This is a genomic window from Fluviibacterium sp. S390 (genome assembly GCF_049800695.1).
GTDB lineage: Bacteria > Pseudomonadota > Alphaproteobacteria > Rhodobacterales > Rhodobacteraceae > Meridianimarinicoccus.
Genome location: NZ_JBNAFN010000006.1, coordinates 111398 through 168816, shown reverse-complemented (window position 1 = coordinate 168816; position 57419 = coordinate 111398). Strand labels below are relative to the sequence as shown.

The window sequence follows — 57419 nt, the reverse complement described above, 5'->3', positions numbered from 1 at the left end:
GGGCAATGGTGTCGACACGCTGATCGAGGATCTGAGCGGCGCGGCGGCCCAGCAGTTCGTAGTGCAGGTCAACCTGAACACCGGCGACCACGGCGCCAAGGGCGACGCGGCCAACCGCGACACGCTGATCGCCATGGAGAACTATACCCTGATCGGCGACTATGACGCCGAAGTCATGGGCAATGGCGCGGCCAACGTAGTCACAACCGATGCGGGTGACGACACGATCTCGGTCGGGGCGGGTGACGACACGGTCAATGCAGGCGGCGGCAATGACACCATCGATGGCGGCGGCGGTTCGGACCAGTTGTTCGGGCAGGCTGGCGACGACCATCTGACCGGCGGCTTTGCCAATGACTTCCTGTTCGGCGGATCGGGCAATGACACCCTTCTGGGCGGCGATTCCAACGACCAGTTGTTCGGCGGCAGCGGCATCGACACCATGGATGGCGGCAACGGCTCGGATTTCTACGTGATCGACGGTTTCGATCTGGTCCTCGATACCGGCACCACCGGGTACGACAAGGCGCAGATCAACGATGCAGGCGGCGTGTCGCTGCTGATGACCCTGGCCGGATGGGGCGGGATCGAACGTGTCAACGGCTTCACCGGCAATGACACCGTGGATGCCTCGGAACAGACCTCGGCCGTGTTCCTGTTCGGCGACGCGGGCGACGATACGATGACTGGTGGCGCGGGAGATGACGTTCTGATCGGCGGCGACGGCAATGACACGCTTACCGGCAATGATGGCAACGACATCATGCTGGGCGCTGCGGGCAACGACACCTTCGATGGCGGTGGCGGCAACGACGTATTCTACATCGGCGAAAGCGGCGATGTGGTCAGCGACGGCGGGGCCGGGTTCGACAAGGCGGTGATCTATGACACCAACGGCCTGAGCCTGAACGTCGGCAGCTGGGTCGGGGTCGAGCGGATCATGGGTCTGACCGGCGACGACACCATCGACGCCACCGGGCTGGCAACCTCGGTGACGCTGGTGGGCGGTGCTGGCAACGATGTGCTGACCGGCGGGTCCGATGCGGACGTGTTCTTCGGCGGGGCCGATGACGACACGCTTCTGGGCGCGGCGGGCGATGATGCGCTCATCGCGGGCGCGGGCAACGACATGCTGGACGGTGGCGCGGGCAACGACTTCTACCTTGGCGGTCTTGGCGCGGATGTTTTCGCCTGGACCGACGGGTTTGGCCGCGACGTGGTGAAGGACTTCACCGATGGCGTCGACCGGCTGGACTTCTCGGGCCACAGCACGGTGAATTCGACCAGTGATCTGGTCATCACCCAAAGCGGGCAGCACACGATCATCACCCTGGCAGCCGGTGGCACCGACCAGATCACCCTGGCCAATACGCAAGCCAGCCTGATCACCGGGACGGATTTCGACTTCGTCTGATCCCGGCCTTTCGACCCAAACAGAAAGACCCGGCCCTTGCGGCCGGGTCTTTTGCGTTCAGGGGGCCGGGCGCAGGGTGGTCACGCCGGTGGCGGCGGCTTCGGCCAATGCCGGGTCCAGCGACATGGGGATGTACTCGCCGCGCCGCCAGCGTTCGCCCAGATTGTCGTAGAACCGCGAAAACGGATGCCCCGACTGCCCGGTCGCGATGACAAACACCGAACTGTCGGGATCGGCCATGTCATAGACCCCGCGATAGCCCGCCGCATGCACGTTCAGGAAGGGCTGCGCGCCCAGCCCGGCGGTGCGGCCCCGGTTCAGGGTGTGATCGCCGCCCGAAGTCGGCTGGCGGATATTGACCAGCCAGCCCAGCCCCGGAATGCCGCCCAGCACCTCGTGATCATGGGTGGCCTGATGGGCGCTGCCCCATTGCAGCCCTTCCAGGCCGCCGCGATAGGTCTCGGAGATCCACAGCAACGCATCGTCCAGCGCCCGTTCGGCCATGTCGCGGCAGGTCTCGATCCCCGAAGAGCGGCTGACATCGCACCAGGCCGAGGCGCCGTCCACGTCGCGAAACACCCGTTCCAGGAAGATCGGGTCGGGATGGCTGAACGCGGCCGCCAGATCGCGGCCCAGTTCGTCGACGATCAGCCGTTGCTGCAGCGCCTGCACCCAGGCCGCATAGATCAGTGGCTCGGGCATGTGTTCGTTCATGTCGCCGTTCCAGTTGGCCAGAAGGTCCAGCGCCTCGCGCCGGGCGCGGGCCGGGCTGCCATCGGGGGCGGCCTCGCCGGTGAACCACAGGTCGGCACCGATCAGGGGCAGCAGGCTGCGGGCGGCAGGGCTGATGGTGTCAAGCTGCGCTTCCATGAAGCTGTCGCGCGAATGCACCTCGCGGTTCCGCATCAGCCGTTCCCAGCGATGCACCCGCTGGCTGTCGCCCCAAGCATAGCTGACATGCAGCGGGAAGGCGCGTTCCAGCGGCTTGTTGTTGGTATTGCCCAGCAGGCCGCCGTCGGGATCGGTGAAACGCGGGTTCGTGTCAAAGGGCAGCCGGCCCTGCCAATGGTTCTCGGCCCGCCATCCCGGCGCGGGCAGACGGCCCAGGCTGTCGTGCTGGGCCGAGCGTCGGGGCAGGGCGCCGATCATCACCATCGCCACGGTCTCGCGGTCGGCCAGCACAAGGTTCTGTGCGGGGGCGACGTACTCGGCCATCGCCTCGATTGCGGGGGCCACCGCGCGCTGCTGCATCAGGTGCATCCCGGCGGTCATGGTGCGGTCGTCGGGAGTCAGCGCGGTCCAGGCCAGGCTGGCCACATGGCCCGCGGGCACGATGGTGTTCAGGTCGAACAGGTCGCCGGGCAGCACCGGTCCGCGATCGGTCCAGCGCAGGGTCAGAGTCACCGGCTCGGCCCCCTTGACGCGGACCAGCGCGCCCTCGGTGCGAAACGGTGCCATGGCCCCGGTGGGGGTTTCATAGGCGTTGGGATTGGTGGGGTCGAGCCGCTCGACATACAGGTCCTGGTCGTCGGCATAGGCGCTGGTCAGCCCCCAGGCCAGATCCTCGTTGCGGCCCACAAGGATCAGCGGCATCCCCGGAATGGTGCCGCCGATCACGCCGCCGCCCGCAATCTCGATCCGGGCCAGGTACCAGATCGACGGCGCGGTCAGCCCCAGGTGCGGATCGTTGGCCAGCAGTGTGCTCCCGGTGGTGGAGCGGTCGGGCATCGCCGCCCAGACGTTCGACGCCCCGGCCAGCGCCGGGGGCGAGAAGGGTGACAGCGGATCCGTCAGCAAGGGGTTGCCGGCCAGTTGGGTGTCGGCCGCGGTCGGAGCGGGGCCAAGTGCCGCCAGCACCGCCAGCCCGCCCGTGGGATCGTCGGGCAGAATATCGCGCAGCCGCTCGGGGCTGACGGTCAGCGCGGTGCGCGCGCGCAGAACCTCGTCCTGAAGGTGTGCTGTCAGCTTCAGCGCCATCAGCTTGGCGATGGCCAGCGAATCCGATGGTTGCCACGGGGCGATCTCGGGGGGGAACAGAAAGAACTCGGGTGCCCCGCGTCCGCGTGCGCCAGTGTTGACCTGATCGATCCACGCGTTGACACCGGCGGCATAGGCGTCCAGCGCGGCCAGCGTGGCGTCGTCCTGTATGGCCTGCGATTGCACGGCCAGCCGATAGATGTCGAGCCGCCGCAGCGTCTCGTCGATCTTCAGGGTGCGGGGGCCGAAAATCTCGGACAGCCGCCCCTGCGCCGTGCGCCGCATCATCGTCATCTGCCACAGCCGGTCCTGTGCATGGACGAAGCCCAGGCCGAAGAAACTGTCGGTCTCGGTAGCGCCGAAGACATGGGGCACATTGGCGGTGTCGCGCACGATCCGCATCGGTGCCGACAGGCCCGGAAGCTCGAAGCTTTCGCTGTAGTCGGGCAGCGAGCGTGTGGCGAGGTAATAGGCCAGCGTCGCGGCCAGTGCGGACAGCACGACACCCGCCAGGAAAAGGCGCAATACCCAGCGGAAGGCGCGAGTCATGGCAGGCTCCTGCAATCTGTCCTGTCGGGATCATCCCGCGCAGGCGCGCGCGGGACAAGGGGCATTCCGGCTTTGCGCGATCAGCGCAGGATGCGGGTGTACTTGGTGCCCTCGATGGTGGCCCCGGCCATCAGGCCCTGCTGCGCAAACAGGAAGGCAATGGCCGAATTCGAAGTCACGGTGCTGGCCTTCAGCGCGCCGCCGACCTCGCCACCGGTGAATTCCGCGGCCGCCCCGGCATCCCAGCCCGGCGAGGTGCGGAAGCGGCGCAGGGACTCGGGCGTCAGGAAGAACAGCACGTAGGCGTATTGCTGCGCCCCGATCTGAAACCCGACGCTGCCTTGGGTGGCCGAGTAGTAGTCCACCGTCACCCCGGCCACCTGCAGCGCGCCTTCGCCGTAGGAGCCACCAACCATGAACCCGGCCTCGCCTACCAGCGGCATCACCAGCATGCCGACGGATTTGTCGCGCAATTCGGCGGTTTCGGGATAGGTCTTGTACATGTAGTCCAGCGCCGCGGCGACCCGCGTGTCGATGGTTTGCGCCCCTTTGGAGCCCACGGAGTTGTCGCAGGCGGCCAGAAGCGCGCCCGCGCCCAGAAGCAGCCCACGCCGCGTCATGTTGATCATTGTCTTTGCCTCGATTTTCACTGCTCGGAAGCGGTTGCCCCGCGATTGGCGCGCAGTCTAGCGCGAAACGCGCCCCGTGTCACCGCAGCGCAGCATCACCCGGCCAGAAGCCGCGCGGCGCGGGGGGCAAAATAGGTCAGGATGCCGTTGCAGCCGGCGCGTTTGAAGGCCAGCAGGCTTTCCATCATCACCTTGTCGCCATCCAGCCAGCCGTTGCGGGCCGCCCCCTCCAGCATCGCGTATTCGCCGGACACCTGGTAGGCGTAGGTGGGCACGCCGAAGCTGTCGCGAACCTGGGTGCAGATGTCGAGATAGGCCATGCCCGGCTTGACCATGACCATGTCGGCGCCCTCGTCGAGATCGCGGGCGATCATGCGCAGGGCCTCGTCGCGGTTGGCCGGGTCGATCTGGTAGGTGTTCTTGTCCCCCTTCAGGGCTGCCGAGGCACCCACCGCGTCGCGGAACGGGCCGTAGAAGGACGAGGCGAATTTCGCCGAATAGCTCATGATCGCCACGTCGGAATGGCCCGCCGCCTCCAGCGCGTCGCGGATGGCACCGATGCGCCCGTCCATCATGTCCGAGGGGCCAAGGATGTCGGCGCCCGCCTCGGCCTGTGCCAGCCCCATACGCACCAGCGCCGCGACGGTTTCGTCGTTCACGATCATCCCGTCGCGGACAATGCCGTCATGGCCGTTGGCGTTATAGGGATCCAGCGCGATGTCGGTCATGACCGCGATCTCGGGCACGGCGGCCTTGATTGCCCGGATGGCGCGGTTCGACAGGTTGTCGGGATCCCAGGCCATCTCGCAGCTTTCGGTGCGGTCTTCCATCGCCGTGTAGGGAAACAGACACATGGCCGGGATGCCCAGATCTGCGGCCATGCGGGCAGCCTCGACCGCCTTGTCGACGGACAGGCGCGAGACGCCGGGCATCGCGGCGATGGGGTCTTCGATGCCGTCACCGTCGCGCACGAAGACCGGCCAGATCAGATCGGTCACCGACAGGGTGGTTTCGCGCACCAGCCCGCGCAGAGCGGCGGTCCGGCGCGTGCGCCGCGGACGATTGCGCAGGTATTGGCGATGGGCGTCGGTCATCTTGGGATCCTTTCTGACTGCTCCCTGACTGCCACCGATGGGCGGCAGGCTCAAGAGGCGGCGGGGGCTGGGCAATCGCGCCGCATTGGGCTAGCTGGAAGACAGACTTGAACGGGAATCCCATACCGTGCCGACGACAATTCTTGACCTGATCGACCTGCGGTCGTTTTCCAGTGTCTGGTACTGGATCCTTCTGGGCGTGATCTGGTCGCGGGTTCTGACCTATCCGATGGGGATCCCGGTGGACATGCTGCGGGCGGCGCGGGCCGAGGATCCCGCGGCGCGGGAACGGCTGGCGGCCCTGACCGAGATCATGGTGAGCCGTCATCTGGCGCATCTGAACGGCCTGGGTCCGATCCTGGTGGGGTTCTGGGCCTTTGCGCTGACCGGGCTGATCCTGCTGTCTGTCGTCTACCGCGTGGAATTTGCCCAGGCCATCCTTGTGCTGGCCTTGCCGCTGGCGCTGGCCGCCTGGATCACCGCGCGCGGAGCCCGGCACATGGCGCAGGCACAGATGACCGTGGACGACCTGCCGCGTGCCTTGAGCGTCCTGCGCTGGAAGCTGCATGCGCTGGCGCTGCTGGCGGTATTCTTCAGCGCCATCTGGGGAATGTTCTACAACCTGTCAGCGGTGATGCTCTAGGGCCGGGGGCGGGTGCCTCCGGCGGGAGTATTTTGGCCAAGAAGAAATCGGGCGCGCCGATCTCCGCCGGACCGGGTGCTTGACACGACGGTGGGGCCGGGTAGGTCACGGCGCGGAACCACGCAACCACCTCGGAGGGTGACATGTCTCAGTCCGACAGCCAGAAACTGACCGTAGGTGGCGCACCGGAGGGCTTCGATGCGCGGCTGGTGCTGAAGGAGCTGGACCGCGGGCCGGTTCTGCATGTGGCGCGCGATGACAAGCGGCTGGAGGCGATGCGGGCAGCCCTGCGGTTCTTCGCACCCGATGTGCCGGTGTTCCATTTCCCGGCCTGGGATTGCCTGCCCTATGACCGGGTTTCGCCCAATGCCGATATCTCGGCGGCGCGGATGGCGACGCTGGCCGCGCTGGTGCATGGCGCGCCCAAGCGGTTCGTGCTGCTGACCACGCTGGCGGCAGCCACCCAGCGGGTGCCCGCGCGCGAAGTTCTGGCCGAAGCGGCGTTCTCGGCGCAGGTGGGGAGCCGCATTGACGAGGCCAGGTTGCGGCAGTTCCTGGTGCGGATGGGGTTCTCGCAAGCGCCCACGGTGATGGAGCCGGGCGACTATGCCGTGCGGGGCGGGATCATCGATATCTATCCGCCCGGCGACGGCGGCCCGGTGCGGCTGGATCTGTTCGGTGACGTCCTGGACGGCGCGCGGCGGTTCGATCCGGTCAGCCAGCGCACCACCGAGAAGCTGGACATCGTGGAACTGGCCCCGGTGTCAGAGATCGTTCTGGATGACGCGGCCATCACCCGCTTCCGGCAGACCTATCGCATCGAGTTCGGTGCCGCCGGGGGCGACGATCCGCTGTACGAGGCGGTCAGTGCCGGGCGCAAGCATCAGGGGATGGAGCATTGGCTGCCCTTCTTCCACGCACGGCTGGAAACCCTGTTCGACTATCTGCCGGGCGCAGTGGTGACGCTGGACGATCAGACCGATGCCATGCGTCTGGCGCGCTGGGAGGGGATCGCAGACCAATACGACACACGGCGCGAGGCGATGACCCATCGCGCGCGGATGGACACGGTCTATAAACCCGCAGCCCCCGAAACACTGTATCTGAACGACGCCGATTGGGAGGCCGCCGTGGCTGGCCGCCGGGTGCTGCGCTTTCATCCCCTGCCGCAGGCCAGTGGGCCGGGCGTCGTCGATGCCGGCGGCCGGATCGGGCGCAACTTCGCCCCCGAACGCCAGGCCGAGCAGACCAACATCTTCGAAGCACTTGCCGATCATATCCGCGCCCGGCGCGCTATGGGGGCGGTGGTGGTGGCCTCCTATTCCGAGGGCGCGCGGGAACGCTTGCAGGGGCTGCTTGAGGACGAGGAGCTGACGGGGCTGCGGCTGATTTCCGACAGCCGCGATCTGGTGGAAAAGGCCGGGCAGGTGCATCTGGCGATCTGGGGGCTGGAGCACGGGTTCGAGGCTGACGGGCTGACCGTCATCTCGGAGCAGGATGTGCTGGGCGACCGGCTGGTGCGCGCACCGAAAAAGCGCAAGCGGGCCGAGAATTTCCTGACCGAAACCCATAGCCTGACGCCGGGCGACCTGGTGGTGCACGTCGATCACGGGGTCGGACGGTTCACCGGGCTGGAAGTCGTCACTGCCCTCGGCGCGCCGCATGAATGTCTGGCGCTGGAATATGCGGGCGGCGATCGCTTGTACCTGCCGGTGGAAAACATCGAGCTGCTGTCGCGCTTCGGGCATGAGGAAGGTCTGCTCGACAAGCTGGGCGGCGGCGCGTGGCAGGCCAAGAAGGCGCGGCTGAAGGCACGCATCCGCGAGATTGCCGACCGCCTGATCCGCATCGCCGCCGAGCGCGAATTGCGCCACGCCCCGGTGATGGCGCCGCCCGATGCCATGTGGGAGGCCTTCTGCGCGCGCTTCCCCTATCAGGAGACCGACGATCAGCTGACCGCCATCGAGGCGGTGCTGGAGGATCTGGAACGTGGCCGTCCGATGGACCGCCTGATCTGCGGCGATGTCGGTTTCGGCAAGACAGAGGTGGCCATGCGCGCAGCCTTTGTCGCGGCCCTGTCGGGCACGCAGGTGGCGGTGATCGCGCCGACCACCCTGCTGGCGCGCCAACATGCCAAAAGCTTCCGCGACCGTTTCCGCGGCTTCCCGGTCGAGGTGCGCGCCCTGTCGCGTTTCATCTCGACGAAAGCGGCCAGTGCCACCCGCGCCGGTCTGGCCGACGGCACCGTCGATATCGTGGTCGGCACCCATGCGATCCTCGCCAAATCCGTCCGGTTCCGGAACCTCGGACTGGTGGTCATCGACGAGGAGCAGCGCTTTGGCGTGCAGCACAAGGAGCGGCTCAAGAACCTGCGCTCGGACGTGCATGTGCTGACCCTGACCGCCACGCCGATCCCGCGCACCCTGCAGATGTCGCTGTCGGGCGTCCGCGACCTGTCGATCATCGGCACGCCGCCGGTCGACCGTCTGGCGATTCGCACCTATGTGTCGGAATTCGACACGGTCACCGTCCGCGAGGCGCTGCTGCGCGAACACTATCGCGGTGGGCAGAGCTTCATCGTGGTGCCGCGCATCAAGGACATTCCCGACATGGAGGAGTTCCTGCGCGACCAGGTGCCCGAGGTGACCTTCATGGTGGCGCACGGCCAGATGGCCGCAGGCGAACTGGATGACCGGATGAACGCCTTTTACGACGGCAAATACGATGTGCTGCTGGCCACGACCATTGTCGAATCGGGGCTGGATATTCCCACCGCCAACACCATGGTCGTGCATCGCGCCGACATGTTCGGGCTGGCGCAGCTTTACCAGATCCGGGGCCGGGTTGGGCGGGCCAAGACCCGAGCCTATGCCTATCTGACCACCAAGCCGCGCGGCAAGCTGACCCCGCAGGCCGAGAAACGGCTGCGGGTGCTGGGCTCGCTCGACAGCCTGGGGGCGGGGTTCACGCTGGCCAGCCAGGATCTGGACATTCGCGGGGCAGGCAACCTGATCGGCGAGGAACAGTCCGGCCAGATGCGCGAGGTGGGTTATGAGCTGTACCAGCAGATGCTGGAAGAGGCCGTGGCCAAGATCCGCTCGGGCGAGGGCGAGGGGCTGGCCGAGACCGACGATCAATGGTCGCCGCAGATCAACCTTGGTCTGCCGGTGCTGATCCCCGAGGAGTATGTGCCCGATCTGGACGTGCGTCTGGGCCTGTATCGCCGCCTGTCGGGTTTGCAGAACAAGGTCGAACTGGAAGGCTTCGCGGCCGAACTGATCGACCGTTTCGGCAAGCTGCCGAAAGAGGTCAACACTCTGCTTCTGGTGGTGCGCATCAAGGCCGAATGCAAGAAGGCGGGCATTGCGCGGCTGGATGCCGGGCCGAAGGGCGCGACGATCCAGTTTCACAACGACAAGTTCGCCTCGCCCGAGGGGCTGGTGGCCTTCGTGCAGGATCAGAACGGGCTGGCGAAGATCCGCGACAACAAGATCATCGTGCGGCGCGACTGGGCCAAGGATGCCGACAAGGTGCGCGGTGCCTTTGCCATTGCGCGCGACCTGGCCGCCAAGCTGAAGAAGAAAGCGGCCTGACCGAAAGGGCACCCGCGCCGGTCGTGGTTAACCCTTCGTCAACCCAAGGTTTCTACCTCTGGGCCGGAGTCTTGAACTCTGGCCGACAGGTGCTGTGTGCGTGATCTGCCAGTCCGGGCAGGGAGAGTATGGATCATGCGGTGCTTGAGGGTTGGCGTTCAGGGGGGCATTGTGGCGTTGCTGCTGGCGCTGTCTCCGGCAGGGGCGGCCACGCGGGTGGATGCCATCCACGTGGTGTTTCAGGACTTTTCGTACCAGTCGAATTTCTGGGCCGGGGTGATGCCGACGGCCACCGTTGGCGGCCCTGCGCCGATCACGCGCATGGATATGGGATTTCACCTGACCTATCGCACACCGGTCGATCAGGCCTTTGCCTTCGGGCTGCGGCAACCTGCGGTGACTGGGGTCAGTGTCTCCATGCAAACCGCTGATATCGCGGGATTGTCCATGTCAGGAATGCGGATCTCGCACAGCGTGATGACGGATGCGCTGGTGATCCAGAGCGGGGCGGGCTTTGGCCTGCGCGGCGGGGTCGAGGTCTTTACCGCTGCTTCGGGGGCGACAACGCCGCTGGCGCGGCTGTCCTTCACATTGCCGGGGCTGTTCAACCTTGATCCGCTCACCGGGGCCGAGATCGCCAGCTATGACTACAACAGCCCTCGACCCCTCGATGCGCCGCGCTATGGGGCGCAGGCCATGTCCGGGGCAGCGATACAGGTGCAGCGCAGGTTCGTTTCGTCCACGCCGGGCCCGGTGCCCCTGTCGGGCGCGCTGGTGTACGGGATCAGCGGACTGGTGGCCCTGACCGGCGTCGGCCTGCGCGGACGCGGACGCCTCAGGTGCCGCGATGCTGGTCGAAGAAAGCTGCTGCGCGGTCGAAGAACTGTTTTCGGCGCGCGGGTGTTTCCATCATCGTCTCGTGGCGGCCGCCCTCGATGATCTCGATCTGGCCGCCGGTCATCTCGCGGCCCTGACGGGTCATGTCGGGCACCGAAACGATTTCGTCCCGTGTCGGCACCACGGTCAGGGTCGGGATGCCGGGATCGCGGATTCGGCGCAGCGCACGGCATTCGACCAGCGCGCGGTAAAGCCAGGGCACCGACGGCGCGCCCAGATCCAGCCCCGGTACTGCGTCCAGCTGCCGCCGCATATAGGCGATCATCTCGGGATCCGTGGTCAGCCAGTTGTCTGTCGGATCCGCCAGCCGCACGTAGGTTTCACGCGACATGCCCGGGGTGATCCATCGGTTCAGGCGGGTCTTGTGCGCCAGCCAGCCCAAACCCCAGGCTGCCGGGCGCACGCCGGGATACATGTTGATGCCCCACATCGGCGCAGAGAACACCGCCGAGGTCACATCGAGACCGTTCAGAACGGCGCGCAGGCCAATGGCGCCGCCCATGGAATGACCCAGCAGCACCCAGGGGCGCGGCATGTCATGATGCGCGGCATAGGCCAGCAGGGTCGCCACATCGCACTGATACTCGGCGAAATCCTCGACATGCCCGATGGCGGGATCGGTCAGCGGCCGGTCGGCCAGCCCCTGACCGCGAAAGTCGACGGCCACCGATCCATAGCCGCGTGCCAGAAACTCGGCGGCGGGAAGCCCGTACTTCTCAAGGTACTCGGTCCGTCCCGGCAGGATCAGAACCGTGCCCCGTGGCCCTGTCGCCAGACGCCCCACCCGCAGCCGCACGCCGTCGCTAGCCTCGGCCCAATGCGCCTCGGCCCCCTCGGGGGCCTGCGACGACGGGGTATGGAACGGGGCCGGGCCAAATCTCACGACAGCGAGGAGCCCAGTTTCATCGCCAACCCAAGGTCGCCGTCGATCTTCAGGCGACCGCCCATGTAGGCCGAGGTCGGGTCCAGTTCGCCCGACATCATCTCGCGGAACGTGTCCTCGTCGGCGATCAACGTCACATCGGCGTCTTCCGCACCAGCGCGCACGCCGTCGCTGTCCACCATGATCGAGCCTTCGCCCTCGATATCGAAACGGGCCACCCCGTCGAAGCCGTTGGGCATCTTTTCGGCCAGTTTCTCGACGGCTCCTGCAATAACATCGCTCATTTGTGCTCTCCTGTTGCATTCCCGCGGCTATCGACGGGAACATGTTTTGCGCTATCCTCGCCATATGCGAAGTATTCGGACCCAGATCAAATACGCCGTAGCGACACTTTTTGTGGCAGTGGGGTTTTCCACCATGGCGCTGGCCGAGGAGGCGCCGCTCGACAGGCTGTTCGACCGGCTTGCCGATCCCGAACTGGCCAACTGGCAGCAGGTCGAGAACGAGATCTGGGGCATCTGGTCGAAATCCGGGTCCGACACCGCCGATCTGTTGCTGGAGCGCGGCCGCCAGGCCATGACGGCCGGGGACATGCCGGCGGCCATCGACCATCTGTCCGCCCTGATCGACCACGCACCGGACTTCGCCGAAGGCTACAACGCCCGCGCCACCGCCTATTTCCAGGCCGGTCTGCTGGGCCTGTCCCTGCGCGACATCGAGGCGACCCTGGCCCTGAACCCGCGCCATTTCGGGGCGTTGAGCGGACTGGGGATGATTCTGGAACAGATCGGCGACGAGGCCCGCGCGCTGGATGCCTATCGTATGGTCAACGCTATACATCCCCACCGCCCGAACGTAAAAGATGCGATGAAGCGGCTTGAAGCCCGCTTGGGCGAAACCGCCCTCTGACACGCGGATCCCGGCGGGCATTCCGGCGGCGAAGGAAAGGGGTCTCATGTCTGGCAGCAGTCGCATCGAAGCGGTGCTTGGCCCCACCAACACCGGCAAGACCCATTACGCCATTGAACGGATGCTGATGCATCGCACCGGGGTCATCGGCCTGCCGCTGCGGCTGCTTGCGCGCGAGGTTTACGACCGGGTCAAGGAAAAACGCGGCCCCTCGGTGGTGGCGCTGATCACCGGCGAGGAACGCATCGTGCCGGAGCGGGCGCAATACTGGGTCTGCACCGTCGAAGCGATGCCCGAGGGCATGGGCGCGGATTTCGTGGCCGTGGACGAGATCCAGCTGTGCGCCGATCCCGAACGCGGCCATGTGTTCACCGACCGCCTGCTGCGCGCCCGTGGCCTGCTGGAAACCCTGTTTCTGGGGGCCGACACCATGCGCAGCGCCATCGCCGCACAGGTGCCCGGCGTCGTCTTCACCCATCGCGACCGCCTGTCCGAACTGACCTATATCGGCGCCAAGAAGATCAGCCGGATGCCTGCACGCTCGGCCATCGTCGGGTTCTCGGTGGAAAACGTCTATGCCATCGCCGAACTGCTGCGCCGCCAGAAGGGCGGGGCGGCGGTGGTGATGGGCGCGCTCAGCCCGCGCACCCGTAACGCGCAGGTGGAACTGTATCAAAGCGGCGAGGTCGATCACCTTGTCGCCACCGATGCCATCGGCATGGGGCTGAACCTGGACATCCAGCACGTGGCGTTTTCATCGCTGTCCAAGTTCGACGGCCGCCGGATGCGCCCCTTGCAACCCAACGAGTTGGCGCAAATCGCTGGTCGCGCCGGGCGCCACACCCAGAACGGCACTTTCGGCGTCACCGGCGAGGCCCGCCCGCTGCCCGAGGATCTGGCGCAGGCCATCACCGCCAACCGCTTCGTGCCGGTCAAGAAGTTGCAATGGCGCAACGCGCGGCTGGATTTCGGCACCGTGGGCCGGCTGATCGGCTCGCTTGAAGAGCGCACCGACGACGAATGGCTGTCCCGCGCGCGCGAAGCCGACGACCTGATGGCGCTGAAGACGCTGGCCGAAGTGGGGGCCATCCGGGCCCGGCTGAGCGACCCGCAGGCGGTGCGCCTGCTGTGGGACGTGTGCCGGATCCCCGACTTCCGGGGCATCAGCCATGCCGAACATGCCACGCTGCTTGAGACGATTTTCAACGACCTGCTCGAATTGCGCCGCATTCCCGACGACTGGATGGCGCGGCAGGTCAAACGCATCGACCGGACCGAAGGCGATATCGACACATTGTCGAAACGACTGGCATATATCCGCACTTGGACATATGTGGCTCAGCGGAAAGGCTGGTTGGACGATGAAGCCCATTGGCGTGAGGTCACTCGGGCTGTAGAAGACCGCCTGTCGGATGCGCTTCATGCGCGTCTCACACAAAGATTTGTTGATCGGCGCACATCCGTGTTGTTGCGCCGGTTGAAGCAGAGGGAGAGCCTTGTGGCTGAAGTAAACGATTTGGGCGAAGTCACCGTCGAGGAACAGTTCGTCGGACGGCTGGAAGGATTTCGCTTCATCCAGGACAAATCCGGCTCCCCCGATGAAGCCAAGACATTGCGGCAGGCCAGCCTTCAGGCACTGGCCCCGCATTTTCATCTGCGTGCCGACAAGTTCTACAACGCGCCCGACAGCGAGATCGACTATACCGATCAGGGCGGGCTGATGTGGGGCGAACACGCGGTGGGCAAGCTGGTTGCCGGATCCGAGCCGCTGAAGCCGCAGGTCAAGGCGTTCGTCGATGACGAAGCCGGTGCCGATGTGGCCGCCAAGGTGGAACGCCGCCTGCAGCATTTCATCGACCGCAAGGTTGCGACCCTGTTCGAACCGCTGCTGAACCTGCAACGGGACGAGACCCTGACCGGGCTGGCCCGTGGCTTTGCCTTCCGCATGGTCGAAGGCAATGGCGTGGTGCCGCGCGACGAGGTCGCGGGTGACGTCAAGGAGCTGGACCAGGAAGCGCGCGGCATGCTGCGCAAGCATGGCATCCGTTTCGGCCAGTTCACCATCTTCATGCCGCTGCTGCTGAAGCCGGCGCCGACGCGGCTGCGGCTGGTGCTGTGGTCGCTGGCGCAGGGTCTGGATGAATTCCCCTCCAGCCCGCCGCCGGGTCTGGTGACCGTGCCGACCGCGACCGATGTCCCCGAGGGCTATCACACCATGGCTGGCTATCGCGCCGCCGGAGAGCGGGCGATTCGCATCGACATGCTGGAACGTCTGGCCGATCTGCTGCGCGCGCAGGACACGCGCGGTGGCTTCGAAGCCACGCCCGACATGCTGTCGATCACCGGCATGACGCTGGAACAATTCGCGGGGCTGATGCAGGGGCTGGGCTACAAGGCGGAACGTGACGAGCGCCCCAAGGCGCGCCCGCAACCGGTCGAGGCGAAAACCGCGCCCGAAGCCACAACGGAACCGGACGCCAGCGCCGGGGCCGAGACGCCAGAGACGGATACAGAAGCAGCCTCCGAGGCCGACGCAACGGTTGCGCAACCGGAAACGGACGCGGCCGCTGAGACCGCGGCAGAGGCGGAAATCCCCGCCGAGGCCCCCGCCGCGGAAGCCCCCACAGAAGAAGCCCCCGTCAGCGCGGACACTTCGGCCGAGGCACCGGCAACCGAAGCCGCTCCCGAGGAACCGGCGGAGGTGGCCATCGAGGCCGCTGCCGAAGCCAGTGACGCCGACGCGCCGGCCGAGCCCGAGATCGAGGTGTTCTACACCTTCACCTGGGCACCGCGCCGCCGTCAGGGCGGACGTCCGCAACAGGGCCGTCGCGAAGGTGCTCCCGGTGATCGACCCGCCCGTGGCAAACCGCGCGGCGACGGCAAGCCGCGTGGCGACAAGCCCGCCGGCAAGTTCCAGGGCGGCAAGGGCAAGGGCAAACGTCCGCCGCAGGGTGCCAAGACCTATTCAGCGCGTCCGAAGAAGGCCGAAAAGCCCATCGATCCGGACAATCCCTTTGCCGCCGCGCTGATGGGGCTGCGTGACAAGACCTGACACCGGCATCGACGCGTCGGAGCATCCCTCCATGCGCGTCGACAAATGGCTCTGGCACGCGCGGTTCTTCAAGACCCGCAGCAAGGCCAGCGCCTTGGTGGCGGCCGGGCACCTCCGGGTGAACGGCCAGCACGCCAGAAAGGCGGCCCAAGCCATTCGTGCGGGCGATGTGCTGACCTTTCCGCAGGCGAAAACGGTGCGAATCATCAAGATCCTCGCCCTGGCCGACCGGCGCGGCCCGGCACCCGAAGCACAGGCGCTTTACGAAGACCTGACCCCGCAGGCGCCGCGCGATGACAGTGCCCCGCGTCCGGTGCAGGGCCGCCCCGACAGCCGCGACCGCCGTGCCGCACGTGCGGCCAAACAGGCTCGGCTTGAATGATCGGGCGCGGCGGAGTAGGGAAACGCCAAACAAACGGATGAGTGCGCCCCATGACCTATGTCGTCACTGACAACTGTATCGCCTGCAAATATACCGACTGCGTCGAGGTCTGCCCGGTGGATTGTTTCTACGAGGGTGAGAACGCGCTCGTGATCCATCCCGATGAGTGCATCGACTGCGGCGTGTGCGAGCCGGAATGCCCGGCAGACGCGATTCGCCCGGATACCGAGCCGGACATGGAGCAATGGGTCGAATTCAACCGCAAGTACAGCGAACTCTGGCCGGTGATCTACACCAAGAAGGAACCGCTGCCCGAAGCCGAAGAGCGCGACGGCGAAAAGGACAAACTGGGCAAATACTTCTCGGAAGCGCCCGGCGAAGGCGGCTGATTTCCGCCGCCAGACCTGCGCCCTGCACAGCGGCATTTCCCGTGCCGACATGCGGGGCTTTGAATTTTTGCGTATATGTGCTATATATTTTGGTCAGCGAACTATAACCGTCCGGAAACGTCTCGCACTCGGTGTGCGAGCACGTTTCTTTTTTCGCCTCGGAACCCGATCATTGCACGGGATCTGACGCGGACCAGAGCAAGGAAGACCACCAGATGAGCCAAGAGTATACGCCGGATTTCCGTGCCAATGATTACGTTGTCTACCCGGCCCATGGCGTCGGAAAAATTGTCTCGATCGAAGAGCAGGAAGTTGCGGGTCTCAAGCTCGAACTTTTCGTGATCTCGTTCGAGAAGGACAAGATGACCCTGCGGGTGCCGACGGCAAAGGCGGCCGGTGCGGGTCTGCGGGCGTTGTCGACCCCGGACGTGATCAGCCACGCGATGGAAATCCTGCGGGGCAAGGCCAAGGTCAAGAAAGCCATGTGGTCGCGTCGGGCGCAGGAATACGAACAAAAGATCAACTCGGGCGATCTGATCGCCATTGCCGAGGTGGTCCGCGACCTGCACCGCGCCGACGATCAGCGTGAGCAGAGCTATTCCGAACGCCAGCTGTATGAAGCCGCGCTGGAGCGTCTGACCCGCGAAGTGGCCGCCGTCAAAGGCTCGGGCGAGGATGAAGCCCAGAAGGCCGTGGGCGAGGTTCTGTTGAGCCGCGCCGCCTGAGCACCCAGCTTTTCAAGCCTTTCAAAGCCGCGCCTTCGGGGGCGGCTTTCTCATGTCAGCAACACGGACAGGCTCAGCAGGGCGGCGACTTCGGCGACCTGTTGCGTGGCGCCCAGCACATCGCCGGTCTGGCCGCCGATCTTGGCGCGGGCCAGCAATGCCACACCAACAGCAGCGGCTGCGGTGGCCAACGCCGCAACCATCACGCTGCTGCCCAGACAGGCCCAGGCTCCGGCGACGGCAAGACCCAAAGCCACGGCCGCCGTGGCCGGGCGCGGCTGTCCCAGCGAACGCGCCAGCCCGTCGTTTCGCGCCGCGGGCAGTGCGGCCCAGACCACCACCATCGCAGCGCGCGACAGCATCCCGACCGCCAGAAGCACCGGCCAGTGCCGGACCAACTCGGCCAGCCCCTGCCAGCGCAACAGCCCCACCAAAACCAGTGCCAGCACGCCGTAGGTGCCGATGCGGCTGTCATGCATGATCTCAAGCCGTCGGTCGCGGGCAAAGCCGCCCCAGAAGCCATCGGCGCAATCGGCCAGACCGTCCTCGTGCATCGCTCCGGTCAGCACCACCATCAGCCCCAGCGCCAGTCCCGCCGACAGGTTTTCCGGCAGACCCATCCACAGCGCGGCCTGCATCAGCAACGCCGCCACCCCCCCCACCACCAGCCCCGCCAGCGGATAGGCCCAGGCGGCACGCGCCCCGCGTCGTTGCGCGGTATCCATCGCCACGGGCACCGGAAGGCGGGTCAGAAGACCCAGGGCCAGGGCCGGATCGGCGGGGTCCAGAAGGGCAGGTCGGGGTGCGGTCACTTGGCGGTTTTCCTCTGTGTTGTTCGCCGTTAACGTCCCGCCGGAACAAAAGCAACGAGGCCGCGCATGTCCCAGGAACCCTTTCAGTCGCTTTCGCAGATCCACAAGATCCTGCGTCAGCTTCCGAACCCCGATGAGGGGGCTTTGGTGCGGGCGCAAAACCGCAACGGCCAGTTGACCAAACCTCCCGGTGCGCTGGGGCGGCTGGAGGATCTGGCGATCTGGTACGCCGGGTGGCGCGGCGATCATCGCCCGGTCGTTCGCGCGCCGCAGGTTCTGGTCTTTGCCGGCAATCACGGTGTCGCCGCACGTGGCGTGTCGGCCTTCCCGCCCGAAGTCACGGTGCAGATGGTGGCCAATTTCCAAGCCGGCGGGGCGGCAGTCAACCAGTTGGCCAAGTGCTTTGGCGCCACCTTCATCGTGGTGCCGCTGGATCTGCAGAACCCGACGCAGGATTTCACCCAAGGTCCGGCGATGAGCGAAGCCGAGGTCTGCGCCGCCTTCAGCGCTGGCTGGCAGGGCGTAGACCCGGACGCCGACCTTCTGGTCACCGGCGAAATGGGCATCGGCAATACCACGTCCGCGGCCGCCATCGCGCTGGCCCTGTTCGGGGGCACTGCACGCGCCTGGACCGGGCGCGGCACCGGTGTCGAAGGCGCAGCCCTTGAGGCCAAGGCGCAGGTGGTGGCGGACGGGCTGACGGCCAATGCCGATCTGCTGGGCGACCCGTTGCAGGTGCTGCAAGCTCTCGGCGGGCGCGAGATCGCCGCAATGGCCGGGGCCATCCTGCGGGCGCGCAGCCTGCGCATTCCGGTGATCCTGGACGGCTTCATCTGCTGCGCGGCGGCGGCGGTGCTGGAGAAAGCCCGGACCGGTGCGCTGGATCACTGCGTGGCCGGACACCGCTCGGCCGAGCAGGCGCACCAGCGGCTGCTGGACGCGCTGCACAAGCCCGCGCTTCTCAGCCTCGGGATGCGCCTGGGCGAAGGCTCGGGCGCGGCGCTGGCCATCGGGGTTCTGCAAGGGGCTGTCGCGTGCCATTCCGGCATGGCGACCTTTGCCGAAGCCGGGGTCGCTGACGGCTGAGCCTCAGTTCTTCGGGGCGGGGATCGGTTCCTTGTCCTCGAAGGAGCCGTCCTTGCGCTCCACCTGGCTGACCAGCGCGGTTTCCAATTCGCGGCTGAACTGCTTGGCCCGTGCCATATAGGCGGCGTTCTCGGTCACCGGCACGCCGGGTTTCCAGACCTCGGCCTGTTCGCGCAGGGCCTTCCGGTCGAGCTTGTAATACAGGGTTTCCAGCTCGTTGGCCTCGAACTCGCTTAGCCCCATGTTTTCCAGCACGTAGCGCGCGGCGCGCAGCGAACTGTCGAACATCTCGCGCACGATGTCATTGGCTCCGGCGCGATACAGTTCGAACACATGCACACGGTCATGGGCGCGGGCGACGATATGCAGATCGGGCCGCACCCGGCGCGCATAGCGCACGATCCGGGTCGAGGCGTTCTTGTCGTCCATCGACACCACCAGCACCTGCGCTTCCATCAACCCGGCCGAGCGCAGCAGGTCGGGGCGAGTGGGATCGCCCAGAAACCCCTTGAAGCCGAACTGCCGCATCAGGCGGATGGTGTTCAGGTCGTTGTCCAGAACCGTCGTGCGAAAGCCGCTCATCTGCACCATGCGGTTGACGACCTGCCCGAAGCGGCCGACGCCCGCGATGATGATCGGGCCTTCCTGCTGGATCTGGTCGGGCGGCTGGTCGAGCGGTTCTTCCGAACGGATGCGCTTGGACAGGATCTCGTAGGCGATGAAAAACAGCGGTGTCAGCAACATCGACAGGGCGATGACCAGATAGATGACCTGCTGGTATTCCGGTGGGATCACGCCGCGTTGCAGGCTGAACCCGACCAGTACGAAGCCGAATTCCCCGGCCTGTGCCAGCCCGAGGGTGAACAATCGCTGATCGCGCCCCTTGAGTTGGAAGATGCGGGCCAGCAACAGCAGGATCGCGCCCTTGGTAAACATCAGCGCCAGGGTCAGCGCCAGAAGCTGAAAAGGCTGCGCCAGGAAGGTGGTCACATCCATGCCGGCGCCGACGGTGATGAAGAACAGCCCCAGAAGCAGGCCCTTGAAGGGCTCCAGCGCGGTTTCCATCTCGTGCTGGAATTCCGAGTTGGCCAGCACCACCCCTGCCAGGAAGGTGCCAAGCGCGGGCGATACGCCCAGGATCAGCATCAGGCAGGCGATGGCGATGACGATCAGCAGGGCCAGCGCCGTGAACATCTCGCGCAGACGGGTGGCGTGGATGGCGTTGAACACCGGCCGGGTCAGGAAGATGCCCGCAAGGATGATGCCCAGAAGGGCGGCCATGGTCACCAGCGCCTCGCCCCAGACGGGCAACTGGCTGATGTGGCCACGGGCCCAGTTGGCAAATTCCATCATTCCGCTCGTGGTGGCGGCACCATGTCCGGCAACGTCATGGGCTGCGACCGGATGCGGGTCGACACCGCCAAGTGCCAGCAGCGGCAGCAGTGCCAGCATCGGGATCACGGCCACATCCTGCGTCAGCAGCACCGCGAAGGTGGCACGCCCGCCATTGGTCTGCATCAGCCGCTTTTCCGACAAGGTCTGCAACACGATCGCGGTCGAGGACAGCGACAGCGCCAGACCCACCGCCAGCGCCGCCGACCATGTCAGCCCCAGCGCCATGGCGGCGGCCATGATTGCGCCGGTGGACAGCACCACCTGCAACCCGCCCATGCCGATCAGCCGGTGTCGCATCGCCCAAAGGGCGCGGGGATCAAGCTCCAGCCCGATCAGGAACAGCATCATCACCACGCCGAACTCGGCAAAATGCTGCAGGCTCTCGGTCTCGCTGCCGACCACCCCCAGTACCGGTCCGATCAGGATACCGGCCAGCAGGTAGCCCAGCACCGACCCCAATCCCAGGCGCGACGCAATGGGCACCGCCAGGACGGCGGCCAGAAGATAGATCACGGCCTGAAACAGGAAACTTTCCATGGTCCCTCGGTGTGGTGGAATGCGATGCGGGTTTATCCCACTGTGCCGTGCTGGCTGCGGGGCCGCCACTGGTCATTGCGCAGATGCGGCCATCCCACGCGCTTGTGACCGCGCCGGGCGCAATCCTAGCCGCGCGGCATGGTCAGGGTCACGTTGCGCCCGCCCTTCACATAGCTCAGCCGGCCCTCCTTGATGGCCGACACCTTGCCGCCGTCGATGCGATCGCCGACCTCGACATTGACGACCCGTCCCGACGCCAGGCGCACCAGGGCGCGCGGCGATCGGCTGGATCCGAAAGTGCCCAGCAGATTGATCTCGTTCAGGTCGATCCCGCTGCCACGGGTGGCCTGTTTCGCCACCTTTTTCGGCGAGGCCGCCGTGGCGGTCTCGACCTGATCCTGCCGGATCACCTGCGGCGCGGGCTTGGCGACGCTGGCGGCGGCGAAACGTTGCGCGGCTTGTGGCGAGCGCGCCTTGGGGCGCGGGGCCTGGCTGACGGCCTGCGCGGTGGCCGGCGCGTCGCGCACTGCGTCTTGTGCCGAAGCAGGGCGCGGTACCGGGCGGTAAAGCGCCAGTTCGGTCTTGGTCTTGCCGCCAAGGGCGGCGCGCTCGAACTTCTCGTCCAGACCCTGCGGGCGCGCGCGCGGCGCGACGTTCCTGAGCGGATGATCCTCGGCCAGACCGGCGCGGGTCAGCACGATGGTGACCGCGACGGGCTCTTCACGTTCCGGGCGCGGGCGGGCCTCGCCGGGCGGCTGGCCTTCGAACACCAGCACGCCGTCGGGGGTCGGGGTGCCATCGGCGCTGGGGCGGACCAGCCCGCGGTCGTCCACCACGAAGATCTGAGCGGCGGCCCCCGGCGGCTGGGGCGAAGCGGGCAGGCTGTCGGCGCGCCAGGTGGTCAGATCGGCCAGTGCCAGCGCATCGGTGCGAAAACTGGGATCCAGCCCCGGCATTGCAAGGTCCAGTAGATCCTGTTCGTCCAGCGGCTGGGTCAGGATCGGCGCCGGGCTGTAGAAGACCGTCAGATCCTCGGGCAACGGCGGCGGCTGATCGGCGGTGCGTGTCGCCTCGACCGGATCGGCGGCGGCGGTGATGCTCTCGCCGCTTTCGTCTTCATCCGCAGTGATTTCGGCCACGATGGGCTCATCCGGCTCTGCGGCGATGATCTGGGCCGGGGATTCGGGTGCGGGCCCCTTGGCCATATCGTCGACGGGCCACAGCGCGGCCACAGACAGACCGGCAACCAGCACCAGGGTCAGCGCGGCAGCAATGCGCAGGCGTGGACCAGGGGTCAGCCGGTGGCGCAGGCTGCGGGCGGCCACGGCGCGCTTGATGCGGGGTGGCGGATCCTCGGCCTCGATCTCGTCAAGGGTGCGCAGATTTTCGGGATCGCGGCGGGCGACCTCATCGGCGCGGATGCGGGCCGGGGTGAGCGCGGCCACAGGCGGCGGTGACGGGACGGACGCAACTGGCGGCTCGACAGGCTGCTCGGTCACGCCGGGCGCGGTCTCGGGATCGGGCAGGGGCGGCCAGGGTTGGGCGCCGTCCGGGGGACGCAATCCGCCAAGGTCGGGCTGATCGGGGAACTGGCCGGGTTCGGGGCGCGCGGTGAAGGCCGACGGCGCGGCACCGCAAGCCTGCAGGAAGGTCGTGGCTTCCTCGACCACCACGCGCGGTGCGGCGGCGATCAGGAACCAGCCGCCCTGCAAGTCCCAGTCCAGCGCCATGGCGTCGGTCAGATGCGGATGCTTTGCACACAGAACCGCGATCAGCCGGGCCGTGGGATCTTCGGCAGTCTCGCCGATCTCCTGCATCGACAGCGCGGCATAGGTCATCTGGTCGGGGGGCAGCGCCACCAGCAGATCCAGGGCGTCCAGGGGCGTGTCCAGATGCCCCGCGCCCAGACGCAACAGTGCCGACAGCCGGTTTTGCAGCCCGTCGCCGGCCAGCGGCGTACGGCCCAGCCGTGCCCAGCCCCGGCCCTGGGGAACCAGGAGCGTTGCCCACTCTTCCGAGAGGTCGAGAGCACATCGTTGCGTCATTTGCCTGTCCGGACTGCCTTGCCGCTGCATAGCGCGGTTTGTTTTCCAGAATGCTACCATATCTGGAAAGGCAGGACAGGCCCTACCGGACCTGAAAACACCCTCAACCAAAGGAAAACCGCATGACCAGACCGCTGATCCCACTTCTTCTGAGCGCGATGCTGATGGCCGGGGCCGCCGGTGCCGACACGCCGCAGCGCAGCATCACCGTGACCGGGGAAGGCCGCGTGGCCGCGGCCCCCGACATGGCGCGCTTGCAGGCCGGCGCGGTGGCGCGCGCCGACACCGCCGAGGGCGCGCTGGCGGCCATGTCGGACATGATGGCGGCGGTGCTGGCGGCGCTGAAGGCCGAAGGCATCGCGCCCGAGAAAATCCAGACCCAGTCGCTGGGCTTGATGCCGCTGCGGCCCAACCGCAATGACCCCGGAGTCGATCCGCTGGCGGTGATCGGATTCGAGGCACGCAGCGAGGTGGCGGTCGAACTGGTCGATCTGGCGCGGGTGGGCCCGGTCATCGACACGCTGGTCAAGGCCGGGGCCAATGACATCTCGCGGTTGACCTTCGACATCGCCGATCCCGCCGGGTTGCGCGATGCGGCGCGCAAGGCGGCGGTGGCCGATGCGCTGGCCTCGGCCAAGCTTTACGCGGACGCGGCCGGGGTCGAACTGGGCAAAGTGCTGAGCCTGAGCGAACAGGGCGGCGGGATGCCCCGGCCCGAAATGGCGGGCCGGGCGCTGATGGCCGATGCGGCGGTGCCGGTGGCCGAGGGCGAACTGCAGGTCACCGCGCGGGTGACGCTGGTCATCGCCCTCGACTGAGACCGATCAGCTGGTGGCCTTGGCCAGGGCCTGGTCAAGGTCGTGGATCAGGTCCTCGGCGTCTTCGATGCCGATGGACAGACGCACCACATTGGGGGCCGCGCCGGCGGCCTCCTGCTGCTCGGGCGTCAACTGCCGGTGCGTGGTCGAGGCCGAATGGATCACCAGCGACCGGGTGTCGCCAAGGTTGGCCACATGGCTGAAGATCTCGACACTGTCGACGAATTTCACGCAGGACTCGTAGCCACCCTTGATGGCGAAGGTGAACAGCGCCCCCGCGCCCTTGGGATACAGCGCCTGAACCCGGTCGTAATAGGGCGACGAGGGCAACCCGGCGTAGGTGACGAAATCGACGCAGTCGTCATCTTCCAGCCAGTTGGCGATGACCTGCGCGTTTTCCACGTGGCGCTGCATACGCAACGACAGGGTCTCGATCCCCATCAGCGTGTAATGCGCCGCCTGCGGGTTCATTGTCATGCCCAGATCGCGCAGACCCACGGCGATGGAGTGGAAGGTGAAGGCCATCGGGCCAAGGGCTTCGTGGAACTTCAAGCCGTGGTAGGCGGGCTCGGGCGCGCTGAGCGAGGGGAACTTGTCGCTGGCCGACCAGTCGAACTTGCCGCTGTCCACGACGCAGCCGCCGGTGACGGTGCCGTTGCCGGTCAGGTACTTGGTGGTCGAATGTACCACCAGGTCGGCGCCATGTTCGATCGGGCGGCACAGGTAGGGCGTGGCCGAGGTGTTGTCGACGATCAGCGGCACGCCGCCGTCATGGGCGATGCCCGCGATGGTCAGCAGGTCGGTCACGTAGCCGCCCGGATTGGCGATGGATTCGCAGAACACCGCGCGGGTGTCGTCGTCGATGGCCGCTTTCACCGCCTCCACATCGTCGAAATCGACGAATTTGGCCGACCAGCCGAAACGCTTGATGGTCTGGCTGAACTGGGTGATCGTGCCGCCGTACAGACGGGTCGAGGCGACCACGTTCTTGCCCGGTCCCATCAGCGGGAACAGCGCCATGATCTGCGCCGCATGGCCCGACGAACAGCACACCGCTCCGGCGCCGCCTTCCAGCGTGGCGATGCGTTCGGCCAGCACCGCAACCGTGGGGTTGGTCAGGCGCGAATAGATGTAGCCGACCTCTTGCAGGTTGAACAACGCTGCGGCGTGATCGGCATCGCGGAACACATAGGCCGTGGTCTGGTAGATCGGTGTCTGCCGGGCGCCGGTGGCCGGATCGGGGCTGGCGCCTGCGTGGATCTGCAGCGTGTCGAAACCTAGTTTTGCCGTGTCGGACATTGCTCTCTCCCTGTGGTGTCGCCAAAGTAGCAGTAAGTGAAGGTTTTCGCGCCGACAAGCAGCCATAGGAGTCCGCAATGCCCATGCCCTTTCACCTGGCCATCAATGTGGCCGATCTGGATGACGCCCGCGCCTTCTATGGCGGGCTGCTGGGGGCCGAAGAGGGGCGCAGCACCGACACCTGGGTGGATTTCAATTTCTTCGGCCATCAGTTGTCGCTGCATCTTGGTCCGATTCTGGAAACCCGCAACACCGGCAAGGTGGGCGACCACATGGTGCCGATGCCGCATTTCGGCGTGGTTCTGGCGATGGCCGACTGGGAGGCGCTGGCCGCGCGGCTGACCGAGGCCGGGATCGACTTCGTGCTGCCGCCGTCGCGCCGGTTCGAAGGCCAGCCCGGCGCGCAAAGCACCATGTTCTTCCGCGACCCCTGCGGCAATCCCATCGAGGTGAAGGGTTTTGCCGACACCGACGGGATTTTCGCCAGCTGACCGCATTCGCGCGCCGTCCCGTTAAGCCCCGTCCCGTCAAACGGGTTGATCGGGGCGTTGCGCTTGCCTAGGCTTCCCGGAAATGCACCGGCATTTGGGCCGGTATTCAGGGAGTTGGACCATGAAATTCACCCGCTTTGGCGCGGTTGCCCTGTCGGCGCTGCTGGCCGTGCCTGCCGCCGCCGACATCACCATCGCCCATGTCTACGGCAAGACCGGCCCGTTCGAGGCCTATGCCAAGCAGTCCCATGCGGGCCTGATGATGGGTCTGGAATACGCCACCGGCGGCACCATGGAAATCGACGGCGAGAAGATCGTGGTGATCGAGAAGGACACCCAGTTGAAGCCCGACATCGGTCGGGCGCTGCTGGAAGAAGCCTATGGCGATGACGAGGTCGATCTGGCGGTCGGCCCGGTCAGTTCCGGCGTGGCGCTGGCGATGCTGCCGGTGGCCGAGGAATACGAGAAGATCCTGATCGTCGAGCCAGCGGTGGCCGACAGCATCACCGGGGCCAACTGGAATCGCTACATCTTCCGCACCTCGCGCAACTCCAGCCAGGATGCCATCGCCAATGCCGTGGCGCTGGGGGGCGAGAGGGTGAGCGTGGCGACGCTGGCGCAGGACTATGCCTTTGGCCGCGACGGCGTGGCCGCCTTCGAGGAGGCACTGACCGGCACCGGCGCGGCGCTGGTCCACAAGGAATTCGTGCCGACGGACACCACCGATTTCACCGCCGCCGCCGAGCGGATCTTCAACGCCATGAAGGACGTGGACGGCGAGAAAAAGCTGTTCATCATCTGGGCCGGAGGCGGCAACCCGATGAGCAAGATCAACGCGATGGAGCCGTCGCGCTTCGGCATCGACATCGCCACGGGCGGCAACATCCTGGCGGCGCTGAAGGCCTATAAGGAACTGCCGGGCATGGAAGGCGCGACCTATTACTACTATGAAATCCCGCAGAACCCGGTGAACGACTGGCTGGTGACCGAACATATCAGCCGCTACGACAGCCCGCCGGATTTCTTCACCGCGGGCGGCATGAGCGCCGGCATCGCCGTGGTCGAGGCGATCAAGGCCGCAGGCTCTACCGACACCGAGGAACTGATCGCCGCCATGGAAGGCATGTCGTGGGAAACCCCCAAGGGCACGATGACCTTCCGCGCCGAGGATCATCAGGCGCTGCAGTCCATGTATCATTTCAAGATCAAGGTGGACGAGAACGTGGAATGGGGTATTCCTGAACTGGTACGTGAGCTTACGATCGACGACATGCCGATCCCGGTTCGCAATTGACAGGTAGCGCGCCCTGCCTTGTGCAACGGCGGGGCGCTGCGGACGGGTGAGTGACGGCAATGGCCGATATGGTATTGGAGACCCGTGACCTGACCGTCCAGTTTGGCGGTCACGTGGCGGTAGACGGGATCAGCACAGGCTTTCGGGCAGGCGAGCTGACCGCGATCGTCGGACCCAACGGGGCCGGAAAGACCACCTATTTCAACCTGATCTCGGGACAGATCGCGGCCACGCGCGGGCGCGTTCTGCTGGAGGGGCGCAACATCAGCCGCAAGCCCGCCTCGACGCGCACGCGCATGGGACTGGGGCGCGGCTTTCAACTGACCAACCTGTTTCCCGACCTGACGGTCTATGAAAACGTCCGTCTGGTGGTGCAGGCGCATCAGCGCAAAGGCGGACGCTTGCTGCGGCTGGCCGACAGTGACGATCACATGCGCGACATGACGCATCAGGCGCTGGACCAGGTACAGATGCGCGTGCAGGCCGACAAGCCGGTCAGCGAACTGCCGCACGGCGACCAGCGCAAGCTTGAGGTGGCGATGCTGATCGCCATGGATCCCAAGGTCTACATGTTCGACGAACCCACCGCGGGCATGTCGCCCGATGATGCGCCGGTGGTGCTGGACCTGATCGGGCGGCTGTCGCAGGACCGCAGCAAGTGCATCCTGCTGGTGGAACACAAGATGGATGTCATCAGTGCGCTGGCGGATCGGATCATCGTGCTGCACAACGGCGCGCTTGTGGCCGATGGCGCCCCGCGGGACGTGATGGCCTCGGCCATCGTGCAGGAAGCCTATATGGGACGGGCACAGGCCAATGTCTGACGACGAAGACAAGATCAACCTGCGGGTCGACCGCCTGGCCGCCGCCATGGACGCTGCTCGCGCCCGCGCCCGTGGCGAACAGCCCGCCGAAGCGCCCAAGCCCAGGGCCGAAGCGCCGCCTCCGGTGAGCGAGGAATTCGCACCGCCCGAACCCGGTGCCTCGCTGCAAGAGGCCGGCCGACTGGCCGCCCGGCCCTTTGGCGCTGCTGGGGAAGAGCCCGCCCCGGTTGCGCCCGCTCCCGAGCCTGCGCCCGAGGATGTGCGGGAAGAGGCATGGCCCGACATGGACCCGGTTGCCGAGGTTGCGCCGGAGCCAGAGCCCGCATCTTGGTCAGACCCCGCGTTTGAACCGGATCCCGAACCGGGCCCGGAGGCAGATCCGGAACCCGATCCCGACCCGTTCCAGGCACGGGACGGTTTCGCGCCCGAAGTGCAGGACGGCGACGTCGCAGATGCCCCGGCTGAGGACGAGGTTCCCGCCGAACCGGACTTCCTTGAACATCAGGACGCGGAGGAAGACTGGAGCGAGGATGCGCCCCACGCCATCGACGCGCCTGCCATTGACGATGACGCCATCCCCGCGGAAACCGGCCCCCTTGTCCTGAGCGAATATCACCAGGTCGAGGACCAGGACGACGGCGTGGACCCTGGTTCCGCCGCCGTCGACGATCAGCCGATCCACATCCGGGTGGAACCGCCGGTCACCTATTGGGAGGACCCGGAGGATCCGGGCGTGACGCTGGTCCCCCCGCTGCCCGAGACGCCGCTGCCCGTGACCCCGTCCATTCTGGCCCCGCGCGGCCCGGCCCTGCTGCGCCTGTCCGGGGTGCACACGGATATCGGCCGCTATCACATCCTGCACGGGGTCGATCTTGAGGTGCCCACCGGCGGCGTCACCATGCTGCTGGGCCGCAACGGCGCCGGAAAGACCACGACGCTGCGCACCATCATGGGGCTGTGGCGCGCCCGCGCCGGCACGATCTCCCTTGGCGGGCAGGAAATTCAGGGCCAGCGGCCGCACCGGATTGCGCGGGCGGGCATCGGTTTCGTGCCCGAGGACATGGGCATCTTCGCGGATCTGACAGTGGCGGAGAACATGGCGCTGGCCGCCCGCAGCGGCCGGATCAGCCGCGACCGGCTGGACTGGATCTTCCGTGTATTCCCGGCGCTGGATCAATTCTGGCGGGCGCGGGCCGGCACCCTGTCGGGCGGCCAGAAACAGATGCTGTCGGTGGCCCGCGCGGTGATCGAGAAACGCCGCCTGTACCTGATCGACGAACCCACCAAGGGTCTTGCCCCGGCCATCGTCACTTCGCTGGCGGGCGCGCTGAAGGATCTGAAATCGCAGGGCGCCTCGATCCTGATGGTGGAACAGAATTTCGCCGTGGCCGCTGAACTGGGCGACACCGCGGCGGTGATGGAAGACGGCCGCATCGTCTGGGCGGGGGAGATGGCGGAACTTGCCGGATCGCCCGACCTGCAGGCGCGCTACCTTGGACTGAACGTGGAGGCCCTATGAGCAGCAGCACCCCCGACGTGGGCGCGATCCACGCCACCACGCCCCGCCGGATCGGCGGACGCCGCTTTCCGGCGCTGGTGCCGCTTCTGCTGGTGCCGGGGCTGGTGATCCTTGGCCTTGTGGCCATGGCGCTGCAGGCCAGCCTGCCCGAGGGCGCCGGGTGGGCAGCGCTGCTGGACCCGGCCACATGGTCGGGCCTGCCCATGGCCGCCATCGCGATCCAGCCCAGTTGGCTGACCCTGACGGTGTCGGGACTGGCGATGGGGATGATGATCTTCCTGATGGCCTCGGGGCTGACGCTGGTCTTCGGGCTGATGGATGTGATCAACTTCGGCCATGGGGCCTTCATCTCGGTCGGCGCCTTCGTCGGGGCCAGCGTGCTGTTCGCCTATGCCAGTTGGGTCGGCGCGCCGGATCTCGGGCTGAACCTGGCCGCCGTGGCGCTGGCGGTGCTGGCGGCGATGGCCGCCACCGGGGCCATGGGGCTGGTGTTCGAACGGGTGATCGTGCGCCCGGTCTATGGCGCGCATCTGAAACAGATCCTTGTGACCATGGGCGGGCTGATCATCGCCGAGCAGTTGATCCACGTGATCTGGGGCCCGGACGAGATATTCCTCAGCCGCCCCGAGACCCTGAAGGGCGCGCTGACGTGGCAGGGCGCGGCGCTGGAGAAATACCGCCTGCTGGCGGTGGCCGTGGGGCTGGTGGTCTTTGCGCTGATGGGGCTGGTGCTGCGCTTCAGCCGCATCGGGCTGATCGTACGCGCCGGGGTGCAGAACGGTGAAATGGTCGAAGCGATGGGCTATCGCCTGAGCCGCATCTTCGTGCTGGTCTTCGTCGCGGGTTCGGCACTGGCCGGGTTGGGCGGCGTCATGTGGACCATGTACCAGGAGGTCGTCACCGCCCAGATGGGCGCCGAACTGATGGTTCTGGTGTTCATCGTGGTGATCATCGGCGGGCTGGGATCGGTCGAGGGCTGTTTCATCGGCGCGCTGCTGGTGGGGCTGACCCAGAACTACACCGCCTTTCTGGAACCGAAGATGGCGCTGGTGTCCAACATCGGCCTGATGGTGCTGATCCTGATGTGGCGGCCGCAGGGCATGTTGCCGGTGGTGAGGGCGAAATGATGGTCAAGTTGCTGTCCGGTGACAAACCCGGTTCTGTCCTCTTGTCGCTGATATTGCTGGGGATATTCCTGTCCCTGGCCTTTGCGCCCTTCCTGTTCGAAGGCACCCGCGCGCTGGATACGGCGGCGCGGATCTGTGTCTTCATCGTCCTGGTGGCCAGCTATGACCTGTTGCTGGGCTATACCGGCGTTGTCAGCTTTGCCCATACGATCTTTTTCGGCTTCGGGGCCTATGGCGTCGCGCTGGCCTCGATCCACATGGGCCGCAGTTTCGAGGCGCTGGCGATGGGCGCGGGGGCCGGCGCGCTTGGGGCGGCGCTTCTGGCGGCGGTGATCGGGCTGTTCTCGCTGCGGGTGCGGGCGATCTTCTTTGCCATGATCACGCTGGCAGTGGCCTCAGCGGTGGCGGTGCTGGTCTCGCAGCTGTCGGGTCTGACCGGCGGCGAGGACGGGCTGACCTATCGCATCCCGCGCGAGTTGACGGCGGCGGTGACCTATGGGCAGGCGCCCGAATGGCGCTTTGCGCTGCCCGAGGCGGTGGCGCCCGGCACCGAGGAGGGACCGGCGATGCTGACCCTGGGCGGTGACCGGATCAGCGGCAAGATCGCCAACTACTACCTTGTTTTTGCAGGCTCCCTGAGTCTTGTGCTGCTGATGCTGCGGATCGTGAACTCGCCTTTCGGACGGGTGTTGCAGGCGATCCGCGAGAATGATTTCCGGGCCGAGGCCATCGGCTATCGGGTGGTCAGCTACCGCATCGGGGTGACGGTTCTGTCGGCGGTGATGGCGGCGCTGGCAGGGTCGCTGTTCGCGATCTGGCTGCGCTATGTGGGGCCGGACACGGTGTTGAGCTTCGAGATCATGATCGACATCCTGCTGATGGTGGTGATCGGCGGCATGGGCACGATCTATGGCGCGGTGATCGGCGCGGTGGTGCTGATGCTGGCACAGAATTACCTGAAAGACCTGATGTCGGGCGCGGCCAGCGGGCTGGCGGATGTGCCCTATGCGGCGGACCTGCTGAACCCGGATCGCTGGCTGTTGTGGCTGGGGGTGCTGTTCGTGCTCAGCGTCTATTTCTTCCCCACAGGGGTGGTCGGGCGGCTGCGCGGCAAGCGCGGCTGAGGGCCGAAAACCGGGGCTGGAAAGCGTCTGGAAAAGGTATGGCTGGTGTATGGCTGCGGGGCTGGCCCGCAGCCCACCGCCGCCGACCGGGATCGGCACGAAAAAGGGCGGCCCTGAGGCCGCCCCGTTTGTGTCCGTACCACTGATGTCCGCTCAGCCGACGCGGGCCTTCATCTCGCGCATCAGGCGGGCGTTCTTGGTCATCGCGGCGACCACGTCGTCATAGGTGGTCATGCCTTGCGCTTCCAGCATCGCCAGCATCCGCTGGAACACCTCGGCGGTGGCCACGGTGTCGCCATAGGCGGTGTGGCGGACCTCGGCCGGGATCACCACGCCGAAGCGGTCGGCCAGCGCATCCAGCGTGTGCTCTTCGTTCTGGCCGAACAGGATCGCCGACAGCAGCACCGTGTCGAGCACCGGGTGATCGAACGGCGCACCGATGATGTCGGCATGGCGATGGAAGAAGGCCATGTCGAAGGGCGCGTTGTGGGCGACCAGCACGGCGTTCTCGCAGAAGCGGTGAAACTGCGCCCCGGCCTCCTTGATGGTCGGCATGCCTTGCACCATGTCCTCGGTAATGCCGTGGATCTCGGTGGATTTGGGCGGGATCGAACGTTTGGGATCGACCAGCTGATCCAGCACCTCGCCATCCACGCGCTTGCCGTTCAGCAGCCGCACGGCGGCGATCTGCACGATCTCGTCGCCGCCCTTGGGATCGAGCCCGGTGGTTTCGGTGTCAAAGACCACATAGGTCAGTTCCGACAGCTTCTTGCCGGTCACCGCGCCGTCGCGGACCTGGGTCAGCAGATCGAAGTCAAAGACCGTGGGCCGCCCGTAGCCGGGTTTCAGCGATCCCAGCGCCTCGACCGCGCGCGCCTCGGCGATGGGCAGCACCAAAGCGGCTTGTCCCGTGTCCGTGGTTTCGGGCCAGATGTCGGCGTTGTGGTGGTCCAGGATCTCCTGCCCGGTGATCTCGAAGGGACCGTCTTCCAGCGGCGCATCCAGAACCTCGCGCAGCGCCGGGATCGGCAGCGCGTCGCCATCCCAATGCAGCGAGATCAAGGCGCCGGGGCCCTCCATCTCGACGGTCAGCGACAGCGCCTTTGCCAGATGCAGTTCGGTGATCTTTTCGATCAGCGAGGCCAGAAGGCCGGACAGGGCCAGGCCGTCGCAACGCAGGCTGATGTGCGGGCTGGGCGCGTCCAGCGGCAGCGCGTCGGGGCCAAGATGGCCGCGGATCGCGTCGATCATCTGCGAGGCGCGCACGTCCTGCATCGGCCACCAGGTGTCCTGATTGGCATCGTGGCGTTCGGCCAGCGTGTTGACGACCTCGACCAGGCCTGCGGCTTCGGCTTTCAGCGCCTCGCCGTGATCGGCAAAACCGCCGACCGGATCGTTGATCAGGTCCAGCACCGCCTGCAGGCGCGCGGCGGGCAGGCGCACCGAGTCGATGGTTTCGGTCAGCAGACGTTCACGTTCGCTGTGCAGCTTCATGTCCTTGGACACGTCGCGCAGGGTCAGCACGTAGCCGGGCTTTTCCCCCATTCCCAGCGCCCCGCTGACCAGCCGCATATGCGCCGCGATGGTGCGGCCACAGCCAACGGTCGAGACCAGCACATCCCGGTGCCGTTCGCCGCGTTCGGCCTTCAGCAGTGTTTCATAGGTGCGCCGGATCGGACGTTCGTGCAGCAGGTCGAAGATCATCCGGTCCAGCCGGGGCCGCCCGGTGTCTTGCAGAAGATCCACCGAAGTCGGGTTGTAGAACACGATCTGGTGGCTGGGGGAACACAGGATCAGCCCCATGTCCACATCCGACAGCAGCGCGGTCAGCTGCGCGGTCTGTTCCTTCAGCCGGCCGGTCTGCTCGGCCACGGTTTCCTCAAGCTCGGTGCGGGCCGAGGACAGGGTCCTGGTCAATTCGCCGGCGGCGGGGGCCAGATCGCCCAGGTATTTGGCCGGTGCGGCGTCCAGATCGCGGGAGATATCCGCATGGGCGCGGGCGCGCAGTTCGGCCGACAGACGTTCGATGGCGCGGGCGACGTTTTCGTCAAACAGGTACCAGATTCCGGCGACAAGGGCGGCGGTCAGGAACCCGGCCATGATGCCGCCGGTGGTCAGGGCGGCCATGGGGTGCGCCGGATCCATGCGGGAGGCGGCGAAGGCGAGGCTGCCGGCCAGAATGGCCAGTGATCCGCAGCCCAGGAAGGCGAAGAACAGGAATATTCTCAGCCGCAACGACAGGGAGTTGAACATCGGTCAGGCCCCCAGCAGCCGTCCGACCTCGATGCGCAGCGACGACATGGGGAAGGGCATGGACAGGAAGCCGTCGGCACCCATGGCACGGGCCCGGCGCTTGTCGATGGCGCGGCCCGAATTCTGCAGCACCAGCAGGCGGGCATGATCCAGATCGCGGTTTTGCCGGATCGCCTGTGCGACGCCGAAGGCCGACATGTCGCTGGTCCGTGTTTCCAGCACGATCACATCGGGGCAGCATTCGCACAGCCTTGGCACAGCGCTGGTGGCGCAGGGGGCGCGGGTCATGGCGCAGCCGTCGCGGCTGAGGCTTTGCGCGATGGCATCGCCCAGCGTGTCATCCAGCCCCAGCAGGGCCACGCGGGCCTCGTGTCCATTGCATGTCAATGTCCTTGTCATCCCAATACCTCCTCCTCACAGGTCTTGAGCAGAACCGGATCTTCCGGTTCCAGCGGAATCCACGCGCTTTCCTCCACATTGCCGTTGGCATCCATGGCGACCCCCTCCATGAGGTCGGCACGGCGGTTGTTGGCGCAGTCGATGACAACCCGGATCTGCCGGACCGGCGCCCAGCGTCCGAAGAAAAACAGGTCAACCATGCGTTGGCCGGGCAGGTCGTCGTTGGTGCGGATGGTTTCCAGATCCACGGCAACGAAGCGATCCACCTGCGGCGAGACATAGGTCCAGGGCTTGTAGAACGCAGAGGTTTCATGCGCCCAGGCGACGACGATCTCTTCGGGCAGGGTGGTCGTGGTGCGGTCGTACCAGGTGTATTCCGACCAGACCGAAAACCCGATCATGGCCAGACCCGCCCCGGCCGGCAGAAACCAGCGCGGCAGCCGTTTGCCGACGAGCAGATTCACCAGCAGGATCACCCCTGCCGCGCCAAGGCCGATCGCGAACGTCGCGAAGAGTTCTAGAAACATGTATCCTCCCAGGGTGGTCCGCAGCGGCGGACCGAAGTGTTAACCGATCATGCCGCGTCCATGTCCAAGAGCCGATTGCAGCGTCTTTACCACGACGAAAGCGTCGCGAAGATGACTTCGCTCAAAGTCGGACAATTCTGTCGGTGAAAGAAAGTTGTCAGGGGCCGCGCCGTGGCGCACCAGCTTGGCCTGATGGTCCAGACGGGTCTGGGCGATCAGGTCATAGGCATCCATCAGGTCGCTGCCGCCGGACTTCGACAGCACGCCCTTGGCCTCGGCCTCGACCAGGCGGGCGCGGGTGTTGGCGGCGGTCAATTCGCCCTGGATCGCATAGATCCGGGCAAGGTCGACGATCGGCACAACGCCGTTGTGCTTGAGGTCGATGCGGTTCTTGTGCTCGCCCGAGCGGATGGTGGCAAAGCCGCGCAGCAGTCCCAGCGGCGGCGTGTGCTTGAGCGAGTTCGCGATCATGTGCGACACGAAGATCGAATTGGCCGAGGCCTTGGCCAGAACCTCGCGCTGAAGCCCGTCGAACAGGCTGGCGTCGCCGCCGATCACCCGCAGGTCGAACATCACCGAGGCCAGCATCTGCGCCTCGGGGCTGGGCTTGACGATCCAGCCTTCGAAATAGCTGCGCCAGACCCGCACCGGCTGACGCCAGCGGGTCGCCGTCGCCATCATGTCGCCGGGGCAATAGACATAGCCGCAGGTGTTCAGCCCGTCACAGACGAATTTCGCCAGCTTCTCGAAATAGGGCATGTCCTCGGCGGTGACCCGATCGTCGAGAAACAGGCAGTTGTCCTGATCCGACACGCCGGTCTGTTCGCGGCGGCCCTGGCTGCCACAGGCAAGCCAGCAATAGGGCACCGGGGGCGGGCCGAACTTGGCTTCGGCCAGCGTCAGCAGGCGGCGGGTGACGGCATCGGCGATGTCGGTGATAAGCCGGGTGACGACCTCGTGCGGGTTGCCGGACCCCACCAGTTGCACCAGCAACTGCGGGATCTGCTTGGTGACCTTGGCCAGCGCGGCCGGGGTGCGCCCATAGGCGATGTCCGAAACGAATTGCGCCGAGGTGACCGCCTGCAGGCGGGTCAGGTCGGTCTGGGTGACCATGCCGAGGATCTTGTCGCCCTCGGCAATGGGCAGATGACCGATATGGCGTTCGTGCATCACGTGCAGCACGTCCGAGGCCAGCGCGTCTGGGGGCAGGGTGATCGGCTGCGGTGTCATGATCCGCGACACATCCAGCGCGGAATCGATGCCTTCGGCCACGACCCGATGCGACAGGTCGGTGGTGGTGACGATGCCCTTCAGGACGCCATCCTCGACCACGGCCAGGCTTGAGATGTTCTTTTCACGCATCTGCCGCGCGGCCTCGCGGATCGAGGTCGTAGGCGGGCACGACACGGGCGGACCGGTCAGCAGGTTCGACACCTGCGTGGTGGCCAACGACAGGGTGTTGGGCTTGTCGCCCGAAGTGCCGCGATCGAAGAATCTTGCAAAGGCGGGCTGCGTGTCCAGCAGGCGGGTGACCTCGGTCACCGGCAGGATCAGCAGGGAAACATCGGTGGCGGCGAGGGCGTTGGTGACGGCGGTGCCGTCCCGGAACAGGCCGCGTTCGCCGAAACTGTTGCGCGGACCCAGCAGCGAAAGCTGGCCGCCCTGGGCATCGTGGATCTCGACCGAGCCGTCTAGGATGACATAGAGGCCCGGGAGCTTGTCGCCGATGGAATAGATCGTATCGCCCTTGGCGCGCGCGTCGACGGTGAAGGCGTCGGCAACCCGGTTCAGGTCTTCGGGGGGGAGGGCGTCATAGGGGTGCAGGGCGGAAAGAAACGTGCGCACTGCTTCGGTGGTGACTTCCATCGAAAGCTCCTTTGGGGAAGAAGCCGGGCGCAGCCTGTGCCGCGCCCAGCGATGGCTGCGGCCGGGGCGCGAAGGGCGCCCCGGCGGATCTTTTCAGGACCAGATCAGTGGTCGATGGCAGCAGCGCCGGCACCTTTCGGGACGCGGATGCTTTCCACCAGATCCTGGATCTCCTGCGGCGGCTCTTCCGTGGCGTTCGACACGAAGTAGGCGACCACGAAGTTCACCAGGGCACCGATCGAACCGATCGCGGTGGACTGGATGCCCAGCAGCGACCCCTGGATGGTGTCAGGGAACTGGTTGGTCCCTGCGATGAAGAACCAGCCCTTGTGCATGAAGATGTAGACCAGCGTGAACAGCAGACCCGACACCATGCCGGCAACAGCACCCTTGTTGTTGATGCGCTTCACGAAGATGCCCATCATCAGCGCCGGGAAGATCGACGCGGCAGCCAGACCGAAGGCAAGCGCCACGGTTTGAGCAGCGAAGCCCGGAGGGTTGAGGCCGAGGTAGGTTGCGACACCAATGGCAACCGCCATCGAGATACGCGCCCAGAGCAGTTCGCCTTTTTCCGAGATGCCGGGGTTCAGCTGACCCTTGATCAGGTCGTGCGACACCGAGGACGAGATCGCGAGCAGCAGGCCGGCAGCGGTCGACAGCGCGGCGGCAAGACCACCGGCGGCGACGATTGCCAGAACCCAACCGGGCAGCTGTGCGATTTCAGGGTTGGCCAGAACGATGATGTCCCGGTTCACCGTCAGCTCGGAGCCTTTCCAACCGCGCGGCGTGGCCACATCGGCGTCGAAGGTGGAGTTGGCGTCGTTGTACCACTGGATGCGGCCGTCACCGTTCTTGTCTTCGAACTTCAGCAGGCCGGTCTTTTCCCAGTTGGTCATCCAGTCGGGACGGCTTGCGTATTCGATCGGCTCTTCGGCAACACCGTTCGGATAGATGGTGTCGACCAGGTTCAGACGTGCCATGGCGCCAACAGCCGGAGCCGTCAGGTACAGCAGGGCGATGAAGACCAGGGCCCAGCCTGCCGACCAGCGGGCGTCAGCCACGCGGGGAACGGTGAAGAAGCGGATGATGACGTGGGGCAGACCCGCGGTACCGATCATCAGCGAGAAGGTGAAGAGCACCATGTTGATGACCGAAGACGGCGTGCCGTCCTGCGCGGTGTAGTCCGCAAAGCCCAGATCGGTGACCACCTGGTTCAGGCGCGTCAGCAGCGGCTCGCCCGAGGCGACGTCGTTGCCGAACAGGCCGATGCCGGGGATGGCGTGGCCGGTCAGCTGCAGCGAGATGAAGACCGCCGGGATGGTGTAGGCGGTGATCAGAACGCAGTACTGAGCCACCTGCGTGTAGGTGACGCCCTTCATGCCGCCGAGAACGGCGTAGGCAAACACGATGGCGGCGCCGATCAGCAGGCCGGTGGTGTTGTCCAGTTCCAGGAAGCGCGAGAAGGCAACGCCAACACCGGTCATCTGACCGATCACATAGGTGATCGAGGCAGTGATCAGGCAGACCACGGCCACCAGACGCGCGGTCGGGCTGTAGAAACGGTCGCCAATGAATTCCGGCACGGTGAACTTGCCGAACTTGCGCAGGTAGGGCGCGAGCAGCAGGGCCAGAAGCACGTAACCACCGGTCCAGCCCATCAGGTAGGACGAGGTTGCATAGCCGCCAAAGGCGATCAGGCCGGCCATCGAGATGAACGAAGCGGCAGACATCCAGTCAGCGCCTGTGGCCATCCCGTTGACAACCGGGTGCACACCGCGACCGGCTGCGTAGAATTCCGAGGTCGAGCCCGCACGGGCCCAGATTGCAATGCCGATGTAGAGCGCGAACGTCGCGCCGACCACCAGCAAGTTGAGGGTAAACTGATCCATCGTTCCCTGTCCCTTACTCTTCGACGCCGTGCTCTGCGTCGAGCTTGTTTACGCGCCATGCGTAGAAGAAAATGATGGCAAGAAATACCAGGATGGAGCCCTGCTGGGCGAACCAGAAGCCCAGGTCGGTGCCACCCACCGGAATACCCTTGAGGAGCGGGCGCAGCAGGATGCCGAACCCGAAGGAAACGAGGGCCCAGATGGCGAGGCAAACCTTGATGATATTCAGGTTCGCTTGCCAGTAGGCGTTGTTGGACGAATTATCCGCCATAGCGGTCTCTCCCTTTAAGACATGCTTTCCCGGAGCCCGGAACAGTGCGTTCCAAAATCCAATGATGAAAGCGGTTGCTCTGCCGACACCCCCCCAAGTCCCACCGGGGGGAGCCGGCTCTCCCTTATGCCGAAGCGGCTTCCACGATGCGACCGAGGCCCTGCGCGATCGCGCTGATGTCGCCCATGGCGTCAACGCGTTGCAGGACACCCTTGGCGTCGTAGTAGTCGATCAGCGGCGCCGTTTGCGCGTGGTAGGCTTCAAGCCTGGACCGCACGGTTTCGGCATTGTCGTCGGCCCGGCGCTTGAACTCCGTGCCTCCGCATTTGTCGCAGGTCCCGTCAACGGCGGGCTGCTTGAAGCTGTCATGGTAGCCTTCGCCGCATTTGGCGCAGGTGTAGCGGCCCGAAACCCGCTCGACCATGGCTTCGTCCTCAACGTCCAGCGAGATCGCGGCGTTGATCTTCTGTCCGGTTTCCTCCAGCAGCGCGTCCAAGCTTTCGGCCTGGCCGGTGGTGCGGGGGAAGCCGTCCAGAATGACACCCTTCTGGGTGTCATCCTCGGCCAGGCGATCCTTCAGGATGGCCAGAACGATCTCGTCGGAGACGAGCTTGCCCGCCTCCATCACCGCCTTGGCGGTCTTGCCGGCATCGGTGCCCGCGGCAACCGCCGCGCGCAGCAGATCGCCGGTGGACAGCTGGACGAGGCCGAATTTCTCTTCCAGCATGCGGGCCTGGGTGCCCTTCCCGGCGCCCGGAGGGCCGAGAAGGATGAGGACTGCGGGTGTCGTGGTCACGATGTCTGCTCCGTCCATGACTTATTTTTTGTTCATGCGGTTTTCGATGAGATCATCGACCACCGCCGGTTCGGCCAGCGTCGAAGTATCGCCGAGCGCCCCGAAATCGTCTTCCGCGATCTTGCGCAGGATGCGGCGCATGATCTTGCCCGAACGGGTCTTGGGCAGGCCGGGCGCCCACTGGATCAGATCCGGTGCGGCGATCGGGCCGATCTCGGTGCGGACCCAGGTGCGCAGTTCCTTGCGCAGCTCCTCGGTCGGCTCGACGCCGTTCATCAGGGTGACATAGCAGTAGATGCCCTGGCCCTTGATGTCGTGCGGATAGCCCACCACGGCGGCCTCGGCGACCTTGGCATGTGCCACCAGCGCGCTTTCGACCTCGGCGGTGCCCATGCGGTGACCGGACACGTTGATCACGTCATCGACGCGGCCGGTGATCCAATAGTCGCCATCGGCATCGCGGCGGCAGCCGTCACCGGTGAAGTAGTAGCCCTTGTAGTCCGAGAAATAGGTCTTCTCGAAACGTTCGTGATCGCCATAGACGGTGCGCATCTGACCGGGCCAGCTGGCCTTGATGCAAAGCACGCCTTCGGCCGGGCTTTCGTGGATTTCCTCGCCCGACTGCGGGTCCAGAACCACCGGCTCGACACCGAAGAAGGGCTTCATGGCCGATCCGGGCTTGAGCGCATGGGCGCCGGGCAGCGGGGTCAGCAGGTGACCGCCGGTTTCGGTCTGCCACCAGGTGTCGACGATCGGGCAGTTCCCCTTGCCGACGTTGTCGTTGTACCAGTTCCAGGCTTCCGGGTTGATCGGCTCGCCCACGGTGCCGAGGATGCGCAGGCTGGAGAGGTCGCATTTCTCGACGAACTCGGTGCCCTTGCCCATCAGCGCGCGGATGGCGGTCGGTGCGGTGTAGAACTGGTTGACCTTGTGCTTCTCGCAGACTTCCCAGAAGCGCGAGGCATCCGGGTAGGTCGGCACGCCTTCGAACATCACCGTGGTGGCGCCGTTGGCGAGCGGGCCGTAGACGATGTAGCTGTGGCCGGTGACCCAGCCCACGTCCGCAGTGCACCAGAAGACGTCGCCTTCCTTGTAGTCGAAGACGTACTTGTGGGTCATGGCGGCATACAGAAGGTAGCCGCCCGAGCTGTGCACGACGCCCTTGGGCTGACCGGTCGAGCCCGAGGTGTAGAGCACGAACAGCGGGTCTTCGGCGTTCACTTCCACGGCGCGGCTGTGATCGTCGGCCTCGGCGTGCAGTTCCGAATAGTCGTAGTCGCGGCCATCAACCCAGGTTGTCTGGCCACCGGTGCGCTTGACCACCAGGCATTTCACCGTGTCCTTGCAGTGCAGCAGGGCGGCGTCGGCGTTCGACTTCAGCGGGGTCTGGCGACCGCCGCGCGGGGCGTAGTCGGCGGTGATCACGACCTTGGCGTCGGCGCCGTTCACACGGGCGGCCAGGGCATCCGGCGAGAAACCGGCGAAAACGATCGAGTGGATGGCCCCGATCCGGGCGCAGGCCAGCATGGCGTAAGCGGCTTCCGGGATCATCGGGAGATAGAGGACAACGCGATCGCCCTTGCGAACGCCAAGGGTCTCCAGGATGTTGGCCATCTTGCAGACTTCGGTGTGCAGCGCCTTGTAGGTGATGTGCTGCGCGGGCTCTTCGGGGTTGTCGGGTTCGAAGATGATGGCGGTCTGGTCGCCACGGGTTTCAAGGTGGCGATCCACGCAGTTGGCGCAGACGTTCAGGGTGCCGTCTTCGTACCACTTGATGGACACCTTGCCGAAGTCGAAGGTGGTGTCCTTGACCTTGGTATACGGTTTGATCCAGTCCAGCTGCTTGCCTTGCTCGTCCCAGAAGGCTTCGGGGTCTGAAATCGACTCCGCGTACATACGATTATAGGCTTCGGCATCAATATGCGCGTTTGCGGCGATCTCAGCGCTCGGCGGATAGGTTGCTGTGTCCTGACTTTGACCCGTCATCGGAGTCCTCCCGTCATTAGTCAACTTCGCGTTCAGTCATGCGCCCGCAGCAATGCGGATATGAGCACATGTCCCGACTGTCCCGTAGTCACTTTAACACCATTTGAAAACACCAGAATAAGTCGCAGATATTCCACGCCTTTTTTGTCAACGAGTTTGCCGCTTTTGACGAAAAGCTGTAAATTCGTTCACCGTTAGGATTTTTACAAGGATTTCGGGCTGTTGCTCTTCCGCGCCTGGTCTGCTGCGCTTTGTCAGTAAACAGGAATCTGTAATACACGTCATCCGCAGTGTGGTGTGACAAAATCTCCAGCGCTCTTGAAGCGCCCCTCGGCTGTGCCCCCGCCACAGACCAAAGGTTAGTTGCGCCGCATGATTCTGCCAGCGCAATTTTGTTACACCAACCGCGCTGGTAGCGCATAAAAAAACACATTCTCAAATGCACGTTTACGAAGTCGTTGCATGGCCCCTATGGTGCACCCGGAAGTTGAGTGGCGCGGCTGATCCGTGCCCATTGTCCAAGGAAAGTTCCCGATGAAACCTGTTGTTGTCCTGCTGGCCGCCCTGTGCGCGACCACCTCTGCCCAGGCGGGCACGCGCGATTGCGTGCACACTCATGATGTGGATTGGAATATCACACTCGATCCCGATACCAATTATGGCAGCGCGCTGACGCCTCAGAAGCACACGCCCAACGGCCAGACCGACAAGAATGGTCGCCCGCAGTATGATCTTGCGTCGCCGATCAACTTCGAAGCAAAGACCTATAGTGTGCTCAGCGATTTCGCCGATCCGGGGCTGGACAATGTCTGCAAGGAGCGCGGACGCAAGCCGCCCGAGGAGATGAAGGTCTTTGCCCGGCTGGTGCGCTATTACGGCGTCGATGTGGGCTATGCTGCGGGCGACAGCAAATACAGCAAGGCAGGCAAGCTGACGGCCACGGTCAATGGCGAGACGCGCAGCAAGATCGGTCGCGTCGGGTCGCCGGGCAGCAGTTTCGACCATGACTCGGGGGGCATCAACGGCGGCAAGGTGGCGGTTGGTGGTACATTTGACGTGAGCGCGGTGCTGGAGCTGCTGAACTGGAACGGCGGCAACGGCGCGATCCAGCACTATTTCACCCTGTCGCCCGAGCTGCGGGGGCGGACCAGCGGGACGGTGCGCTACTATACCGATATCGCGGCGGGATCGTCGGCTCTGGCCCCGGCGTCCGGAAACGGAAGCACAGCGGTGCCCCTGCCGGCAGGAGGCGCGTTGATGATCGGCGGGTTGTTGGCGCTGGCCGGTGTGCGGAAGCGGCGGCGCGGGCGCGGCTGACGGCTCAATCCACCGGCAGACCACTGGGCACGGCATCGGGCCGGCCCAGCGGATGCTGCCCGGCGGTGGTGCCGGTCAACGCGTGCATGAAGGCCATCAGGGCATCGACCTCGGCCCCGGTCAGACTGACCGGGGCGATGTCGCGCCGCGCCGCCTGGCGGGCCAGTTCCGCGCGATCCTGCCAGACGATGAAATCGGTGGCGGCCAGCCAGGGCGCCTCGGGCAGACCCGCCATTTGCGGCGTCCAGCGGGCCAGCGCCGCGTCGGGGTCAAGGTGGTGCTCAACGATGCCGCGCAGGGTCGGGTAGGCGCCGTTGTGCCCCCACGGCCCGGTCAGCGCCACGTTGCGCAGCGAGGGCGTGCGGAAGCGGTAGGCATCCTCCAGCCGGTCGCTTTCGCCCATCCGCCCGACATCGCGGGCATGCGGATCGAAGGCGCGGGTGCGGCCCGGCCCGAAGGGCGGCAGGCCGATGGCATGAAAGTCCTGATCGGTCAGCAGCGGGCCGGAATGGCAGCGCGCGCAACCGGCCTTGCCATAGAAGAGGTCCAGCCCGGTCTTTGCCTGAGGGCCCAGTGCATTGGGATCGCCGGCCAGATAAGCATCGAACGGGCTGTCAAAGCTGCGCCAGTCGGCATTGATGTAGTCGCCGATGGCCTCGGCCACCTCGACGATGGTGACCTGTTCGGGCCGGTCGATAGTGTCGAAGGCGGCCACGAAGCCCGCGCCATAGGCGGGCAGGATGCGCACCCGCTTGGCCAGGATCGGCCAGGCTGCGTCGATACGGTCGTGTACCGCGCCTGCGATCTCGTTCTCTTTCGGATTGCCCGCCATTTCGAATTGCGCCACCAGCGGAAACACCGCCTGCGCCGCGATCAGCGTGTCCAGCCCCGGCGGCAGCCATTCCTGCGCCGGAGAGTTGTAGGCGTTGCCGTAAAGGTTTGACGACTCCAACCGCCCGTCGTGGAACATCACCTTGATGTCGCGGTGCCCGAGGTTCCACAGGCTGGGGGCGTTGCGCGGGATGCGTTTGGCGATGCGATCCGGGCCGCTGCCCGCCGTGCGGTCGGGGCCAAGACCGACGCCGCCTTCGCCGATGCCAAGGCTCAGCCCGTCGCTGCCCGCGTGCTCGGGATGGTGGCAGGTGGCGCAGGCGATGTTGCGGTTGCCCGAAAGGATCTTGTCGAAGAACAGCAACTGGCCCAGTTTCGCCTTGGCGGGATCGAACGGGTGGAAGTCTGCTGCCGTGATCGGCTCCGGCAAGGGATAGCTGTGCGGCTCGGCCATCGCCGCCAGGGGAAGGAGCAGGAAATGACCCAGAACCACAGCCTTGGGGCCGCCGCGTTTGCGGTGTGTCTGGCGCTGGCCGGACCGGTCCTTGCGGATCTGGAAGAGGCGCGCGACCTGATGGAGGCCGGCGCCTTCGAGGACGCCCGCGCCGCGCTGTGGCCTGCGGCCCGGTCGGGCAATGCCGAGGCCGAAGAGTTGATCGGCGTCATGTATGCCATGGGGCTGGGGGTGGCGCGGGATGACCACCGCGCTTTCGACTGGTATCTGCGGGCGGCGATGAAGGGCCATCCCGGCGCGCAATCGGGCGTCGGCTGGTACTACGAAGTCGGTCGCGGCATGCCCGCCCCCGACCTTGTGCGCGCCTATGCGTGGTACGTGCTGTCCGCCATCGGCGGCGACCCCGACGCGGCGATCAGCCAGGAAGAGGTGGTCAAGAAGATGACGGCAGAGGAAATCGCGCAGGCGCATGTGATGATCGATGATTACCGGGTCTGGATGTATCCGTTCCGCTAGGGGGGACCGCCCGGGCGCTGCTGTCAAGCGCGGCCTTATGCGGGTCGCGTGACCCAAACGCCATTTTCCGCTATGGTTGCAGAATGTCAGACAGACACGGCCCAGGCGGACCGGGGTTCAACAGCCCCAAGCACCCGTACCGCCGTGTCCCATCCGCACAATCAGGGGGACGTGGGATGCTGAGGATACTACTGCTCGTGGCGCTGCTTTGGCCGGGGGCCGCAATGGCCGTGGTGATGTCCGCCACCGAGATCACGCCGAATACCGATGAGGTCTACAGATCCGCCTTCCAGTTCAGGATCGAGCTGAAAAGCAGCCGCCCGGAGAGACCCTATACCGAAACCGTGCCGTTTACGTTGGGGGGCGGGTACTGGGAAGTGAGAGGGTCCGTAACATTCTCGGGCGATGCCAGCAAGGCCGGGTCCGAAACCATGAGTTTCACGCCCATTTCCTACCAGCACCTGACCCACCCGCATGCAAACGAGGGGATCAGCCTGTACATGTCACCGGCCCTCAGCTTCACCGCGTCGGATTATCTGCGCATCAAGTACGACCAGAACGGGAACAAGGTGCCTCAGCTTGATGGGCGGCGGATCCGGGTCTGGTTGTTCAACGTGGATGAACCGCATGTCTCGGGCGCCGGCGATGGGCCGTCGCCGGGCCACTACGATACGTTCATTGGCAAGTTCGGAACCCATGTGGACACCCATTTGATCGATCCGGACAATGATCGCTACACGATCTTCGAACGGGTCGATATCCGGTTCGAATCCGTCCACCCGGCGCCGGTGCCGCCTGCGGCGTTGGCCCTGGGATCGGGGCTGGCCGGGCTTGTCGGGCTGGGCTGGATGCGGCGCCGGCGGCAGGTCTGATGCCCCGCGCGCCGGTTCCCGAAAAGAAAAGGCAGGCCGTGAGGCCTGCCTGATCGGATCCGTCCGGGGTGAGGAGGGGGCCCCGGCCCAGATCGTCAACTCTTGCGGCGAAAGCGCCGTGCCAGAACCAGCGCGCCAAGCCCGGATGCAATCAACGGCAGCCCCGCGGGCAGCGGGATCGGTGCCGGCGCGGTGCTCGGCGGCAGGCCACCTGCCTTGGTGATGACGTAGCCGACGCCATTGCCGTTCTTGAAATCGGCGTGGAAGAAGTCGATCGCCACGGCCAGCGGGCCAGTGTAGCCGTCCAGCGCGAACGAGATCTTCAGCGGATTGCTGTCGGTCAGGCCGGCGTAGGTGCCCGAGAATTCCAGCGGCCACCAGTCGTTCTTGTTCTTGAACGCCTTGTCCTTGATGCGCAGGTTCAGGCCGCCCCAGTCACCGCCAACATTGGTGAAAGTGAAGTCCAGTGAGGTGGTGCCGTCTTCAAACCCGTCAAAGAACAGGAAATCGCTGTCGCCATTGTTCTTCTGGCCACCAATCACGGTGCCCACGTCCTTGTCGAAAATGGCGGACTGTTTGGGGTTGTTGCCAAACTCGCCCAATACCGCTTCATCCGCGACAACAGTGGCTGCCACGACCGGTGCAGCACCCAGGGTCAGGGCGGAAAAGGCTGCCAGAAATGCCATGCGATTGAAGGTCATCGGTTTCTCCTCGTTCTACTCTTCATATGGGCGCTGCTGAGCATGCGCTCAATGGAGTGAAGGGGAGAATAACGGGGTGTGACGCAGCGTTACGTGCGCGTCAAGCAGGGTCGCGGGCCAACCCGATGCCGGGCTGGCCCGCTGGGGGGATTATTGCAGGTCGGCGCTGCGCGCGGCGTCCAGTTCCGCTTCGGCCTCGGCCACGGCCTCGGTCAGGGCGGTGAAGATCGGCTCGCCCCGTTCCACGTTCTGCTTGAACCAATCGTAGACCGGTGCGGCGGCGTCCTTGAACGCAGCCTTTTCCTCGGGCGTCGGCACATACAGGTCGCCGCCACCGGCAACGAATTCCTCATAGGCGGCGATGGATTTGCGCTTGGGCGAGGCGAAGGTGGCCTGTTGCAGCGCGTAGAACCCATCGACCACGACGCGGCGCAGGTCTTCGGGCATCTCCATGAAGCGGGCGTTGTTCATCCACCACAGGGCGCCCATGTAGGCGTGGCCATCCAGCGTGACGTATTGCAGGCCGGCATCGGGGAACTTCATGCCCATGATGTCGGTGATGCCGTTCTTGGAGCCTTCGACAACGCCGGTCTGGAACGAGGTGAACAGTTCCGGCCACGGGATCGGGGTGGGCGAGGCGCCAAGCGCGCGCACCAGTTCCTGCGGCAGGTCGGCGACCACGGTGCGGATCTTCAGCCCCTCCATGTCGGCCGGGGTCTGCACCCGCCGCTTGGTGTTGGCGAAGTTGCGCCAGCCGCCGGTGTTGCCGATGGTCATCAGGCGGATGGTGCCGCCGGAATCCTCAAGCGCCATGTCGCGCATGGTCCGGGTGAAATCGCCCTGAAGAACAGCTTCGGCGATGCGGTCGTCGGCCATCAGATAGGGCAGGTCCAACACCTGCACATAGGGGAAGATCCCCGCCGCGCCGCCCGAGGTCGAGATGTAGATGTCGATGGAGCCATCGGCGATGCCCTGAAGACATTCCGCGCCTTTCGAGCAAAGCTGCGTGCCGATGAACAGCTCAACCTCGATGGCGCCGTTCGACGCGGCCTCGACATAATTCTTGAACACGACCAGACCGTCATAGTCTTCATCGTTCTCGTTGGAATTCGCGGTGGCGCGCAGCGTGTAGTCTGCCGCCATGGACGCCATCGGCGTGACCGCAAGGGCCGCAGCCAGAAGCGGTTTGGATAGGTTCTTGAGCATGTCTCTCTCCCTGTAGTTGTTTTGGTTGCTCAGTTCACGAAGCCCGCGAGGCGGGGGATGGTCATCGAGAAGGCCGGCACGAAGGTGATCAGGAAGATCACCACCACCTCGACGGCCAGAAACGGCAGGATGGCCTTGGAAATCGTCTCGACCCGTTCGCCCGACACCGACGAGGCGACGAACAGCACCAGCCCCATGGGCGGCGTGGCCAGGCCCACGGTCAGGTTGACGCTCATGATGATGGCGAAATGCACCGGGTCAACGCCCAGATCCACGAAGATCGGCCCCAGGATCGGCCCCAGGATGATGATCGCCGGGCCTGCGTCCAGAAACATGCCGACGACGAACAGCAGCAGGTTGATGAGGAACAGCAGGATCAGCGGGTTCTGGCTGAGGCCAAGGATGAATTCGGCCAGGATCTCGGGCGCATGGGACAGGCTGACCACGGTCTTGAAGGCCATGGCCGCCCCGACCAGCAGCAGCACCACCGCCGAGGTTGTCCCGGCTTTCGCCAGCACGTCGGGCAGTTCCGACAGTTTCAGGCTGCCCATGATGAAAAAGCCGATGAACGTGGCATAAGCGACGGCGACGGCTGCGGCCTCGGTCGGGGTGAAGACGCCGCCCAGGATGCCGCCCAGGATGATGACCGGGGTCATCAGCGGGAAGAAGGCGCGCAGGCTGGCTTGCCCGCGTTGCCGCCACGTGGTCTTGGCCGAGGCGATGGGAAAGTCATAGCGGTCGGCCATGACCTTGACCATCAGCATCAGCCCGACCCCGACCATGATCCCCGGCACGATGCCCGCCAGAAACAGCGCGGCCACGCTTTCGCCCATGACATAGGCATAGATGATCATGATGCCCGAGGGCGGGATGATCGGGCCGATCACCGAACTGGCCGCGGTAATGGCGGCGGCGAACCGGCGGGTATAGCCCTGACGTTCCATCGCCGGGATCAGCATCGACCCCAGCGCCGAGGTGTCCGCCACCGCCGAGCCCGACAGCCCGGCAAACAGCATCGACGACAGCACGTTCACATGCGCCAGCCCGCCGCGCAGATGGCCCATCAGGGCTTGGGCGAATTCCACCAGCCGTTCGGTGATGCCGCCACGGTTCATCAGCTCGCCCGCCAGCATGAAGAAGGGAATGGCCATCAGCGGGAAGCTGTCCATGCCGTTGTAGACGTTGCGATACAGCAGGGCGATGTCGCGTTCCTGCCCGTTCAGCCACAACAGCAGGCCGGGGGCGACCAGCAGCGCGAAGAACACCGGCAGGCCGACCATCAGGAAGATCAGGAAGACGGGCAGGAACCAGATCAGCATCACTCGGCCTCCACGACATCGCGCGGCAGCGGGCGCAGGTGATCTTCGCGGCCCAGCAGGGTCGCCAGCCCGCGCAGCAGCAATTCGACATTGACCAGCACCAGCAGGATCAGCCCAACGTAGAGCGAGGCATACATCATCGCCAGCGGCATCTTGGCCCAGCCCCATGTCAGCCCAAAGGTCGCATCCGCCTTGGTGCACAGGGTCAGCGACATGTCGAGACCGGGCAGGGGCATCGCGAAACTGAAGGTGAAGGGCATCCACAGGGTCGAGCTTTTGAACAGGCAGCCCGACATGGTGTGGTTGTAGCCCAGCCGCACGCCGACGATCAGCACCACCAGCGACAGGCTGAGCAGGACCAGCGACAACAGGGCCGCCGGCCGTTTTGGCAGGGCGCGCTCGACCATGTCGATGGCAACGAAGCCGCCCCGGCGAAAGGCGTAGGGCGCGATCAGCCCGGTCATCCACAGCATCAGGAAGCGCGCGGCCTCATCGGGCCAGGGCAGGGCATTGTTCAGCACGTAGCGGAACACCACCTGGATCAGGATCACAATCACCATCAGCGCCATGGCCACCACGGTCACGCCCCGGCCCAGCCGCCCCATGGCGGTGTTGACGATCTCGAACGGGCGCAACAGCGCCAGCAGAATGGGCATCCGCCGTGATCCTCCCTGATCGGGCCGACGTTGCGACCCTTGCGTTCCCCTCCTGTATGCTCAGGAGGTGGAGAAACTTCCGAATTTGCCCTGCACGAACAGCAGGGGCAGGCCGTGGCGCGCCGAGACGCTGGACACTTTCGACACGAGGATGATGTGATCCCCGCCATCATGGGTGGCCACGGTTTCGCAATCAAAGCGTGTCAGGCAGCCATCCAGACAGGGCACACCGTTGCCGTCGGGCTGCCAGTCGGTCTGCGCGAAATCAAAGCCGTCGCGGGCAAAACGCCATGCCAGATCCTGCTGGCTGCGTTCCAGGACGTGAATCGCGCTGTGGCTGGCTTCGGCAAAGGCGGCGCAGCGGTCCGAAGCCTTGTCCACCGACCAAAGCACAAGGGCCGGGTCCAGCGAGACGCTGGCGAAACTGTTGACGGTGATGGCGCAGGGGCCAAGGTCGGTGGTCGTGGTGATGACCGTGACGCCGGTGCCGAACGAGCCAAGCGCGGTGCGATAGGCCCGTTGCGTATCGGGTGCGGGCTGGAATGTCTCTATCGAAATCGCGCTGCTCCCGTCCATGCTCAGGGCACCTCTTGTCCCAGGGCCGCTGTGTAGAAGTCGAACCAGTCTTCCCGCGACATCTCCACTTTGCACGCCTCGGACAAACGTGCAATCCGTGCCAGGCTGTTGGTGCCCATGACCGGAAGGATGCGGGCGGGATGCGCCAGCAGCCAGGCCACCGCCACGGCACTGGCATCGACGTCATGCTTTTCGCCGAATGTTGCAAGTTTGTCGTGCAAGGCGCTGTTTTCAGGAGCGAACAAGGCACCACCGGCCAGCGGCGACCAGGCCATCGTCGCCACGCCCGCCTGCATCAGCGTGGCCAACGCGCCATTGCGGAAAGGGTCCGAGGCCAGAAGGCTGATCTCGATCTGGTTGGTGACCAGCGTCGAGGACATGCGCGATTGCAGCAGGTTCATATCCGCCGGCAGGAAGTTCGACACGCCCACATGCCCGACCTTGCCCGAGGCCACCATGTCATCCAGCACAGCCCCGGTTTCATCGGCATCCATGAAGGGATCGGGGCGGTGGATCAGCAGCAGATCGATATGCTCGATTTCCATCTCGCGCAGGGAATACTCCACCGATTTCTCGATGTGCGCCCGCGAGGTGTCATAGTATTTCACCCGCGCGTCGGCATAGCGTCCCGCCGGGGCCACAATTCCGCATTTGGTGATGATCTGCATCTGGTCGCGCAGCGCCGGGGCGGCCCGCAGGGCGCTGCCCAGCACCGCTTCCGAGGTGTAGCCGCCATAGATGTCGGCCTGATCGAAACTGGTGATGCCCTGCGCAAGACAGGCTTCGATCTTGGCCTGCACATGGGCGGGCGAGATGTTGTCATCATCGGCCAGACGCCACATGCCATAGACGATGCGCGACAGGTCCAGCGTCGGGGACAGGGAAACACGATCCATTACTTGCGCTCTCCGGCTCCTAAAGGGGTCATCGGGGTCTTGTCCGGCACCCGGCCATAGGCGTGGGGCAGCGAACAGGTCTTGAGATGAGGTAGAACCTTTTCCCCGAATATCCTGCATTCTTCCAGATGCGGGTAGCCCGAGAAGATGAAGGCGCGCATGCCCATCTTGCGATAGGCCTCGATCTCGCTCAGCACCTGGTCGACGGATCCGACCAGGGCCGCACCGCAACCCGACCGGGCGCGACCGATGCCGGTCCACAGGTGCGGCTCCACATAGCCGAACTTGTCGGCCAGCTCGCGGGCGCGGGCCTGGTGCGAAACGCCCAGCGAGCCGGAATCATGCGCCCGTTCGCGGATCAGCTTGCCGTATTCGTCATCCAGTTTCGACACCAGGTGTTCGGCGTATTCCTTGGCCTCGGCTTCGGTGTCGCGCACGATGGTGTGGACCCGCAGGCCATAGTCCAGCGTGCGGTCGTATTTCTCGGCCACGGCGTTGACCGCCTTCATGCGTTCGGCCAGCTGGTCCCTGGGCTCCGGCCACATCAGGTAGACGTCGCAATGCTGGCCGCAGAGGTCCAGCGCGTCGGGAGAGTACCCGCCGAAATACAGCAGCGGCCCGCCGGTCTGATAGGGTTTCGCGGGATCGGTGGTCAGCCCCTCGAAGTCATAGACCTGCCCCTTGTAGGTGATCTGGTCCTGCGTCCACGCTTGTTTCAGGATCTCCACCACCTCGCGGGAACGCTGGTAACGAAAACTGCTGTCTTCTTTCTGGCCGGGAAAATCGCTGCTGATGATGTTCACCGTCAGGCGGCCCTGCAACATGTGGTCCAGCGTGGCGATGGTGCGGGCCAGCATGATCGGTTGCATCTCGCCGCAGCGCACGGCGGCCAGCATGTTGATGCGGTCGGAGATCGGCGCGCACCCCGCCACGAAGCTGAGCGTGTCCTGCCCGACCTGGTAGGAGGACGGGCACAGGATGTTGCGGAAGCCTTGCGCTTCGGCTTCCTTCAGGATCGATGAACAATGGGCAAAGCTGGACCGCAGATCGCCCTCGGGCACCCCCAGCAAGCGGTAGTCGTCCGAACACAGGGCCGAGAACCACGACACCTCGGATGCATCAAGATCTGCGGATGTGACTGGCACCACCGTCATCGACTTCCCCCCGGTTGTTTCTTCTTGCCTAGCATCGCGCAATTGATGCATCAATAGTAAATCAATTCGACAGGGGGATGGCGTGGCAGATCGTGCAGCACTGCCCAAGTATCTGCAAATTGCCGAGTTTCTGGTGCGTGAAATCACGGCCGGACGCTTGCGCGTCGGCGATCGCCTGCCGCCCGAACGGCAGATGGCGGATGGCATGGGCATTGCCGTCGGCACCCTGCGCAAGGCGCTGGCACGGCTGGAGCGCCAAGGCATTCTGGAGCGTCGGCAGGGGTCGGGGAACTATATTCTCGACACTGACCAGGGCGGGTCGATCTATGCCTTCTTCCGGCTGGAACGGCTGGACGGCGGCGGGCTGCCACGGGCCCGCGTGCTGTCGGTGACGCGCCTGCCCAAGCCTGCCGATCTGCCGGATTTTGGCGGCTCGGACACCGCGCACCGCATTCGCCGCCTGCGCTATCTGGATGACCGCGCCGTTGCAGCAGAGGAGATCTGGCTCGACGGGGAGATCACCGACCGGCTGGATGCGCAGGCGTTGTCGGAATCTCTGTACCTTTACTACCGGGAAACCCTTGGGCTTTGGATCACCGCCATCGAGGATCGGATCGGCGTCGATGCCATGCCCGGTTGGGGGCAGGACACCGGCTGTGACGAGGGCGCGGTCTGCGGCCACGTCCTGCGCCAGAGTCGCACCAGCGACGGGGCACTGCCCGAGGTCTCTCGCACCTGGTTCAACCACGACCGCGCCCGCTATGTGGCGCGCAACAGCTAGGAGAGCAGGCATGACGCCAATGCGCTATGGCATCATCGGATGCGGGATGATGGGGCAGGAGCATATCCGCAACATCGCAATTCTGGACGGTGCCGAGGTGGCCGCATTGTGCGATCCCGATGCGGGGATGCGCGGTGCTGCGCAGGCGCTGGTGCCGGGGGCCGTGGCGGTGGCCGATCTGGCCGATCTGCTGGCCCTGCCGGACCTGGATGCACTGGTGATCGTCAGCCCCAACGACTGCCACGTGGCGCAGATGGAGCAGATCGCCGCCACCCGGCCGCTGCCGCTGCTGGTGGAAAAGCCGCTGTTCACCGATCCTGACGATGCGGCCCGGCTGGCGGCGCTGCACGCGCGCTATCCGGCACCGATCTGGGTGGCGATGGAGTATCGCTACATGCCGCCCATCGCGGCGCTGATCGACAAGGTGGCCGAGGTTACCGGCGGTGTGCGGATGCTGACCATCCGGGAACATCGCTTTCCGTTTCTCGACAAGGTCGGCGGCTGGAACCGTTACAACGCCCGCACCGGTGGCACGCTGGTCGAGAAATGCTGCCATTTCTTCGACCTGATGCGGCTGGTGGTGGGGGCCGAGCCGGTGCGGATCATGGCCTCGGGCGCGCAGGACGTGAACCACAAGGCCGAACACCCGGCCGCGGGCCCGCCCGACATCTGGGACAATGCCTATGTGATCGTGGATTTCGCCAACGGCGCGCGCGGGATGCTGGAATTGTGCATGTTCGCGGAAGGCTCCGAGTTTCAGGAAGAGATCACCGCCCTCGGTCCGCTGGGCAAGATCGAGGCCAAGGTGCCGGGGCCGACCCGGTTCTGGCCTGCCGACCTTGGCCCGCCGCCGGTGTCACGGGTGATCGTATCGCCGCGCCGTCCCAAGCGGCCGCAGATGCTGGAGATCCCGGTCGACGAGGCGCTGCTGGACGCGGGCGATCACAACGGCTCCACCTTCTACCAGCATCAGAAGTTCCTGCAGGTACTGCGCGGACAGGGAACGGTCGAGGTCGGCTTCGACGACGGGATGCGCGCGGTGCTGATGGGGCAGGCGGCGCAACGCTCGGCGCTTGAGGGACAGGCGGTGGCGTCCGGTTTGCCCACTGACGCGCCTCAGGTGCAGACGCCGATGTCCGCCTGATCGATCAGGGCCTGAACCTCGGCCTTGCTGCGGTTGCCCACGGCCAGCACCGACCCCACCACCAGCGCCGGTGTGCCGGGGATCTGGAAGCGGGCCGCCAACCCAAGGCTGGTGGCGATGCGCGCGGTCACCTCGGGGCGGTCCATGTCCTGCAACAGCCGTGGGGCGTCCAGCCCCAGGCCTTCGGCCAGCGCGGTCAGATAGGCCGGGTCGGGCTGAAAACGGGTGCGATGCAGCCGGGTGCGCATCGCCGAGGAGGCTCCCTGGTACTCTGCCGCCAGGATGGCCCGCGCCGCCGCCACCGAACCCGCGCCCAGCAATGGCAGATCATGCACGGTCAGAGCCACGGTTGCCGGGTCCAGCGCGGTGATCCACGGCTCCATGGTTCGGCAATAGGTGCAGTTGATGTCGGTGAAGAACGCCAGCGGCACGCGCCCGTCACGCGGTGTGCGGAACAGCGCGGCGCAGATATCGGGGATCTCGGCCGCCTCGATCCGGGGGCCATCCTGAAGGCCCACCAGCGGATCGAAGGCCCCGGTCACCGCCGCCTGTTCCAACTGGAAGAACCCCGGCACCGACGGATGCGGCGGGGCCGACAGGGAGGGCGCGAAGACCCGCCACAACGCGGGCGCCCCGGCCAACAGGGCCACAGCGCCGCCCAAGGCAAGAAATCCGCGCCGGTTGCCAGAGAGTTTGGGTGTTGTCATCGGGGCCGTGCCTCATCTTTTGCCGGGATCAGTATCGCGCTCCCCGGTCCGGTCTGCCGAGACAACTCTAGGGGCCGTGCGCCCCCGCGCCCCTTGCCCAAAACAGCGCAGGCGCCCTACCAGGCATCCACCCGGTGCTCGGGCGGCAGCCACATGGGATCGCCCTTGATGCTGTCGAACGCCCCTTTCAGGGAACCGTTGGCCGACTGGAGGCATCGGCAGGAATGTCCAGGCAGGGGTCGCAAAGGCCCCGCAGTCAACAAATTTGGGCGCAAACGCAGAGGGACCGGGCGCTGCCGCTTCATCACATACGGAGCGGCATCCCGAGTGTGGCGCCACAGGTGCATGGGTTTCCACGACAGCGCGGTGTGGATGCGGTCGCCGCCCTTGCGATGACGATCCGGGCGCGACCCCAAACGGAAAACGCCCCGTCCACTGGATCAGTAGCCGGGGCGCAGCCGTGCAGGTCATGACACCGATCGCCTGCTGATGCGCGGCAACCGGCGGCGGGCTCAGTTCGGGAAGATCGTTTTCCAGTCGTTCTTCATGTCGATCAGAAGCCAGCCGTTTTCGGCAGCTGCATCAAGGCCCTTGTCGAGTTTGCCAAAATGCGTGTCGCGGTCATAGGCGTATTCGCGGTCGGCGTCGGTGTGGTGCACGAAGGCGCCAAGACGCGGGCCATCGGCGCCGATGGTGGTGTATTGCAGCATCTCGAAATCGCCGTCGGAATTGCCGAAGGCGGCAATAGGTCGGCGGCCGATATGGGAATTGATGCCGACGGGCTTTCCGGCCTTGTCGTCGATGAAGTCGATCTTGTCGGTGCGCATCAGCACCGGCTTGCCATCCACCATCTTGAACTCGGTGGTGATCGACGATCCGACGATCTGTTGCGGCGGGATGTCATAGACTTCTTCGGTCCAGGGGCGCATGAACTCGATACCGCCGCCGGAAACGATGAAGGTCTCGAAATCATTGTCCCGCAGGTAGTCGAGCAGCTCCAGCATCGGCTGGTAGATCAGCTCGGTATAGGGCCGGTCGAATTTCGGGTGTTTCGCGGTGGCCAGCCAATCGGTGGTGATCGACGCGAAATCTTCGGTCGACATGCCGGAATGGGTCGCGGCGACGATTTCCAGCAGACCCTTATCACCGGCTTCGCCAAGCGCTTTCATGTCGCCATCCAGAACGGCCTGGAACGGCTGGGTCGTCTTCCATTCCGGGTGGTCGTCGGCCATGGCCTTGACCCGGTCGAAAGCGAAGGCAAGCTGGGTGTACATCGGCTGCTCGACCCAAAGCGTGCCGTCATTGTCGAAGGTCGCGATCCGTGCGTCTTCGTCGACAAAGGTGTCGCTGTCGTCGTCGGTCACGCTCTCGACGAACGCGATGATGGCGCTTTTGGTGTCGCCGTCGTTCCACGATGGCAGGGGATCGTCCTGGGCAATCGCGGGAAGCGCGAACGCCAGGGATACGGCAAGGGTGGAGGCAAGAAATTTCATTTTGGGATTGGCCTTTGGGTGTCCGGTACGAGGTCAAGTGGACGCGAGAGAGGGCGGGCCCGTCAAGGCCCGCCCCGTGTGTGGTGTTGCCTCAGTTGCCGGTCGGCAGGCCGATGCTGACACCATCCTTGGCAAGTTCGTCACGAACATGCTTGAACCGCTGATACGCGCTCAGCGTGATCGGACCGGTATAGGTCTCGCTCTGCAGCTTGCGCGGCGGATACTCGACATAGCTTTTCATGATCTCCTGCATCGCCTCGTTGGCCGGGACCATTGCCCAGGTGCTCTCGGTGAAGGTGGTCATGAAGATGTCGTAGCGTTCCTGCGGGTCGGCCAGCAGGTCAAAGACCTGCGGAACAGTGGCGACGTATTTCTCGGCGCCTTTCCAGCCCAGGTTGGTATCGACCGCAAGGCCACCGGTGGTGGCGCCATTGTCGCCGCGCAGGTTGAACACGTACTTGAAGTTGTCGACGCGGACAGCACCCGGAGTTAGTTCGTTCTCGGTGAAGTAGAACCACTCGTTGCGGTCAGACTTGCCCTTGCCGGTCCAGACCGGGGTCATGTCGTGGCTGTCGAAGATGATCGGCTCGCCGGCGCGATCTTTCTCGGGCAGCGTCTGATCGGCCAGGGCTGCGAAGGTTGCCATCAGGTCGAGACCGCCGAGAATGTCGTCGCTCTTGGTGCCTGCCGGAACATGCGCAGGCCAGCGCACCACGGCCGGAACCCGGCTGCCGCCCTCGCGGTCGGTGCCCTTGGTGCTGCGGAACGGAGTGTAACCGCTGTCCGGGTAGACATCCTGCCAGGCGCCGTTGTCGACCGTGTAGAACACGACGGTGTTGTCCTTGAGGCCAAGCTCGTCCAGCTTGTTCAGGACGTTGCCGACGCGCGCGTCAAGTTCGACCACCGCATCTGCATAGGGCGACTTCGAGATCGATTTGCCCTCGAAATCCGGGTGCGGCAGGTTCGGCTGGTGGTTCTTCATGAAGTTGACGTTGATGAAGAACGGCGTGTCCGGATCCTTGGCGGCGTCTTCAAGGAACTCATAGGCGGCCTTTTCGACATAGGCGTCGAGATATTTGATGCCGACCTTGCCCTGATCCGGCGTGTCCGCGTCGCCGATCACCTTGAAATCCTCGGTGACCTCTTCGCCGGCATTGCCGGACAGCGACCCCTTGGTGATCTTGGCGAACTCGGCGCGCAGGTCGTCGCCCATGTTCTTGTGCCAGGCCGGATCGGGGTAGGTATAGGCGTTTAGATGATAGAGGAACGCGTATTTCATCTGGTCATAGCCCTGCGCGTTGG

At 65.4% G+C, this 57419-nt stretch carries 50 protein-coding genes (2 of these 50 running past the window's edge); 22 read left to right on the top strand and 28 right to left on the bottom strand.

Going from position 1 to position 57419, the window contains the following annotated elements; genetic code table 11:
• On the top strand, positions 1-1414 hold the 3' portion of the coding sequence (locus tag ACP15K_RS07175) for a hypothetical protein (RefSeq protein WP_193141179.1). Its footprint begins 710 nt before the window's first position; the window shows 1414 of its 2124 coding nt (coding positions 711-2124); its start codon lies beyond the left edge, outside the window; it ends in the stop codon at positions 1412-1414.
• 57 nt (positions 1415-1471) lie between these two features.
• Here ACP15K_RS07175 and ACP15K_RS07170 read toward each other — a convergent pair whose 3' ends face one another.
• From ACP15K_RS07170 to hemB, 3 genes are all read right to left on the bottom strand, one after another.
• Positions 1472-3940: a penicillin acylase family protein gene (locus tag ACP15K_RS07170; RefSeq protein ID WP_193141178.1), complete on the bottom strand. Its 2469-nt coding sequence runs from the start codon at positions 3938-3940 to the stop codon at positions 1472-1474.
• Positions 3941-4020: 80 nt separating this feature from the next.
• Entirely contained in the window at positions 4021-4569 is a 549-nt protein-coding gene (locus ACP15K_RS07165) for a YSC84-related protein (protein WP_193141177.1), read from the bottom strand.
• Between the two features lie 95 nt (positions 4570-4664).
• Complete coding sequence (gene hemB / locus ACP15K_RS07160) at positions 4665-5663, bottom strand: porphobilinogen synthase (protein ID WP_193141176.1); 999 nt, start codon at positions 5661-5663, stop codon at positions 4665-4667.
• 127 nt (positions 5664-5790) lie between these two features.
• On the opposite strand from hemB, the gene ACP15K_RS07155 reads away from it, so the two are divergent.
• The 3 genes from ACP15K_RS07155 to ACP15K_RS07145 all read left to right on the top strand — a co-directional run bounded on the left by ACP15K_RS07155 (position 5791) and on the right by ACP15K_RS07145 (position 10838).
• Entirely contained in the window at positions 5791-6306 is a 516-nt protein-coding gene (locus ACP15K_RS07155) for a hypothetical protein (protein ID WP_424990147.1), read from the top strand.
• Positions 6307-6449: 143 nt separating this feature from the next.
• Entirely contained in the window at positions 6450-9899 is a 3450-nt protein-coding gene (mfd, locus tag ACP15K_RS07150; RefSeq protein ID WP_424990146.1) for a transcription-repair coupling factor, read from the top strand.
• Positions 9900-10034: 135 nt separating this feature from the next.
• Entirely contained in the window at positions 10035-10838 is an 804-nt protein-coding gene (locus ACP15K_RS07145; protein ID WP_193141173.1) for a hypothetical protein, read from the top strand.
• Here ACP15K_RS07145 and ACP15K_RS07140 read toward each other — a convergent pair.
• Both ACP15K_RS07140 and ACP15K_RS07135 read right to left on the bottom strand, forming a co-directional pair.
• Positions 10735-11679 (bottom strand): alpha/beta fold hydrolase, encoded by a 945-nt coding sequence (locus ACP15K_RS07140; RefSeq protein ID WP_193141172.1) that lies wholly within the window; start codon positions 11677-11679, stop codon positions 10735-10737. The genes ACP15K_RS07145 and ACP15K_RS07140 overlap by 104 nt on opposite strands.
• Positions 11676-11963, bottom strand: coding sequence for an SCP2 sterol-binding domain-containing protein (locus ACP15K_RS07135; protein WP_193141171.1), 288 nt, complete (start codon positions 11961-11963; stop codon positions 11676-11678). Before ACP15K_RS07135 ends, ACP15K_RS07140 begins: the two co-directional genes overlap by 4 nt.
• A gap of 133 nt (positions 11964-12096) precedes the next feature.
• Here ACP15K_RS07135 and ACP15K_RS07130 point away from each other — a divergent pair, with 133 nt between their 5' ends.
• The 5 genes from ACP15K_RS07130 (at position 12097) to ACP15K_RS07110 (ending at position 17136) form a co-directional block, all read left to right on the top strand.
• Complete coding sequence (locus tag ACP15K_RS07130) at positions 12097-12588, top strand: tetratricopeptide repeat protein (protein WP_193141170.1); 492 nt, start codon at positions 12097-12099, stop codon at positions 12586-12588.
• Between the two features lie 46 nt (positions 12589-12634).
• Entirely contained in the window at positions 12635-15640 is a 3006-nt protein-coding gene (locus ACP15K_RS07125; RefSeq protein ID WP_424990145.1) for a helicase-related protein, read from the top strand.
• Positions 15641-15671: 31 nt separating this feature from the next.
• Positions 15672-16022, top strand: coding sequence for an RNA-binding S4 domain-containing protein (locus ACP15K_RS07120; protein WP_424990144.1), 351 nt, complete (start codon positions 15672-15674; stop codon positions 16020-16022).
• A 50-nt stretch (positions 16023-16072) separates the two neighbouring features.
• Positions 16073-16411 (top strand): ferredoxin FdxA, encoded by a 339-nt coding sequence (gene fdxA / locus ACP15K_RS07115; RefSeq protein ID WP_193141167.1) that lies wholly within the window; start codon positions 16073-16075, stop codon positions 16409-16411.
• Positions 16412-16626: 215 nt separating this feature from the next.
• Complete coding sequence (locus ACP15K_RS07110) at positions 16627-17136, top strand: CarD family transcriptional regulator (RefSeq protein WP_193141166.1); 510 nt, start codon at positions 16627-16629, stop codon at positions 17134-17136.
• A gap of 50 nt (positions 17137-17186) precedes the next feature.
• Here ACP15K_RS07110 and cobS read toward each other — a convergent pair whose 3' ends face one another.
• A complete protein-coding gene (gene cobS, locus ACP15K_RS07105; RefSeq protein WP_424990143.1) occupies positions 17187-17948 on the bottom strand; it encodes an adenosylcobinamide-GDP ribazoletransferase in 762 nt (253 codons plus the stop codon).
• A 66-nt stretch (positions 17949-18014) separates the two neighbouring features.
• Between cobS and cobT the strand changes: the two genes are divergently transcribed.
• On the top strand, positions 18015-19034 hold the full coding sequence (gene cobT, locus ACP15K_RS07100; RefSeq protein WP_193141165.1) for a nicotinate-nucleotide--dimethylbenzimidazole phosphoribosyltransferase: 1020 nt from the start codon (positions 18015-18017) through the stop codon (positions 19032-19034).
• A gap of 3 nt (positions 19035-19037) precedes the next feature.
• On the opposite strand, the gene ACP15K_RS07095 is transcribed toward cobT, so the two are convergent.
• Both ACP15K_RS07095 and ACP15K_RS07090 read right to left on the bottom strand, forming a co-directional pair.
• Positions 19038-20966: a monovalent cation:proton antiporter-2 (CPA2) family protein gene (locus tag ACP15K_RS07095; RefSeq protein WP_193141164.1), complete on the bottom strand. Its 1929-nt coding sequence runs from the start codon at positions 20964-20966 to the stop codon at positions 19038-19040.
• A gap of 125 nt (positions 20967-21091) precedes the next feature.
• Positions 21092-23011 carry a hypothetical protein gene (locus ACP15K_RS07090; RefSeq protein ID WP_424990142.1) on the bottom strand — a complete coding sequence of 640 codons (1920 nt, stop codon included), beginning with the start codon at positions 23009-23011 and terminating at the stop codon, positions 21092-21094.
• Positions 23012-23133: 122 nt separating this feature from the next.
• Here ACP15K_RS07090 and ACP15K_RS07085 point away from each other — a divergent pair, with 122 nt between their 5' ends.
• Positions 23134-23829 (top strand): SIMPL domain-containing protein, encoded by a 696-nt coding sequence (locus ACP15K_RS07085; RefSeq protein ID WP_193141162.1) that lies wholly within the window; start codon positions 23134-23136, stop codon positions 23827-23829.
• A 6-nt stretch (positions 23830-23835) separates the two neighbouring features.
• Here ACP15K_RS07085 and ACP15K_RS07080 read toward each other — a convergent pair whose 3' ends face one another.
• Positions 23836-25128, bottom strand: a complete 1293-nt coding sequence (locus ACP15K_RS07080) for an O-acetylhomoserine aminocarboxypropyltransferase/cysteine synthase family protein (RefSeq protein ID WP_424990141.1) — start codon at positions 25126-25128, stop codon at positions 23836-23838.
• A 77-nt stretch (positions 25129-25205) separates the two neighbouring features.
• On the opposite strand from ACP15K_RS07080, the gene ACP15K_RS07075 reads away from it, so the two are divergent.
• From ACP15K_RS07075 to ACP15K_RS07050, 6 genes are all read left to right on the top strand, one after another.
• Positions 25206-25619, top strand: a complete 414-nt coding sequence (locus tag ACP15K_RS07075; protein ID WP_193141160.1) for a VOC family protein — start codon at positions 25206-25208, stop codon at positions 25617-25619.
• A gap of 121 nt (positions 25620-25740) precedes the next feature.
• Positions 25741-26913, top strand: coding sequence for a substrate-binding domain-containing protein (locus ACP15K_RS07070; RefSeq protein ID WP_193141159.1), 1173 nt, complete (start codon positions 25741-25743; stop codon positions 26911-26913).
• Between the two features lie 59 nt (positions 26914-26972).
• Complete coding sequence (locus ACP15K_RS07065; protein ID WP_193141158.1) at positions 26973-27737, top strand: ABC transporter ATP-binding protein; 765 nt, start codon at positions 26973-26975, stop codon at positions 27735-27737.
• Positions 27738-28503: 766 nt separating this feature from the next.
• Entirely contained in the window at positions 28504-29256 is a 753-nt protein-coding gene (locus tag ACP15K_RS07060) for an ABC transporter ATP-binding protein (protein ID WP_424990161.1), read from the top strand.
• Positions 29253-30383, top strand: a complete 1131-nt coding sequence (locus tag ACP15K_RS07055) for a branched-chain amino acid ABC transporter permease (RefSeq protein WP_424990140.1) — start codon at positions 29253-29255, stop codon at positions 30381-30383. The genes ACP15K_RS07060 and ACP15K_RS07055 overlap by 4 nt, the downstream gene beginning before the upstream one ends.
• Positions 30380-31507 (top strand): branched-chain amino acid ABC transporter permease, encoded by a 1128-nt coding sequence (locus ACP15K_RS07050; RefSeq protein ID WP_424990139.1) that lies wholly within the window; start codon positions 30380-30382, stop codon positions 31505-31507. The genes ACP15K_RS07055 and ACP15K_RS07050 overlap by 4 nt, the downstream gene beginning before the upstream one ends.
• 153 nt (positions 31508-31660) lie before the next feature.
• On the opposite strand, the gene ACP15K_RS07045 is transcribed toward ACP15K_RS07050, so the two are convergent.
• The 8 genes from ACP15K_RS07045 to acs form a co-directional block, all read right to left on the bottom strand.
• A complete protein-coding gene (locus ACP15K_RS07045; RefSeq protein WP_424990138.1) occupies positions 31661-33760 on the bottom strand; it encodes an exonuclease domain-containing protein in 2100 nt (699 codons plus the stop codon).
• Positions 33761-33763: 3 nt separating this feature from the next.
• Positions 33764-34159, bottom strand: a complete 396-nt coding sequence (locus tag ACP15K_RS07040) for a response regulator (protein WP_424990137.1) — start codon at positions 34157-34159, stop codon at positions 33764-33766.
• Positions 34156-34686 (bottom strand): hypothetical protein, encoded by a 531-nt coding sequence (locus ACP15K_RS07035; protein WP_193141154.1) that lies wholly within the window; start codon positions 34684-34686, stop codon positions 34156-34158. Before ACP15K_RS07035 ends, ACP15K_RS07040 begins: the two co-directional genes overlap by 4 nt.
• A 39-nt stretch (positions 34687-34725) precedes the next feature.
• Positions 34726-36552, bottom strand: a complete 1827-nt coding sequence (locus ACP15K_RS07030; protein ID WP_424990136.1) for a DUF294 nucleotidyltransferase-like domain-containing protein — start codon at positions 36550-36552, stop codon at positions 34726-34728.
• A gap of 104 nt (positions 36553-36656) precedes the next feature.
• Entirely contained in the window at positions 36657-38441 is a 1785-nt protein-coding gene (locus ACP15K_RS07025; protein ID WP_193141152.1) for a sodium:solute symporter family protein, read from the bottom strand.
• A gap of 13 nt (positions 38442-38454) precedes the next feature.
• Entirely contained in the window at positions 38455-38712 is a 258-nt protein-coding gene (locus tag ACP15K_RS07020; RefSeq protein ID WP_193141151.1) for a DUF4212 domain-containing protein, read from the bottom strand.
• A 124-nt stretch (positions 38713-38836) separates the two neighbouring features.
• The gene (locus ACP15K_RS07015) at positions 38837-39526 is read right to left on the bottom strand and encodes an adenylate kinase (RefSeq protein ID WP_193141150.1); all 690 of its coding nucleotides are present in this window, start codon (positions 39524-39526) and stop codon (positions 38837-38839) included.
• Between the two features lie 3 nt (positions 39527-39529).
• A complete protein-coding gene (gene acs, locus ACP15K_RS07010; RefSeq protein WP_424990135.1) occupies positions 39530-41494 on the bottom strand; it encodes an acetate--CoA ligase in 1965 nt (654 codons plus the stop codon).
• A gap of 534 nt (positions 41495-42028) precedes the next feature.
• Between acs and ACP15K_RS07005 the strand changes: the two genes are divergently transcribed.
• Complete coding sequence (locus ACP15K_RS07005; protein WP_193141148.1) at positions 42029-42811, top strand: hypothetical protein; 783 nt, start codon at positions 42029-42031, stop codon at positions 42809-42811.
• Positions 42812-42815: 4 nt separating this feature from the next.
• On the opposite strand, the gene ACP15K_RS07000 is transcribed toward ACP15K_RS07005, so the two are convergent.
• Positions 42816-44096 carry a cytochrome-c peroxidase gene (locus ACP15K_RS07000; RefSeq protein WP_424990160.1) on the bottom strand — a complete coding sequence of 427 codons (1281 nt, stop codon included), beginning with the start codon at positions 44094-44096 and terminating at the stop codon, positions 42816-42818.
• 24 nt (positions 44097-44120) lie between these two features.
• Here ACP15K_RS07000 and ACP15K_RS06995 point away from each other — a divergent pair, with 24 nt between their 5' ends.
• The gene (locus tag ACP15K_RS06995; protein ID WP_193141146.1) at positions 44121-44612 is read left to right on the top strand and encodes a tetratricopeptide repeat protein; all 492 of its coding nucleotides are present in this window, start codon (positions 44121-44123) and stop codon (positions 44610-44612) included.
• A 176-nt stretch (positions 44613-44788) separates the two neighbouring features.
• Positions 44789-45484 (top strand): hypothetical protein, encoded by a 696-nt coding sequence (locus ACP15K_RS06990; protein WP_193141145.1) that lies wholly within the window; start codon positions 44789-44791, stop codon positions 45482-45484.
• 95 nt (positions 45485-45579) lie between these two features.
• Here the strand turns inward: ACP15K_RS06990 and ACP15K_RS06985 are convergent, their stop codons facing one another.
• From ACP15K_RS06985 to ACP15K_RS06955, 7 genes are all read right to left on the bottom strand, one after another.
• The gene (locus tag ACP15K_RS06985) at positions 45580-46185 is read right to left on the bottom strand and encodes a VPLPA-CTERM sorting domain-containing protein (protein ID WP_193141144.1); all 606 of its coding nucleotides are present in this window, start codon (positions 46183-46185) and stop codon (positions 45580-45582) included.
• Positions 46186-46335: 150 nt separating this feature from the next.
• Positions 46336-47391 (bottom strand): TRAP transporter substrate-binding protein DctP, encoded by a 1056-nt coding sequence (dctP, locus tag ACP15K_RS06980; RefSeq protein WP_193141143.1) that lies wholly within the window; start codon positions 47389-47391, stop codon positions 46336-46338.
• 29 nt (positions 47392-47420) lie between these two features.
• Positions 47421-48710 (bottom strand): TRAP transporter large permease, encoded by a 1290-nt coding sequence (locus ACP15K_RS06975; protein ID WP_193141142.1) that lies wholly within the window; start codon positions 48708-48710, stop codon positions 47421-47423.
• A complete protein-coding gene (locus ACP15K_RS06970) occupies positions 48710-49366 on the bottom strand; it encodes a TRAP transporter small permease (protein WP_424990134.1) in 657 nt (218 codons plus the stop codon). Before ACP15K_RS06970 ends, ACP15K_RS06975 begins: the two co-directional genes overlap by 1 nt.
• A gap of 60 nt (positions 49367-49426) precedes the next feature.
• Positions 49427-49942: a flavin reductase family protein gene (locus ACP15K_RS06965; RefSeq protein ID WP_193141140.1), complete on the bottom strand. Its 516-nt coding sequence runs from the start codon at positions 49940-49942 to the stop codon at positions 49427-49429.
• Positions 49943-49944: 2 nt separating this feature from the next.
• On the bottom strand, positions 49945-50838 hold the full coding sequence (locus ACP15K_RS06960; protein WP_424990133.1) for an aldo/keto reductase: 894 nt from the start codon (positions 50836-50838) through the stop codon (positions 49945-49947).
• On the bottom strand, positions 50838-51992 hold the full coding sequence (locus tag ACP15K_RS06955; protein ID WP_193141138.1) for an LLM class flavin-dependent oxidoreductase: 1155 nt from the start codon (positions 51990-51992) through the stop codon (positions 50838-50840). Before ACP15K_RS06955 ends, ACP15K_RS06960 begins: the two co-directional genes overlap by 1 nt.
• An 82-nt stretch (positions 51993-52074) precedes the next feature.
• Between ACP15K_RS06955 and ACP15K_RS06950 the strand changes: the two genes are divergently transcribed.
• Together ACP15K_RS06950 and ACP15K_RS06945 are read left to right on the top strand one after the other, a co-directional pair.
• Positions 52075-52773 carry a GntR family transcriptional regulator gene (locus ACP15K_RS06950; RefSeq protein ID WP_193141137.1) on the top strand — a complete coding sequence of 233 codons (699 nt, stop codon included), beginning with the start codon at positions 52075-52077 and terminating at the stop codon, positions 52771-52773.
• A 10-nt stretch (positions 52774-52783) separates the two neighbouring features.
• Positions 52784-53917, top strand: a complete 1134-nt coding sequence (locus ACP15K_RS06945) for a Gfo/Idh/MocA family protein (protein ID WP_193141136.1) — start codon at positions 52784-52786, stop codon at positions 53915-53917.
• Here the strand turns inward: ACP15K_RS06945 and ACP15K_RS06940 are convergent.
• The 3 genes from ACP15K_RS06940 to ACP15K_RS06930 form a co-directional block, all read right to left on the bottom strand.
• On the bottom strand, positions 53890-54624 hold the full coding sequence (locus tag ACP15K_RS06940) for a DsbA family protein (protein WP_193141135.1): 735 nt from the start codon (positions 54622-54624) through the stop codon (positions 53890-53892). The genes ACP15K_RS06945 and ACP15K_RS06940 overlap by 28 nt on opposite strands.
• Before the next feature lie 512 nt (positions 54625-55136).
• A complete protein-coding gene (locus ACP15K_RS06935; RefSeq protein ID WP_424990132.1) occupies positions 55137-56117 on the bottom strand; it encodes an HAD family hydrolase in 981 nt (326 codons plus the stop codon).
• Positions 56118-56208: 91 nt separating this feature from the next.
• Positions 56209-57419, bottom strand: the 3' portion of a protein-coding gene (locus tag ACP15K_RS06930; protein WP_226925766.1) for an arylsulfatase. Its footprint extends 466 nt past the window's final position; 1211 of the gene's 1677 nt are visible here — the last part of the coding sequence; the start codon falls outside the window, past its right edge; its stop codon occupies positions 56209-56211.

Coding starts and splice junctions, on each gene's coding strand:
- ACP15K_RS07170 (WP_193141178.1), bottom strand. CDS start 3,940: ATGACTCGCGCCTTCCGCTGGGTATTGCGCCTTTTCCTGGCGGGTGTC.
- ACP15K_RS07165 (WP_193141177.1), bottom strand. CDS start 4,569: ATGATCAACATGACGCGGCGTGGGCTGCTTCTGGGCGCGGGCGCGCTT.
- hemB (WP_193141176.1), bottom strand. CDS start 5,663: ATGACCGACGCCCATCGCCAATACCTGCGCAATCGTCCGCGGCGCACG.
- mfd (WP_424990146.1), top strand. CDS start 6,450: ATGTCTCAGTCCGACAGCCAGAAACTGACCGTAGGTGGCGCACCGGAG.
- ACP15K_RS07145 (WP_193141173.1), top strand. CDS start 10,035: ATGCGGTGCTTGAGGGTTGGCGTTCAGGGGGGCATTGTGGCGTTGCTG.
- ACP15K_RS07135 (WP_193141171.1), bottom strand. CDS start 11,963: ATGAGCGATGTTATTGCAGGAGCCGTCGAGAAACTGGCCGAAAAGATG.
- ACP15K_RS07130 (WP_193141170.1), top strand. CDS start 12,097: ATGGCGCTGGCCGAGGAGGCGCCGCTCGACAGGCTGTTCGACCGGCTT.
- ACP15K_RS07125 (WP_424990145.1), top strand. CDS start 12,635: ATGTCTGGCAGCAGTCGCATCGAAGCGGTGCTTGGCCCCACCAACACC.
- ACP15K_RS07120 (WP_424990144.1), top strand. CDS start 15,672: ATGCGCGTCGACAAATGGCTCTGGCACGCGCGGTTCTTCAAGACCCGC.
- fdxA (WP_193141167.1), top strand. CDS start 16,073: ATGACCTATGTCGTCACTGACAACTGTATCGCCTGCAAATATACCGAC.
- ACP15K_RS07110 (WP_193141166.1), top strand. CDS start 16,627: ATGAGCCAAGAGTATACGCCGGATTTCCGTGCCAATGATTACGTTGTC.
- cobT (WP_193141165.1), top strand. CDS start 18,015: ATGTCCCAGGAACCCTTTCAGTCGCTTTCGCAGATCCACAAGATCCTG.
- ACP15K_RS07095 (WP_193141164.1), bottom strand. CDS start 20,966: ATGGAAAGTTTCCTGTTTCAGGCCGTGATCTATCTTCTGGCCGCCGTC.
- ACP15K_RS07090 (WP_424990142.1), bottom strand. CDS start 23,011: ATGACGCAACGATGTGCTCTCGACCTCTCGGAAGAGTGGGCAACGCTC.
- ACP15K_RS07085 (WP_193141162.1), top strand. CDS start 23,134: ATGACCAGACCGCTGATCCCACTTCTTCTGAGCGCGATGCTGATGGCC.
- ACP15K_RS07080 (WP_424990141.1), bottom strand. CDS start 25,128: ATGTCCGACACGGCAAAACTAGGTTTCGACACGCTGCAGATCCACGCA.
- ACP15K_RS07075 (WP_193141160.1), top strand. CDS start 25,206: ATGCCCATGCCCTTTCACCTGGCCATCAATGTGGCCGATCTGGATGAC.
- ACP15K_RS07070 (WP_193141159.1), top strand. CDS start 25,741: ATGAAATTCACCCGCTTTGGCGCGGTTGCCCTGTCGGCGCTGCTGGCC.
- ACP15K_RS07065 (WP_193141158.1), top strand. CDS start 26,973: ATGGCCGATATGGTATTGGAGACCCGTGACCTGACCGTCCAGTTTGGC.
- ACP15K_RS07055 (WP_424990140.1), top strand. CDS start 29,253: ATGAGCAGCAGCACCCCCGACGTGGGCGCGATCCACGCCACCACGCCC.
- ACP15K_RS07050 (WP_424990139.1), top strand. CDS start 30,380: ATGATGGTCAAGTTGCTGTCCGGTGACAAACCCGGTTCTGTCCTCTTG.
- ACP15K_RS07045 (WP_424990138.1), bottom strand. CDS start 33,760: ATGTTCAACTCCCTGTCGTTGCGGCTGAGAATATTCCTGTTCTTCGCC.
- ACP15K_RS07040 (WP_424990137.1), bottom strand. CDS start 34,159: ATGACAAGGACATTGACATGCAATGGACACGAGGCCCGCGTGGCCCTG.
- ACP15K_RS07035 (WP_193141154.1), bottom strand. CDS start 34,686: ATGTTTCTAGAACTCTTCGCGACGTTCGCGATCGGCCTTGGCGCGGCA.
- ACP15K_RS07030 (WP_424990136.1), bottom strand. CDS start 36,552: ATGGAAGTCACCACCGAAGCAGTGCGCACGTTTCTTTCCGCCCTGCAC.
- ACP15K_RS07025 (WP_193141152.1), bottom strand. CDS start 38,441: ATGGATCAGTTTACCCTCAACTTGCTGGTGGTCGGCGCGACGTTCGCG.
- ACP15K_RS07020 (WP_193141151.1), bottom strand. CDS start 38,712: ATGGCGGATAATTCGTCCAACAACGCCTACTGGCAAGCGAACCTGAAT.
- ACP15K_RS07015 (WP_193141150.1), bottom strand. CDS start 39,526: ATGGACGGAGCAGACATCGTGACCACGACACCCGCAGTCCTCATCCTT.
- acs (WP_424990135.1), bottom strand. CDS start 41,494: ATGACGGGTCAAAGTCAGGACACAGCAACCTATCCGCCGAGCGCTGAG.
- ACP15K_RS07005 (WP_193141148.1), top strand. CDS start 42,029: ATGAAACCTGTTGTTGTCCTGCTGGCCGCCCTGTGCGCGACCACCTCT.
- ACP15K_RS07000 (WP_424990160.1), bottom strand. CDS start 44,096: ATGGCCGAGCCGCACAGCTATCCCTTGCCGGAGCCGATCACGGCAGCA.
- ACP15K_RS06995 (WP_193141146.1), top strand. CDS start 44,121: ATGACCCAGAACCACAGCCTTGGGGCCGCCGCGTTTGCGGTGTGTCTG.
- ACP15K_RS06990 (WP_193141145.1), top strand. CDS start 44,789: ATGCTGAGGATACTACTGCTCGTGGCGCTGCTTTGGCCGGGGGCCGCA.
- ACP15K_RS06985 (WP_193141144.1), bottom strand. CDS start 46,185: ATGACCTTCAATCGCATGGCATTTCTGGCAGCCTTTTCCGCCCTGACC.
- dctP (WP_193141143.1), bottom strand. CDS start 47,391: ATGCTCAAGAACCTATCCAAACCGCTTCTGGCTGCGGCCCTTGCGGTC.
- ACP15K_RS06975 (WP_193141142.1), bottom strand. CDS start 48,710: ATGCTGATCTGGTTCCTGCCCGTCTTCCTGATCTTCCTGATGGTCGGC.
- ACP15K_RS06970 (WP_424990134.1), bottom strand. CDS start 49,366: ATGCCCATTCTGCTGGCGCTGTTGCGCCCGTTCGAGATCGTCAACACC.
- ACP15K_RS06965 (WP_193141140.1), bottom strand. CDS start 49,942: ATGGACGGGAGCAGCGCGATTTCGATAGAGACATTCCAGCCCGCACCC.
- ACP15K_RS06960 (WP_424990133.1), bottom strand. CDS start 50,838: ATGGATCGTGTTTCCCTGTCCCCGACGCTGGACCTGTCGCGCATCGTC.
- ACP15K_RS06955 (WP_193141138.1), bottom strand. CDS start 51,992: ATGACGGTGGTGCCAGTCACATCCGCAGATCTTGATGCATCCGAGGTG.
- ACP15K_RS06945 (WP_193141136.1), top strand. CDS start 52,784: ATGACGCCAATGCGCTATGGCATCATCGGATGCGGGATGATGGGGCAG.
- ACP15K_RS06940 (WP_193141135.1), bottom strand. CDS start 54,624: ATGACAACACCCAAACTCTCTGGCAACCGGCGCGGATTTCTTGCCTTG.
- ACP15K_RS06935 (WP_424990132.1), bottom strand. CDS start 56,117: ATGAAATTTCTTGCCTCCACCCTTGCCGTATCCCTGGCGTTCGCGCTT.